This window comes from Frankiales bacterium, from assembly GCA_016125335.1.
Classification (GTDB): domain Bacteria; phylum Actinomycetota; class Actinomycetes; order S36-B12; family CAIYMF01; genus Longivirga.
This window is the reverse complement of record WGLY01000036.1, coordinates 1-57,671: the sequence shown is the minus strand read 5'-3', so window position 1 is coordinate 57,671 and position 57,671 is coordinate 1. Positions and strand designations below refer to the sequence as shown.

Below are 57,671 nucleotides of genomic sequence, written 5' to 3'. Positions count from 1 at the left end.
GTCAGTAGCTGAACGTCGTCGCTGCGTCGTCGCCGATCCACTGCCAGAGCGGGATCGTCCCCTGCAGCTCGGCGTTGGCGGCGAGCGTCGCGGCGTCGAGCCTGCGCGAGTTGAAGCAGATCGGGCACACGTAGTAGCGCCCACCCGCTGCCTCGTACCGGGCGACGAGGTCGGCCAGCGGCGGGCAGCCCTCGCAGGCGACGCCGGTCGCGGTCGTGCCGCTCACGAGCCGGACGGCGTCCTTCGTGAGGAACATCAGCGTCTCGCGGCCGGTCTCGGCGGCGCCGACGGCGACGAGGAAGGCCACCGTCACCTTCTCGGGGTCGTCCATCCCTGTCGTGAGGCTAACGACGGCCTTGTGAGTCATTCCCCGTCCTCCTGTGGTCGTGGCGTGCCGGTTCGCTGATGTCGTCCTGCGCCGCGTCGCGGGCCGCGCGCAGGCGCTGGAGCCGGCGCCAGGCGGCGCGGTACTCCGCCACCGCCCGGCGCTCGGCTGCGCGCTCGGCCCCCCACGGGGGCCGAGGCAGTGGGGTCACGCGGGCAGCTGGTCGTCGACGAAGTTGTAGATCGGGTCGCCCCACGGCGTGAGCTGGTTGCCGAGCTTCACGCCGCACACCAGGCCGTTGCCGTTGCCCGGCTGCCCGAACGAGCGGATGCCGCTGGTGGGACTGTCGACCGCCGCGGGCACTTGGTAGCCAGCCGCGCTCAGCTCGGCCACGGACAGCACCGAGTAGCCGGCGGGGCAGCCGTCCGACGGAGGTGCCGCGGCGGCGGGCGTCGCGGTGGCGAGGATCGCGAGAGCTCCGGCGGCGAGCGGGATCCCGAGCGCGAGTCGTGCGTGGCTGATCTGCATGGTGACCTCCTCGACAACGGTGCTGGTCGAGGAGCATCGTGGGCTCGAGCAGCGGGCAGCTCCCATACGACGTTCGTCGCATCCTGCGGTGACGCGGTACCCACGCCGGCGGCGTCGCCGTAGCGTCGAGCACCGGAACGAGGGAGAGCCCATGACCCGCACCACCACCGAGGCCGACCTCCAGGTGCTGCTCGACGTCGTCGCCTCGGCGCGCGGCCCGCGGCCCGCCGCCGGCGGCTTCCCGGACGACGCGGTCGCCTCGATGAGAAGGCTCGTCGACGCCGACCTGGTGTCGTACTTCGAGCTGGATGTCGCCTCCGGACTCGTCCACGTGGACCAGACGTGGGAGGGCGGCAGCCACGTCGAGACCGTCCGCGAGGTGCGGCTGCCCGACGACGACGCGTTCCGCCGCCACTACTGGCAGACGCCGTCCTGCTCGTACGCCTCGGTCAGCGGCGACGACACGACGATCACCGCGCGCACTGACTTCTACGGCGACCGCACCTGGCACCGCATGCCGATGTACCGCGAGTACTTCGCCCCGGCCGGCATCGACAACGAGATGATGTGCTGCCTTCCCGCCGGGGGCACGAGGATCCGCAGGCTGATCTTCTTCCGCTCGGCCGGCTGCGACTTCGACGACCGCGACCGGCTGCTGCTCGCGCTGCTGCGGCCCCACCTCGCCGAGATCGACGTGACGCCGGACGCCGGCGACCGGCCCGCGGACCTGACCCCGCGCCAGTGGGAGCTGATGAACCTCGTCGCCTCGGGGCTGAGCAACGCCGAGATCGCGCGGCGGCTGCACGTCACGACCAACACGGTGCGCAAGCACCTGGAGAACATCTTCGCCCGGCTCGAGGTCGGCACGAGGACGGCCGCCGTCGCGCGTGCGTTCGGCGGCCGTCCTCCCGTGCCTCAGTGACGTCGGGGTCGGGCCCGACGTCGAGGGATCACCGCACCGATGCGGGGATCTTGTTGAGCTCGGACTGGTAGTAGAGCGTGTTGAGCCCGAACACGAACATGAGCAGGACGCCGATCAGCGGGTTGCAGCTCGAGCCGATGCCGGCGGAGGCCTGTGCCGTGGCGATGCGCTTGCCCGTGTTGTACATGCTGATGAACGGCGGCAGCACGAGGAACGCACCGGGCACCACGGCGAGCCACGCGACGAACGGCGACACCTGCACCCGGGGGTCGGCGTCGCGGAGCTCGGCGTTGATCGTCGGGTACCAGTACCAGTAGTAGAAGCCGAGGGTGATCAGCGGCAGCAGGAACCACACGGCCAGCACGTTGCGGCTCTTCACCGCCGTGGGGCGCACACCGCCCGCCCTGCGCGAGCCGTGGGCCGGGGGAGCCGGCGTCGGGTACGCCGCCATCTCCGAGCCGGGCGCCGGCGCGCCACCCAGGGGCGGCTGTGCCGGAGCGGGCACGCCGGTGGGGACGGGACCGCCCGGAGCGGCGCTCGGCTCGGGCTGCTGGTGCGACATGGGTGGTCCTCTCACGACGGGCGCCCTCGGGCGCGGCGCACGGCAGGAGCCGTTCCCCCGTCGTGCGGCGTTCAGCGTGCCACGCCCGATCGACGGGAGCGGGCAGGCGCGGCGCGAGGCCGTCCGGGCAAGTCGCTGAGATCGCCGGTGCGCTGAAGCAGACTGGCCGGGTGACCCGGCCGCGTCGACCCTTGGTGCTGCACCCGGACCGTCTGCTGCCGCCGGACCCCGGCGTCCGCGAGATCGCGCGGCGCATCCTGGCCGAGATCCGGGGCCTGCCGATCATCTCGCCGCACGGGCACGTCGACGCGCGCCTGCTGCTCGACGACCTCCCGTTCCGCGATCCGGCGTCGCTGCTCGTCACCCCGGACCACTACGTCACCCGCCTGCTGCACGCCTCCGGTGTGCCGTTGTCGGCGCTCGAGGTGGGCCGCGGCCCGCTCGACGAGGAGTCGGCGAGGTCGGTGTGGCGGCTGCTGTGCGAGCGGTGGGACGTGTTCCTCGGCACCCCGGTGCGCACCTGGCTCGAGGCGGAGCTCGTCGAGATCTTCGGCGTCTCGGTGGTGCCTGACGCCGATACTGCCGACGAGGTCTACGACGCCGTGGCCGCCCGGCTCGCGCTGCCCGAGCTCACCGCGCGCCGCCTCTACGAGCGGTTCGGGATCGAGGTGCTCGCCACCACCGACGACCCGGTCGACAACCTCGCCGCGCACGCCGCCCTGCGCGCCGACCCGACGTGGTCGGGACGCGTCGTGCCCACCTTCCGGCCCGACCGCTACCTCGAGCCGGCATCTGCGACCTGGCCCGACGACGTCGAGCGGCTCGGTGCGGCCGCCGGGGTGGACGCCGGCACCTACCGCGGCTGGGTGGCCGCGATGGAGGCGCGCCGCGCGTACTTCCTGGCGCACGGCGCGCGCTCCGCCGACCACAGCCACGAGGACGTCGGCACGGCACCGCTGCCGCCGGCCGACGCCGAGCGCGTCTACGCCGACGCCCTGCGCCGCGCGGCGTCGGCGGCGGAGTGCACGGCGCTGCGCCGGCACATGCTGCTGGAGATGGCGCGGATGTCGACCGAGGACGGCCTCACGATGACGCTGCACCCGGGGGTGCGGCGCAACCACCACTCGCCCACGCTGCGCGAGTTCGGCCCCGACACCGGTCACGACATCCCCCTGCGCACCGAGTTCACGGACTCGCTGCGCCCCCTGCTCGAGCGCTTCGGCACGCACCCCAACCTGAGGCTCGTGCTGTTCACCGTCGACGAGTCCACGTTCTCGCGCGAGATCGCGCCGCTCGCCGGCTTCTATCCGTCGGTGTACGTCGGTGCCCCGTGGTGGTTCCTCGACGCGCCGGACGCCGTGCGCCGGTGGAGATCGGCCGTCACCGAGACCGTCGGGCTCTCGCGCACGTCCGGCTTCGTCGACGACACCCGCGCGTTCTGCTCGATCCCGGCCCGGCACGACATGGCGCGCCGGCTCGACAGCGGCTTCCTCGCCGGGCTGGTCGCCGAGCACCGCATCACCGAGGACGACGCGATGCTCGCCGCCGTCGACCTCGTCACGGGCCGCCCGCGCGAGGTGTTCGTGCTGTGAGCGCGCTGCGCCGCTCGCGCGCCCGTCCGCCGGCCCGTGCCCTGCACCTGGGGCTGGGCGGCTTCTTCCGCAGCCACCAGGCCTGGTTCACCCAGGCCGCCTCGGATCGCGACGCCTGGGGCATCGCGGCGTTCTCCGGGCGCAGCCGCCGCCTCGCCGAGTCGCTCGCGCGGCAGGACTGCCTCTACGTGCTCGACGTCCGGGCGCAGTCCGGCAGCAGCTACGAGGTGGTCGAGTCGCTCGTCGCGGCGCACCCGGGTGACGACCTCGCGGCCTGGTCCGCGTACTGGGCCGACCCCGCGGTGCGGTACGTCACGCTCACCGTCACCGAGGCCGGCTACCACCTCGGCGCCGAGGGCGCGCTGGACGAGAGCGACCCCGACGTCGCCGCAGACCTGGGCGACCTGAGGTCGGCCCGGGCGGGCGACCAGCCACCGCTGCGCACACCGGTCGGCCGGCTCGTGTCGGGGATGCGCGCCAGGCGGTCGGCCGACGCCGGGCCGATCGTCGTGATCCCGTGCGACAACCTGCCGGACAACGGCGTCGCCCTCGCGGCGTCGGTGCGCCGCCTGGCCGAGCGGGTCGATCCCGCGCTCGCGGACTGGGTCGCGCACTCCGCCACGTTCGTGTCGACGGTGGTCGACCGGATCACCCCCGCCACCACCGACGCCGACCGCGCGCGGATCGCGGCCGGGAGCGGCTACGACGACGCGGTGCCGGTGGTGACGGAGCCCTTCGCCGAGTGGGTGCTCGAGTCCGCACCCGGCGGCGAGCTGCCGAGGTGGGACACCGCCGGGGCGAGGTGGGTGCCCGACACGCGACCGTACGGCACGCGCAAGCTGGCGCTGCTCAACGGCGCCCACTCGCTGCTCGCCTACGCGGCGCCGTGGCGCGGCCACCGCACGGTCGCCGAGGCCATCGCCGACGACGTCTGCCGGGCGTGGGTCGAGCAGTGGTGGGACGAGGCCTGCGCCCACCTGACCCTGCCGGACGCCGAGCTGGCGGCCTACCGGGCCGCGCTGGCCGAGCGGTTCGCCAACGCCGCGATCGAGCACCGGCTCGCGCAGATCGCCCAGGACGGGTCGCTCAAGCTCCCCGTCCGCATCCTGCCGACGCTGCGGGCCGAACGGGCGGCGAGCCGCCTTCCACTCGGCGCCGCCCGGGTGCTGGCCGCGTGGGTGCTCGCCCTGCGCTCGCCGGACGGCCCGGCCCCCGACCCCCGCGCCGCCGAGCTCGTGGCGCTCGCCGCCGGACCCCTGCGGCAGGGCGTGGCCCGCGCGCTCGGCGTCCTCGACCCGTCGCTGGCAGCCGACGCCGAGCTCGTCGCCGCCGTCGTCGCGCTGGGCGAGGAGCTCGCGCGGTGACCCGGCACGCACCCCCGGCCGCGCACGCCGGCACCGTCCCGACCGAGAGGAACCAGTCGCAGCCATGAGCACACCGCAGCACCGGATCGTGGGCGCCGACGTCGTGGTCACGAGCCCGGACCGCAACTTCGTCACCCTGCGGATCACAACGTCCGAGGGCTTCACGGGCCTCGGCGACGCGACGCTCAACGGTCGCGAGCTCGCCGTCGCGGCCTACCTCGCCGAGCACGTCGTCCCGCTGCTGATCGATCGCGACCCGCAGCGCATCGAGGACACCTGGCAGTTCCTCTACCGCGGCGGCTACTGGCGCCGCGGACCCGTCACGATGGCCGCGATCGCCGCCGTGGACATGGCGCTCTGGGACATCAAGGGCAAGATCGCGGGGCTCCCCGTCTACCAGCTGCTCGGCGGCGCCAGCAGGGCCGGCGCCCGGGCGTACGGCCACGCCAGCGGCACGGACCTGCCGTCGCTGTTCGACTCGATCCGCGAGCACCAGGAGCTCGGCTACACCGCGATCCGCGTGCAGACCGCGGTGCCCGGCATCACCGCGCTGTACGGCGTCGCGGCACAGGCGATCTCGGGCACCCGCTACGACTACGAGCCCGCGCGGCGGCAGGCGCTTCCGGCGGAGGAGGACTGGGACACCGGCGCCTACCTGCGCCACCTGCCGTCCGTGTTCGAGGCCGTGCGGAACGAGTTCGGCCCGCAGCTCACCCTGCTGCACGACGGGCACCACCGGATGACTCCGATCCAGGCCGCACGCCTCGCGAAGGCGCTCGAGCCCTACGACCTGTTCTGGCTCGAGGACTGCACGCCCGCGGAGAACCAGGAGGCGCTGCGGCTCGTCCGCCGGCACAGCACGACACCGCTGGCGATCGGCGAGGTCTTCAACACGGGATGGGACTACCAGACGCTGATCTCCGAGCAGCTGATCGACTACGTGCGCTCGTCCGTCACGCACTTCGGCGGCATCACGCCGCTGCGCAAGCTGATGGATCACGCGGCCGCGTACCAGGTGCGGTCCGGCTTCCACGGCCCCACCGACATCTCGCCCGTCGGCATGGCCGCCGCGCTGCACCTCGACCTCGCGATCCACAACTTCGGGATCCAGGAGTACATGCGCCACGGCGACCGCACCCAGGAGGTCTTCCGGCAGAGCTTCACGTTCCAGGACGGCTACCTGCACCCGGGCGACCAGCCGGGGCTGGGCGTGGAGCTCGACGACGAGGCCGCCCGCCGGTACCCGTACGAGCGGGCGTACCTGCCGGTCAACCGCCTGCACGACGGCACCGTCCACGACTGGTGACCGGCCGGCGCGCGAACGCGCCCCCCTTGACGGTCCTCGCACCGCCTTCATGCGCCATCACGCGAGGCGACGTCCCGCACGGCCTTCCTCGTGCCGGTCACGCGGAGGGAGCCGCAGGGAACGTTTCGGGGCTCTCGCAACGATGAAGGGGTGACGGGGAGCCGAGGAGGTGCGGGGCGTGGACAGAGCTGCGACGGCGCTCACGCCGGACGAGGCCGGGTTCCGCGGCTGGATGGCCGTGCGCGCCCCGGCCCTGCGGCGCAAGGCGTACTTCCTCTGCGGCGACTGGCACACCGCCGACGACCTCACACAAGAGGTCCTGGTGTCGGTGTACTCGCGGTGGTCCCGGCTGGCGGGCAGGGGCAATGTCGACGCCTACGCCAACCGGGTGCTCGTGGGCAAGCACGTGGACGTGCTGCGCCGGCCGAGCCGGCGTGAGACCTCGGTGCGCGAGCCGGTCGACACCGTCGACGCCGGCGCCGCGGCGGCGTTCGACGCGGTGGACGCCCAGGACGCGCCGCTGCTGCGCGCGCTCGCCGCGCTGCCCGGTCCGCAGCGCGCCGTCGTGGTGCTCCGCTTCGTCGACGACCTCGCCGTCGACGAGATCGCGCGGGTGCTCGACGTGCCCGTGGGCACCGTCAAGAGCCGCCTGTCACGCGCACTGGATTCCCTGCGCACGTCCTTGGGGCCGGCCGTCTCCGTGCCGGCGCACGAGTGGGAGGAACCCTCATGAGCCCCGACCTCCAGCAGCTGTTCGACGACGCGGGGCGTACGCCTCCGCGCACGCACTGGGCCGCGGACGACGTCGTCCGACGGGGCGACACCCGGCGCCGCCGTCGACGGGCGCTCACCGCGACCGCGTCGGTGGCCGCGACGGCCCTCGTCGTCACCGGGGCGGCGCTGCTCCTCTCGCCCGGTACGGACGAGGGCGGACTGCCGGCCGCCAGCAGCCTGCCCCCGGCCGCGAGCAGCACGGCCACCGTGGGATCGCCGGAGCCGACGACCACCAGCGCGACGTCCACGCCCACCCCGACGCGAACCGCGTGCCGGGCCTCCGAGGTCTCCCTCGCGCTCGGCGCGGGAGGCGCGGCCGCCGGCACCAGCTACCGCTCGGTGGTGGCCACGGTGAAGGACGGCGGCTCGTGCACGCTGGCCGGGTACCCAGCCGTCACCGTCGCCGACGCCGCCGGCCAGGTGGTCGGCTCGCCCGCGCTCCACGATCCCGTGGCTCCGTCGAAGTCCGCCGTGGTCGGTCCCGGCCTGGCGTCGTTCCTGCTCGGCCTCGCCGACACCGCGAACTACGACCCGGCGGCCTGCGCGCCGGTGCCGGTGACGACGCTGCGCGTGGCGCTGGCCGGCGACCCCACCGTGATCACCCTCGCCCTGCCGGCCGGCACCCTCACCTGCTCGCACGACGTGTCCGCCCTCGGTGCGCCGATCACCGCCGGCCCCTGGGTCGCGGGCCCCCCCGCCCGGCAGTAGGTGGGCCCGGGCCTCCGCAACTGTCGTCCCGACCGGTCGGCGGTGGGCCGGCGGCCGATTGTCACCGCTCCACGTATGGGCCGGTCGCGCGGCGCATCAGGCGGAGCATCGGCCCGACGGGAGCGGGCTCGGCCCCGTGGCGGCGACCCGCCGCGCGTCGATGGCATGATCGGCCGCTGCCGCCCCGCCGTAGGCTGCATCGGCAGAGGCTGCCTGACGGGGGTGGGAGACGTGTTCGCGCGGTTCGGGGGCTTCACCGGCCTGTTCGCTCTGGGTTTCATCGTGATGGCCGCCGTCTTTCGCGACTGGTTGGTCGCCGGGACGCTCGTGGTCGTCCTCGGCCTCATCGCGGTAGGTCAGTTGCTGGCCCGGAACAGGGCGCGACGCCGGATGACGGAAGGCGTCCTCTCGGGCAGCACGCGGTGGCGCGGCCGGGTGATCGGACTGGGCGTCGCGATCTTCGACGGCAGGACGTGGGCAGTGTGGTTCAACGACGGCGTCCCTGTAGACGTCGTGGCCGGCCAGGCCGCGCTCGCGCTCGAGCCCCGAGGCCTCGGCCGGCGATGGGGTGGCCAGCACGATGTAAAGATCCCGTGGCGCGACGTCGTCGGCGCCCGCACCCGTGACCTCGGCCGGCAGACCCCCGAGGGCAAGGTCTCGTTCGTCCCGCTGACGGCGGTCACGGTGCTCGTGGTCGGCGACCTCGTGCCGCCGCGCCTGCGCCTGGACGAGCTGATGCCGGAGGAAGAGCTGACCGACGACGAGCGGGCACAGGCGGACGAGGACCTGGCGGGCTACCTGGCCAGGATCCGCGAGTCCTTCGGCGACGACTACGAGTTCGGGGTGCTCCCGCTGGAATTCATCACCTCGGACGCGACTGGTCTCGTGGAGGCCGTGTCCGCCCGCGCCCGGGGCACGATGCCGTCTGTCTAGTCGGGCCACCTCGGGCGCCCGTGAGCGGACAGCGCCTGTGCCGTCGCCTCCCGGGAGTCGTGGCCCTCGTCAGGAGAGGCCGGCGAGGCGGTAGGCGACGAGGCTGCCGGCCACCGCCACGTTGAGGCTCGAGCCCCAGCCCACCATCGGGATCTCGATGCACTCGTCGACCCCGGCGAGGACGTCGTCGGGGACGCCGTGGTGCTCGTGCCCCAGCAGCAGCACCGTGGGCACTCGTGCCGGGGCCAGGCGCGGAAGGGGAGTGGCGCCCTCGGCGAGCTCCACCGCCACGATGCGCCGGCCGGCCGCTGGTCGCTCAGCCAGCCCTCACGGGTGGGTGCCACCCAGTGGATGCAGGGGCGTCGCCCCTTCAGCGTGTCTCCCACCGTCAGCGCATGGCGGTAGTGCTGTGTGCGGGGGACCGCGATGCAGGCTCCGACGGCGTCGCAGGTGCGCAGCAGCGTGCCCAGGTTCGCGTCGTAGGCCACCCACAGGGGCGCGACGACCAGGTGGCCCCAGCAGCCGTGCCGCCGGGGACGGCGGCGGTCCCGCAGGTCCTGGGGGCTCGACTTCACCCCGCTCACGGGCGGGGACGTGCAGCTCCGGATGTGGTCACGGTGAGGCGCCTTTCAGCGGCGGCGCCGGTCCATCGACGGTGAGGGGGAGAGCGTACGCCGGACCCGCCTGCCGGAGGAACGACGTCTCGACCAGTGGGTCCGGCTGCTCGCGGGCGAGCCGGCCGCGCGGGCCGCTCTCTCGGCCTTGCTGGGCGAGGGCTAGCACCGGAGTCGGCCCGCCGCCGTAGGCTGTCGCCGCCCGTCGGATGCAGGAGGAAGCTCGTGTCGTACGTCGTCGACTTCACGGACGTGTCCACGGTGGGCCTGGAGTCCTCGCCGGTGGCCGAGGCGCTCGCGGGGCTGCGGGCCAACGAGGCCCGCTACTTCAAGAACAAGTACGGGCACGACTTCACCGTGCAGCCCGCGAGCAAGGCGAAGAAACTCATCGCCTACGTGAACCGCATCCTCGAGCAGGAGCGCGGCCTGGTGATCGCGTCGACCCCGCTGGAGGCCACCGAGTTCGAGGTCGAGGGCATCCGGTGGACCTACGTGTTCTACGAATCGGGCCTGTCGATCAACGTGCTCTACACGCTGGGCGACGCGGGCAAGCGGGCCGTGGGCTTCAAGCTCTCCGACGGCATGGACGTGCCCGAGGAGCTCGCCGACAAGTTCAAGTTCGCGCGGCAGCGGTCCAAGCTCGCCGGGACGATCCGCGGCTCGTTCTTCGTCATCAAGGGCGAGTACTGACGCAGGTGTTCTGACCCCTCGTCGGCGCTCCGCGTTCCGCAACGGCGGCCCGGCGTCGGCGATCCGGCCCCACCGCGCTCGTCGGGCAACGCCCGCCACGGCCCGCGTACGTTGGCTGTCGGCGGGATGAGATGGGCGCTCCCCAGGGATCCGTGGCCGCGACGGGCGGTCCGTCGGCGTCGGCACCGGCCACGCCGGCCGGTGGGGCGCTGCTCGGCTGGACGGCGCTGTTCGTCGTCGGCATTCTCCTGGCCGCGGCCGGCGCCGGGATCGGCCTGCGGCACCTCCAGCTGGAGGGGACGACCGCGACCGCCGTGCTCGGGCTGGGACTGCTGCTCGCCGGGCTGGCCGTCGTCGGCTGGTCGGCGTCGCGCCTGTGGCGCGGGCTCGCGGGACGACGCCGGTGGTGGCTCGTGCCGCTCTCGGTCGTCGCAGTGGTGGCGTCGTGGAGCGTGCTGATCGCGGTGATGGCCACGGTGGTGCCGGCGACTCCGCTCGACCGGAATGCGGCGGCGACCGTGCCCGTGGCGCTGCGCGAGGTGCACCCGGTCACCGACGACGGCGTCGCGCTCTCCGCCTGGTGGGCGCCGCCCACCACCGGCCCCACTGTGGTGCTGCTGCACGGCGCGGGCGAGAACCGTGCGGCGACGGCGTCCGCCGCGGCGGTGCTGGCCCTGCACGGCTACGGCGTGCTGCTCCTCGACGCGCGCGGGCACGGCGACAGCGCCGGCGCCGGCATGGACCTCGGCTGGTACGGCGACTCCGACGTGGCGGCGGCGATCGGCTTCCTGCGCGCCGACGGCACGGCGGACCTGCGCCGGGTCGGGCTGCTGGGCCTCTCGATGGGCGGCGAGGAGGCGATCGGGGCGGCCGCCTCGATCCCGGAGGTGCGTGCGGTGGTCGCCGAGGGGGCCAGCGCGCGGACGGCGGAGGACAAGGACGCGTGGCTGCCCGGGGGAGTCGCGGGCTCCGTCCAGCGGGTGGTCGACGGCCTCACCTACGGCCTGGTCGACGTGATGACGCCGGCAGGTCCGCCGGTGCCGCTGCGTGACGCCGTGCGCAGCGCCACGGGCACGCGCTTCCTGCTCATCGCCGCGGGCACGTCACCCGACGAGCAGGCGGCCGCCGAGGCCGTCCGCGCGGCGGCGCCGGACCGGGTGTCCGTGTGGGTGGTGCCGGGCGCGTCGCACACCGGCGCCCTACGCACCGAGCCGGCCGCGTGGGAGGACCGCGTCGTCGCGTTCTTCGACGCCGCGCTCGCCGCGCAGCCCACGCCGACCGGCTGACGGCGGCACGCTTCGAGCCGCAGTGACGGCGTCAGGCCTCGCGGACGACGTCGCACACCGGGGGGAGCGGCTCGAACCCGGCCGACGCGTACGTCGCGACGGCCACGACGTTCGAGCTCGCGGTGTTCACGAGCGCGCTGCTCGCACCCAGTGCGTGCAGCGCGGCGGCGGCGGCGCGCGCGATGGCCGTGCCGAAGCCGTGGCCGCGATGGTCGCGGTGCACGCCCAGCGGCTCGAGCAGCCCGGGGCGTCCCGGGCCGGCCGACCACACCGTGCAGGCCGCCACGGCCGTGCCGTGGTCGTCGTAGCCCACGAGGCAGCGCGCGTCGGCGTAGGCCGGGCCCTCGGCCATGGCGTGCCAGCGCGAGTCGGTGAAGGTGGAGCGGTCGAACGCCGCGCGCTGGACGGCGGTGCGCACACCCACGGTGGCCGGCTCCACCTGCTCGATGCGCAGGCCGACGTCGGGCAGGCTGGCCAGACGGTGGCGCAGCGGCGCGCGCGGGTCGCGCTCGACCCAGCCGCGCTCGAGCAGCAGTGCTCGCACGCGGGAGCCCACCGGTGCCTCGACCGCGACGCGGCCGGCGGGCAGCACGCGGCCGGGCGTGACGAGGTCGTCGACCACCTGCGCCGCGGCCTCGTCGTCGAGCCGCGCCTCGGGCGCGATCGCGAGGCGCAGCACGTCCGGCTCGTCGAGCAGGCCGACCACGAGCGGGTTGCCGCCGGAGTCCCAGGTGCGGGTGGCGGCGGCCGTCGTCGTCGCGCCGAACCGCCAGAACCAGCCGAGGTCGCCCGGGTGCAGCTGGAAGGGGTCGTCGTCGCGCTGCCATCGGCCCAGTGCTGCGAGCAGCTCGGTCAGGTGCTCCACGGGCGGGGTGCGCAGCTCGAGGTCCACCGCCCGATCACAGCGCAGCCGGCGTCGCACCACACCCGAGTTTGTCGTCGACCGGACCCGTCGTTACTGCCCGAACGACCGGATCCAGGCCCGGACTCCGCGCTTTCGGGCAGTAACGTCGCAGCCTGGCGAGGCTCAGCGGGCGGGGTCGTGCGCCACCCGGTGCGCGTGCACGCGCGCGTGCTCGATCGCCTCGGGCGTGGTGGCGAACACGTGCCGCTCGTGCGCGAGCTGCTCGTAGACGCGCAGCCGCTGGAGCACCTGCACGTGCTCGGGCCGCACGCCCGAGAGCAGCACGGTGACGTGGCGCCCCTCCAGGCGGCGGATCGTGTCGGCCAGGATCGAGGCGCCGGTGGCGTCCAGCGTGGCGAGGTGCGACATGCGCAGCACGACGACGCTCACCTGCGAGATCTCGGAGAGCTCGAGCAGGAAGGTGTGCGCGGCGCCGAAGAACAGCGACCCCTCCAGCCGGTAGGCGACGATGTGCTCGGCGAGCAGCGACGCCTCCTCGGCCTGGTGGTCGTCGGAGTCGAGCGACACCGGCTCGGTGTCCAGGCGCGACGCGCGGGCGACCTGCTGGAGCGCGAAGAAGCCGGCCACCACGAGGCCGAGCAGCACGGCGGTGACGAGGTCGAACGCCACCGTCGCGACCGTGGTGAGCACGAGCACGACGGCGTCGCCACGGGTCGAGCGCAGGATCGCGCGCAGGCCGGTCACCTCGATCATGAGCACGGCGGTCGCGATGAGGACGCCGGCCAGCGCGGCGAGCGGGATGCCGGCCACCAGCGGCGCCAGCGCCGCCATGACGACGAGCAGCACGAGGGCGTGGGTGAGCGCGGCCAGCCGCGAGCGCGCGCCCGAGCGCACGTTGACCGCCGTCCGCGCGATGGCCGCGGTGGCCGGGATGCCGCCGAAGAACGGCGTCACGACGTTGGCCAGGCCCTGGCCCACGAGCTCCTTGTCCGGGTCGTGGCGCTCGTCGACGCGCATGCCGTCGGCGACGGTGGCCGAGAGCAGGCTCTCCAGCGCGCCGAGGGCGGCGACCGCCACGGCCGGCAGCACCAGGCTGCCCAGCGAGCCCCACGGCACGACCGGCCACGACGGGTGCGGCAGGCCTGAGGGGATCGAGCCGATCGTGGGCACCGCCAGGTGCGTCAGCTGCACGACGACGGCGGCCACCACGACTGCGGGCAGCGACACCGGCCAGGCCGGGCGCCAGCGCACCGCGCCGAGCATCACGACGACGACGAACGCCGCCACGAGCGGCTCCGCCCAGTGCGGGTGGGCCAGCCACGAGCGGACCGCCGACACCGCGACCGCGAGCACCTTCTCGCCCTCGCCGGACGTCCCGAGCGCGGCAGGGATCTGCTGGAGCCCGATGATCAGCGCGATGCCGACGGTGAAGCCCTCCACCACCGGCACCGGCACGTAGCGCATGTAGCGCCCGGCGCCGGTGTAGGCCGCCACTAGCAGGATGAGCCCGGCGATCAGGCCGACCACCAGCACCGTGGACGCGCCGTACTGCGCCACGATCGGCACGAGCACGACGGTCATCGCGCCGGTGGGGCCGGACACCTGGAGGTTGCTGCCGCCGAAGACCGCGGCCACCGCGCCGGCGATCGCGGCCGTGATCAGCCCGGCACCGGCTCCCAGGCCGGACGTGATGCCGAAGGCGAGCGCGAGCGGCAGGGCGACCACGGCGACGGTGAGGCCGGCGACCAGGTCGCGCTTGGGGTCGCGGCGGACCGACTGCCACTCGGCGCGGCCGGGCAGCAGCGCGCGGATCCGGCGTCCCACCCGGGCGATGCCGGTGGCCGGCGGCGGGGCGGCGAGGGCCTGGCTCACGAGCGGGCCCGGCTGCGCAGCTGGCGCCCGAGGGCGCCCTGCTCCTCGGCGACGCGGCGCAGGATGGCGCGGCCGGCGAGCAGGAGGTCGGCCACCTCCGGGACGACGACGCGGTAGACCACCTCGCCGCCCTCGCGGCGCGGCGTCACCAGGCCGGCTCGGCGCAGCACGGCGAGCTGCTGCGAGAGCGCGCTGGGCTCGACGTCGATCTCGTCGAGCAGCTCGTGCACGGCGTGGTCGCGCTCGGTGAGCAGCTCGAGCACCCGGATGCGCACCGGGTGGCCGAGGGTGCGGAAGAACTCCGCCTTGGCCTGGTAGAGCGGGACGGGCACGCCGGCCTCCGTCGCGAGCGGGACGAGGAACGGGGTGAGTATCTACACAATTGCAAACAACTGCAACTCGCCGTCCGGACGGCCCGACCTCCGCGTTACTGCCCGAACGACCGGATCTGGGCGCGAAGTCCGCGCTTTCGGGCAGTTACGTCGAGGGGGTCGGGGGTGCGTCGGCCGGCACGGGGGTGAGGACGGCGACCGGGATCGTCCGCCCGGCCTTGGCGGCGTACCTCGCCACCTGCGGTGCCTGCACGAGGACGACGTCGCGCCACACGCGGTCGCGCTCGTCGCCGAGCAGCTCCCGCGGCACCGCGCGGAACCGGCGTCCGAGCACCTGCACCTCGGCCACCTCCGCCCGGCGGAGGTTCTCGAACCAGTCGGGGTCGTGCGGCGAGCCGGACCCGGTGCCCCACACGACGAGGTCGTCGCCCTCCTCGAGGAACCGCATGCAGGCGGGCCGCGGCACGCCGGTGCGGCGCCCCGGCGTCGTCACCATCGCGACGTGGATGTCCTTGCTCCAGCTCGACAGCCGCCCGTCGGTACGCCGGTACAGCCACACCCCGACCCGGTTGCCCGTGCGGGTCCACCGGCGGCGCAGCGAGGTCACGGCCAGACCCCGGCGACGTCGCTGCCGCCGCGCAGCCGCGTCATCCGGCGCTCGAACCGGCGGCGTCCCATGAGCGACCACATCGCCCGCACCACCCAGGGGAGGCGGGCGACGAACGCCGCGGACTCCTCGGGGGTGGCCGATACCAGCATCCAGCCGAGCGCGACGAACTTCTCGTCGTTGCTGAACTCGGCGAACGCCGCGTCGCCCATGGCCTGCCACTCGGCCTGGGTGACGCACCGTCGGCAGACCGGGAGGATGCCCGCCTCCTCCTCGTCGAGATGCGGCAGCAGTGCGGCCGTCACGGCGTCGAGCGCATCGGCCAGCTCGGGCCCGCCCGGGGCGGTGCGCCACGGGCCCAGCACCGAGCGGCTCCGTCCGACCGCCTGTGCGACCGCCTCGTGCTGCGCCTCCATGCGCTCGACGAGGCCGGCGTCGGGCTCGGACCGCGCCACCAGCAGCGGCCACAGGTGCTCGTCCTCGGCGGTGTGGTGGTGGTGCAGGGCGCTGAGCAGGAACTCCGTCTCGTCGGACACCGCCGAGGCCCAGGCCGTGTCGCCGGCCGGCACCCTGCGGGCCAGCTCCGCCAGCTCGGCGAAGCCCTGACGGAAGATGCGGTGCACCACCACCATCTCGTGCACGTCGGGACGCTGGTTCTCGGCGGTCGTGGCCATGGCCGGCACCTCCCCGGCGGCGGAGCCCGCGTGGCGAACTCTTCAGGCCGCCTGATGTTCAGGTAACCTTAGGACTATGGCGCGACGGGCACAAGACCCCGCTGAGGGGGCGAACACCGTCGCACTGCTCGGGCAGGCCTACAGCCTGCTGGGCTTCCAGATCGTCGACGGCGTCGTGGGCGCCGGCTACCCGCAGAAGCCCGCGCACTCGGCCGTGTTCGCGCAGATCAGCGAGGACGGGTCGCGGCTGACCGAGCTGGCCCGCGGGGCGAACATGACGCCGCAGGCCATGGGCGAGCTGGTCGACGAGCTGGAGGACCTCGGCTACGTGGTGCGCCGTCCCGATCCGCGCGACCGGCGCGCGAAGCTGATCACGCTCACCCCCCGGGGACGTGACTGCATCGCCGCGGGGATGCTGACGATCGAGGGCATCGAGGCGCGGCTCGCCGAGGTGCTCGGCGAGCGCGGCCACCGCCAGCTGCGCAGTCTGCTGCGCCGCCTGCTCGCCGACGCCTGATCATCACCACGCGCCGTGCCGCTCGCTCCCGCCGGCCGCCCCGGCCGGGGTCGCACGTTACTGCCGGAAGATCCGGATCCGGCGCCAGGATCCGGTCATCCGGGCAGTAACGACGAGGGGTCAGGCGGCGGGGGAGCGGCGCCGGCCGACGAGCAGGTAGGCGATCGGGCCGACGGGCTGCACCACGAACGACGCGCACCACAGCGGCTTGGGGCCGCGCACCTGCTCGCGCGGGCGCCGGACGAGGTCGACGAGGGCCACCGTGGTGAGCACCAGCTCGACGGCGCCGCCGACGATGACGGCGGTCTGCTGGCCGGACGACAGGTCGCTCCAGCTCTTCTTCTGACCCATGGCAACCTCCACCTCGTCGAGCCGACCGCATCAAGATCACCGTAACGCCGGCCCCACGCCGTTGCCGCTCGGCGCCCGCGGGCACGCGGCGCCCGGCGAGGACCGACGACGTCCCGGCCAGCCCCCGTGGCCGGGGTTCGGCGCGCGGCAGGTGAGCCGACGTCCGCTGCTCGCCCGAGGGCGGCAGGGCGGCGGCGACCGCGGCCAGCGGACCGGTCAGCCCGCGCCGCGGGGCGAGGCCCACCCTCGCCGGTGCAGGCGCTCGATGCCGTCGAGGATGACGTCGAGGGCGAACTCGAACTCGAACTGGTCGTCGCACGTGCTGCCCACCGCCGAGTCGGGCTCGTGCGCGCCCGCGCCGGCGATGACGAGGATGTGGGGGTAGCGCGCGGAGAACTCGCGCACCATCGCCTCGAGCATGGCTGGGTCGTCGGGCGGCTGCGGCGTCGGGAACACCTCCTGGGTGAACCCCCACATCCGGCTGCCCACAGCGTGCAGCGCGTGGTGCGCGAGATCCGGGCTCAGCCCGCCCGACAGGAAGTCGCCCGCGAGGGCGTCCATATAGGCGAGCACCACGGCGGACGCCGACGTGCGCGTCTCGATCACCCGCGGCACCCACGGGTGGCGCAGCAGCACCTGGCGCGAGGCGAGGATCCGGCCGCGCACGCGGGAGCGCCATCCCCGCGCGGAGGGAGGCGGCTCGATCTCGGCGAGCACGACGTCGACCATCCCGTCGAGCAGGTCCTCGCGGTCGGCGACGTGCTTGTAGAGCGCCATCGGGACGACGCCGAGCCGCTCGGCGAGCACGCGCATCGTGAGGGCGTCGGTGCCGAGCTCGTCCGCCGCGGCTACCGCCTCGCGGAGCACCCGGTCGCGGCTGAGCCGCTCCCGCGGGGCGGGGCGGCGGGGCCGGGACGCGCGCGTGCCCCCGCTGTCGGGGGAGCGGCGGGGGCTTGACACGTGTACACCGTACACCTACGGTTCCGGCACAAAGGTGTACGCCGTACACCGGAGTCTCGGAGGCCCTCATGACCCCCACCCGCCGCGCCGCAGTCGCCACGGGCGTGCTGTTCTTCGCCACCCACGTCACGTCGGTGACCGCGCTCGCGCTCTACGGCCCTGCGCTCGACGACGCCGGCTTCGTCACCGGCTCGGGCTCCGAGCAGTCGGTGCTCACGGGAGCCTTCCTCGAGGTGCTGCTGGCGCTGACGATCGTGGGCACCGGCGTCGCGATCTTCCCGGTGGTGCGGCGCTACAGCGAGGGCGCCGCGCTCGGCTACGGCGCCCTGCGCACCCTCGAGGCGGCCGTCATCGCCGCGGGCATCGTGCCGCTGCTCGCGCTGACGACCCTGCGCGACGACGGCGTCGCCTCGGCCTCGGACGCCGTCGCCCCCGCGCTGGTGTCGCTGCACGACTGGACGTTCCTGCTCGGCCCCAGCTTCGTGTGCGCGACCAACACGACGGTCCTCGCGTTCGCGCTGCTGCGCTCGGGGCTCGTCGCCCGCTTCGTCCCCGTGATCGGCCTCGTGGGCGGCCCGCTGCTGTTCGCCTCGGGCACGGCGCAGCTGTTCGGCGCCGTCGCGCCGCTGTCCGCCGTGGCGGCGGTGTGCGCGGTTCCGGTGTTCGCCTGGGAGATCAGCCTCGCCACCTACCTGCTGGTGAAGGGCTTCCGCCCCGATGCGCTGCGCCGGCTCGACGCACGCGAGGCGCAGGGGCAGCCGGAGCTGGTGGCCGCGTGACGCCGCCGGCTCAGCCCGACGCGACCTCGCGCCAGGTCTCGACGGCCGGCACCACGTAGTAGGCGCCCGACAGCGGGGTGGTGTAGCGGGTCAGGGCGTCGCGGACGCCGTCACCCACGCCGGCCATCCGTTCGAGCATGCGCGAGAGCCGGGTCTGGTCGTGGGAGAAGCCGACGAAGTGCGTGCCGTGCTCGCGGACCGTCCCGTAGGGCACGTTGCGCCGGAAGATGTCGAGCTCCTCGCCGCCGACCTCGAGCACGGTGCGAGCCACGTGGGAGTCGGCCGGCTTGACGTCGTCGGCCAGCTCGACGCTGTCGGGCTTCGTGCGCCCGATGACGTCCTCCTGCTCGCGCTCGCTCAACGACGTCCAGGCGTCGGCGAGGTGCACCCACTGCTGGAGCAGCACCACGGAGGACCCCTCGCCCGGCTCCCCGGGCGGGACGGCGACGACGCCGACCGCCTCGTCGAGCGACGGGTTCTCGGTGCCGTCCTCGAACCCGGTGAGGTCGCGGCTGTGCCGGTAGGACCAGCCGGTGACCTCCAGGGCGAGCTCGGCGACCGGGCGCGTCGCGGCGAGGATGCCGGTGGCGACGTCGAACACGAGGTCCGTGGCGGCCCCGGCGACCCACACCCACGCGTCGCGCTGCGTCGCAGGCATCGTGAAGCCGTCCGGGCCCACGACCGGGCTCGCGAAGTCCGCTGCCCCGAGCGGGAGGTGCTCGGGCGCGACCTGCGCCCAGGCCGACGGGCGCACGCCGACGACCAGGTTGACGCCGCCGACCGTGGTGCGCGGCTCCTCGATCGCGGCAAGGGCGTGCACCAGCTCGCGCGGAGAGGCGCCAGGCCGTGCGGAGAGCTCGAGGAAGCAGTGCGCCGCGGTGCCCACGGCGAAGATCCCCGGCTGCGGCGTCCTCATGGTCGTCTCCCTCGGCTCGCGGAGCAGGGGTCGGGGTCCGGCTGAGCTGTCCTCCGCCGCCCGATGCGGAGGCAGTCCCGCGCGGACCCCGACGTGCAGGACCCTAGCGACAGCCGTGCACGCCGGCGCCCGGTCCGCCTCGAGGGCGGCCGGGCACCGGCGTGCCGCGGGTGCGGGGGAGAGCGGGTCGGGCGGCGCCGTCAGTCGCGCTGCCAGGTCACCTCGAGCTCGTGGCGCCGGCCGAACCGCTCGAGGTGCGCGCCGACCACCTGCGTGACGCGGTCGAGCGTCTCGGCGTCCGCGGCCGTGGCGCGCAGCTCGAGGGCCGCAGACGCCGGGCTCAGCAGGCACTCGCCACCGGCGAGGAGGAGGCGGACGCCGTCGGCCTCCTCGTGCACCTCGGCCTTGCGGCCGAGGTGGGAGGCGAGCTGGCGGGCGTAGCGCTCGGGCGAGCCGGTGGCCACGAGCGCGACCGCGGTGAGCGACGTGCTCACGAGTCGGTCTCCGGGCCGTCGGCCAGGAGCAGGTACATCGAGCGGCGCGCCTCGGTGAGGATCGCTGCCGCCTTCTCGACCTGGGCCTCCGTGCCGTTGCGGCCCACCTGGCGGGTCGCGCCGTGCAGCTGCTCGAGCAGGTCGCGGAGGTCCGGTCCGCGGCGTCGGCCCTCGTAGCCGCCGAACGGGTCCGCGGGTGCGGCCTCGGCGTCGGCGACGAGCGCCCGGCCGGCGTCGGTGAGCGCGGCCACCTTGCGGCCGGACTCGGCCGTCACGGTGACCAGGCCCTCGTCCTCGAGCTGGGCGAGCGCGGGGTAGATGGCCCCCGGGCTCGGGGTCCACCGGCCGTTGCTGCGGTCGGCGATCGCCTGCATGAGCTGGTAGCCGTGCATGGGCTCCTCGGCGAGGAGCATCAGCACGGCCGCGCGGACGTCGCCGCGCGGGGCGCGCCCGCGTCCGCCGTGTCGGCGTCCGGGCCCGCGGCCGCGGTGGCCGGCGTCGTCAGGGTGGTCGAACGCGTCGACCGGGTGGTGGTAGCGGCGTCGGCCGGCAAGTCGATCCGGCCCGCCGTGCCGCTGGGGGTGGGAGTGCGAGGTCATCGCGTCCCTCCTTCCGTTGTTCGTGACAGTAACGATACATCGTTACTGTCACGAACGTCAACCCGGGTCGAGCGGTCACCGGCCGCCCGTAGGGTCGCCGCCGTGGAGGAGGTGCACCGGCTCACCCGGCAGGAGGCGCGGCGGATCGCCGTGCGGGCCCAGCTGCTCGACGCCGCCCGGCCCGACGACGTCGTCGACACGGTGCGCCACCTCACCCAGGTGCAGGTCGACCTCACCGCGGCCGTCGCGCCCAGCGCCGACCTCGTGCTCTGGAGCCGCATCGGCCCCTCGTACGACCCGGCCGAGCTGCGCGACGCCCTCGACGAGCAGCGGCTCGTGGAGCTGCGCGGGTTCGTGCGCCCCATGGTGGACCTGCCGCTGTTCCGGGCCGAGATGGCCGAGTGGCCGGGCACCGGCGAGCTGCGCGACTGGCAGCGCTACCAGGGCGAGTGGGCGCGCAGCAACGAGTCGTTTTGCCAGGACGTGCTCGCGCTGCTGCGCACCGACGGCCCGCTGGTGGCCGCCGACCTCCCGGACACCTCGGTGGTGCCGTGGCAGTCGTCGGGCTGGAACGCGAACAAGAACGTCGCGATGCTGCTCGACCTGCTCACCATGAGCGGCGAGGTGGCAGTGGCCGGACGCCGCGGGCGCGAGCGCCTGTGGGACCTCGCCTCGCGCGTCTACCCCGACGAGCCCGCCGTGCCGACGCCCGAGGCGCGGCGCATCCGGGCCGAGCGGCTGCTGCGTGCGATGGGGATCGCCCGCGCCCGCGGACCGGAGGAGTACTCGACCGTCGCGCTCGACCTCAGCGAGGTCGGCGAGCCCGCGGTCGTGGAGGGCGTGCGCGGCACGTGGCGCGTCGACCCGGCGCAGCTCGGCCGTCCCTTCCGCGGGCGCACCGCGCTGCTCTCGCCCCTGGACCGGCTGGTCGCGAACCGCAAGCGCATGACCGAGCTGTTCGAGTTCGACTACCAGCTCGAGATGTACAAGCCGGCCTCCGCCCGCCGCTGGGGCTACTGGGCCCTGCCCGTGCTGCACGGCGACCGCCTCGTGGGCAAGGTCGACGCCACCACCGACCGCGACGAGGGCGTGCTGCGCGTGGCGGCGGTGCACCGCGACGTCGCCTTCACCGCGGCCCTGGAGTCCGGCGTCCGCCGCGAGCTCGACTCGCTCGCGCGGTGGCTCGGCGTCGAGCTCGTGCTGCCCGACTGACGCGACAGGGCGGACCGCCCGGTGCTGCCCTCCAGCGGGCGGCGGCACCGGACGGAGCCCTGCTCCCGGCGGGTCAGCGCCCGCCGAGCGCCTCCTGCAGCTCGGCCTTCGACATCGACGACCGGCCGGGGATCCCGCGCCGCTTCGCTTCGTTGTACAGCTGCGCCTTGGTCCGGCCGCCGGGGCCGGAGTGGCTGCGCAGCCCGCCGCGCCGGCTCGAGGAGATGTCCTGCGTGGACGACCTGCTCGCCGTGGCCGACTCGCCGTGGCGGGCCCGTTCCTTGTTGACGGTGCGGGCCGCGATCTCCTCGGCCTCGTCGTCGTCGTGACCGCGGTCCTCGAGGCCGTCCTTGATGTGCTCGTACTGCCTCTCGCGCTTCGCGCTCCAACTCCGCTGAGGCATCGCCGTCCCCTTCCCTGCGTGGAGGGCGGCGGTGGTGCCCGGGACGAGGGGGTCGAAACCGTGCAGGCTCAGGCGCGTGGCGCTGCGAGGTCGCTGGCCACCTGGGGCAGCAGCGCCGCGGCGATGGCGAGCTCGCCGGCCGCGTCCGGGTGGAAGGGGTAGCGCTGGGACAGCCCCTGCACCCAGGGCTGGGCGGTGCACAGCTCGTGCCCGGCGAAGCTGGGTGCCACGGTGGCGAAGCCGAACGCGCCGGCGCCCTCCGCGAGCACCTCGTTGAGCTGCGTGAGCTCCGAGCGCATCGGGTCGATCTTGGTGCGCAGCTTGGTCGCCTGGTCCGCCGACGTGGCCCCGGCGAACCCGTAGCCGGCGGGCGGGCTCGGCGGCCGGTTCGGGTCCACGAGGGCCGGGCAGTCGAAGCTCTGCCCGAACGGGTCGTAGTACTGCACCACGACCACGCTCGGGTGGGTGGGCAGGTCGGCCAGCTGCTGGAGCAGCTGCGCGTACTGGATGCGGAAGGTGTCGAGCCGGTTCTCGAACAGCCGCTCGCTCACCTGGTCGTCGCAGCGGTCGAGGCCGTAGCAGAGCCGCAGGAAGTCGGCCCAGCCGATGTCGTTGGCGCCCACGCTCACCACCACCACGCGCAGCGAGGGCAGCGCCTTGAGGACGCCGACCTGCGGGGGCACCGTCACCTGTCCCTCCTGCTGCGGTCCGAGCAGCCCGGAGTCCAGGGTCGCCGAGCTGCACGCGAGGTTCGCCGTCTTCACCTTGAGCGCGGCGCCCATCACGACCGCGTACGCGTCGCGCGAGCGGCCGCACGTCTCGTCGAAGCCGCTGGGCTTCGCGAGCGGGGTGTTGCCGACGCCGGCGGCGGTGGAGTCGCCGATCACCGCGAGCTCGACGTCGCCGTCGAGCGCTCCGGCCGGCGTCAGCGGCGGCACGAGCGGCGCCGTGCCGGTGAGGTCGGACAGCGACCGGATCGACGAGAGCGCCGCGCGGGCCGAGGTGATGCTGACCAGCACCGACACCAGCACGAGCAGCACGGCGACGCCCACCGTGACGGCCACCTGTCCCAGCTGCCGCCCGCGCCCGTGCACGTGCGGCAGCCGCCCCCGGGCGATGGCCCCCACCCCGAGCAGCGCGAGCCGCAGCCCGGCGGCGATCACCGCGGTCACCAGCACCAGCCGCACGAAGTACGACGTCCATCCGGAGGCCAGTGCATCGCCCAGCTGGGTCGTGCGCAGCGTGGGCCCGGTGGTGGGGGAGGTCTCGATGAAGTCCGACGCCGCGGCGTTGCGGTCGAAGCGCTGCCACTCGATGCGCGGCCGGATCGGGCCGTCGAACTGCAGGGCCGTCTCGACCGGGCCCTCACCGAACAGGTCCGCCTGTCCCGGGCCGGCCAGCCCCCGCAGCGCGACCGGCGAGACCGCGCCCAGGCGCAGGTCCTGGCCGAAGACCGTCACCCGCACCGGGGGCGTCAGCAGCAGGGCCAGCGCGAACGCGACCGTCGCGGTGAGCACCGTCAGGCCGACCGCGACCGTCCGGCGCAGCCACGGTCGGGACACACATCCCTTGTACGTCGCCATGAGCCGTGAGGCCACCGGGTGTCCGTCCACCGGGGCGCCCGGCCGCTTTCGAGACGCGCTCGGGACGGACGTGCGACGTCGACGGGCCCGGAGCCAGCGCGACGACGGCCGGCTCGGAATGCCGCCCGGCGCGGCCGGTTCACCACTGTCGAACGCCCGGCGCCCCGAATGGGCACCCAGGCGTCACGCCAGTCGCCACTGCGGGGCGGTCGTCGGGTGGTCGGGTCACACCCTGACTGCCTCGAGGAGGAGCCAGCCCGCGAAGAGGAAGAAGAGCGTTGCCGCGCCGATACGGATGACCTTCTCCGGGAGGTTCTTGCCGAGCACGGCGCCGACGCCGATGGCCAGGGCGTCGGCGGCGACCATGCCGAGAGTCGAGCCGACCCACGTGCCGAACCAGCCGTTGTCCGTGGCCAGCGTGATCGTGGCAAGCATCGTCTTGTCGCCCAGTTCGGCGAGGAAGAACGCGATGGCGACGGCGAAGAATGCCGAACGCTGAGTCCGCTCGGCCCTGCCCTCCTCGTCCTCGGACAGCTCGTCACCCCGCAGCGTCCAGATGCCGAAGCCGATGAACGCGAGGGCCGCGACGACGTTGATCAGCGTGGTGGGCAGCGCGACGCCGACGAGTGCGCCCACCGCGACGGAGAACAGGTGGACCAGGGCGGTCGCGACCGTGATCCCGGCCAGCACGGTCCAGAACCGGAACCGGGTGGCGAAGGTCATCGCCATGAGCTGGGACTTGTCCCCGAGCTCGGCGACGAAGATGACGACGAACGACAGGATCAGGGCGTCCACGCGGATGCGCCTTCCGGCTCGTGGGCCGGGCGAGGACGTCGGGGCGACGCTTCGACCGACCCGGGTACGGGTCTCGGTCGAAGGTCTCGCCCACCTGCTTGTGCAGGTCCGTGAGCCGGGCCGGTGGGCCAGTGTGTCGACTCGACGGTTGGGGGCTACTCCCCTTCGTTCGCCGTGACGCTACCAGAGCACGCACCGCTCCCCGGCACTCCGCATCCGCCCCTGCCTCCGGCTCCGGTGCGGCGCGAACGACCTGACCCGGTCCGCCTCGGCGACAGTCGTGACGTGACCGGGTCCGATCCTCGCCGCCAGGCGTGGCGCAGCGCGTCCGGGTTCAGCCCTTGATCGAGCGCTCCTGGCCCTGCCAGAAGTCCGCGCGGAGCTTGAACTTCTGGAGCTTGCCGGTGGCGGTGCGCGGGAGCGACTCGCGGAACTCCACCCGTTTGGGGCACTTGTAGCCGGCGAGGCGGCTGCGGCAGTGCGCGATGACGTCCTCGGCGGTGAGGTCCGAGCCGTCGGTGACGATGAGCGCGGTCACGGCCTCGCCCCAGCGGTCGTCGGGGGTGCCGACGACGGCCACCTCGCGGACGGCGGGGTGCGAGGCGATGGCGTCCTCCACCTCGATGGAGGAGACGTTCTCGCCGCCGCTGATGATGACGTCCTTCTTGCGGTCGCTGATCGTGAGGTAGCCGTCGTCGAGGTGGCCGCCGTCGCCGGTGTGGAACCAGCCACCCTCGAGGGCCTGCGCCGACTCCTCCGGCTGCTGCCAGTAGGACTCGAGCACGACGTTGCTGCGCGCGAGCACCTCGTCGGACTCGTCGGTGCGCAGGCGGACGCCGAGCGCGGGGGCGCCGGCGCGCCCGAGCAGGCGGGCGCGCTCACCGGGCTCGAGGTCGTCCCACTCGGACCGGCGGCGGTTGATGGTGAGCAGGGGAGCGGTCTCGGTGAGGCCGTAGATCTGGATGAACTCCCAGCCCAGCTCGGTCTCGATCCGCTCGATGGTGCGGGTGGGCGGCGGCGCCCCGGCCACCACCACGCGGACGCGGTCGCGACCGGGGATCGGGCCGTCCCAGGTGGCCGCGGCGTCGAGCACCATCGCGAGCACCGCGGGCGCGCCGCACAGCAGGGTGACGCCGTGCTCCTCGACACGGCGGAGCACCTCGGCGCCGTCGACCTTGCGCAGCACGATGTGGCGGCCGCCGACGCCGGACACGGCGTAGGGCATCCCCCAGCCGTTGGCGTGGAACATCGGCAGCGTGTGCAGCAGCACGTCGCGGTCCGAGACGGTGGTGTGCATCGCGAAGGTGACGGCGTTGACCCAGAGGTTGCGATGGGTGAGCTGCACGCCCTTGGGCCGTGCCGTGGTGCCGGAGGTGTAGTTGATCGTCGCTGTGGCCGTCTCGTCGCCCTCCCACGGGCGGCCGCTGTCGCGGCCGGAGAAGAACTCGTCGTCGCACTCGCCGAGCACGTAGTCGTGACCGGTGCGCACAGTGTCGAACAGGTGGGTCAGCTCCGGGTCCACGAGCAGCACCTGCGCGCCGCTGTGCCCCACGATGTACTCGACCTCGGCCGGGGCGAGCCGGAAGTTCACCGGCACCAGCACGCGGCCGGAGCCGGAGACGCCGAAGAAGCTCGTCAGCAGGCGCGCAGAGTTGTGCGACACGATCGCCACGCGACCGCCGACGGGCACGCCGAGCCGGTCGAGCGCCGCGGACTGCGAGGCCGCGGCGGCGGCGAGCTGCGTGTAGGTCCACGGCCCCACGGGCGGTGCCGGCTGGTCCGGCTCGTCGACGACGGCGACGCGGTCCGGGTAGACGAGGGCTCCCCGCTCGAGGAAGTCGTTGACGGTGAGCGGCACGTGCATGCGGCACCTCCTGTGGGGGTCCCGAGTCTCGCACCGAGCACCCGGCTGCGCAGCCGATCGGCGCGCCGCCGGGGGTCAGAGGCCAGCGGCGGCGTCGATCGCAGCCTCGGAGCGCAGGGCGCGGTGCACGGCGTCGAGGGTGAGCACCCCGGCCGGGGCGCCGTCGCGCACCACCAGCACCCGGCCGTCCGGGGAGTCGAGCACGGCGGAGAGCGCGACGCGCAGCGTGCAGTCAGAGTCGAGCCGCGCGCGGTCGTCGTCGCCGGGCGCCACCGGCTCGAGGTCGGCGACGTCGAGGGCGGTGACGGCGAGGCGCTTGATGGTGCGGTCGCTGCCGACGAAGCTCGCGACGAAGTCCGACGCCGGCTCGGCGAGCAGCTGGGCGGGCGTGGCGTACTGCTCGAGGTGGCCGCCCTCGCGCATGACGGCGATGCGGTCGCCGAGGCGCACCGCCTCGTCGACGTCGTGGGTCACGAACACGACGGTCTTGCGCACGCGCTCCTGGAGCCGCTGGAACTCCGCCTGGAGCCGGTCGCGCGCGATCGGGTCGACCGCGCCGAACGGCTCGTCCATGAGCAGCACGGGCGGGTCCGCGGCGAGCGCGCGTGCGACGCCCACCCGCTGGCGCTGGCCACCGGAGAGCTGGTGGGGGTAGCGGTCGCCCTGGCGGTCGGAGTCCAGGCCCACCAGCTCGAGCAGCTCGTCCACCCGCGCGTCGATACGCCGGCGGTCCCAGCCGAGCAGCTCGGGCACGGTGGCCACGTTGCGGCGCACGGTGAGGTGCGGGAACAGGCCCACCTGCTGGATCACGTAGCCCATCGAGCGACGCAGGCGCACCGGGTCGGCGTGGGTGACGTCCTGACCACCGACGAACAGGCGACCGCTCGTGGGCTCGACGAGGCGGTTGATCATCCGCATCGTGGTGGTCTTGCCGCACCCGGACGGGCCGACGAGCACGCACACCTCGCCCGCGCCGACCTCGAGGTCGAGCGCGTGCACGGCCACCGTGCCGTCGGGGTACGTCTTGCCGACCTGCTCCAGCCGGATCATCGGATCCGCAGTAGCGTCCACGTGTGCCCTTTCTCGCGTTGGACGAGACCGACCTGCCGCCCAACCCGTGGTTCAGCTGGACCTACGTGACGGACCATGTCGACGAGCTGCTCGCGGCGGGCAAGGAGCACCTGCTGATCACGCTCGCCTCGGTGGCGCTCGCGATGGTGGTGGCCATCCCGCTCGCCCTGCTGGTACGACGCTACCCGCGACTGCGCGGTGCGGTGCTCGGTCTGGGCGGGGTGCTCTACACGATCCCCGCCCTCGCGCTGATCTCCCTGCTCTGGCCGGTGTTCGGTCTCTCGCCGCTGACCGTCACCATCGCACTCGCGGCGTACGCCCTGCTCGTCGTGCTCCGCAACACGCTCGTGGGCCTCGACGGCGTGCCGGTGGACGTCGTCGACGCCGCGCGCGGAATGGGGTTCGGCCCGGGACGCATGCTCCTGCGGGTGCAGCTGCCGCTGGCGACGCCGGCGATCCTCGCGGGGCTGCGCCTGGCCACGGTGTCGACGGTGGGGCTCGTCACCATCGGCGCCCTGGTGGGCCACGGCGGCTACGGCACGCTCATCCTCGGCGGCTTCATCGACAACTTCTACCACGCGCAGATCATGACGGCGACGGTGCTGACCGTGGCCCTCGCGATCGCGCTGGAAGGCCTGCTGCTGCTGCTCGAACGCGCGCTCACCCCGTGGTCGCGCGCACGGGGGAGGACGTCCTCGTGACCACGGTGACCGGCGTCTGGCAGTGGCTGACCGACCCCGCGCACTGGAGCGGGCCGGACGGCATCCCGGCACGCACCCTGGAGCACGTGCAGATCAGCCTGCTCGCGCTGCCCGTCGCCGTGGTGATCGCTGTGCCGGCCGGCATCCTCCTGGGGCGCAGCGGCCGGGCGGCGTTCCTCACCTTCAGCGTGGGCAGCGTCGGTCGCGCGATCCCGACCTTCGCGCTGCTGTTCATCTTCGCCTCGTGGGACCCGGTGGGGGTGGGCGACGAGGCCGCCGTGCTCGCGCTCGTGCTGTTCGCCATCCCGCCGCTGCTCACCAACACCTACATCGGCCTGCGCGAGGTCGACCACGACGCGCTCGACTCGGCCGTCGGCCTCGGCATGACCTCGTGGCAGCGGCTGTGGCGGGTCGAGCTGCCGCTGTCGGTGCCGCTCGTGTCGGCGGGGCTGCGCACCACGACCGTCCAGGTGGTGGCCACCGCCTCGCTGGCCGCGTTCGTGGGCGGCGGCGGTCTCGGCCGCTACGTGGTCGACGGGTTCGGCCAGCAGGACACCGTGCTGGTGATGAGCGGCGTCGTGCTCATCTCCGCGCTGTGCCTGGCCACCGAGGGCCTGCTCGCGCTGCTCCAGCGGGCCGCCACACCGCCGGGGCTGCGCGCGGGCGCGGAGGGGGTGGCGACCTCCGTCTGAGCGCCGGGCGGGTGGCGTAACGGGACATTCCCGGCCTTCCACCCCCTCAGAGGCGGGCGGCCGGGAGGGTCGGCCGAGGTCACGCGGGTGTCACGAAGATCGGTCGGGGTCCTGAACAGGGTGGCCGATGTGGGTGGGGCGTGTTGAGGTCTTCTCATGAACCGTTCCTGGATCGCCCGGTCGTCCGCCGCCGTAGCGCTCGTCGCAGGGTCGCTCCTGCTCGCCGCCTGCGGCGCCTCGGCCAGCCCCGGCTCGTCGTCCACGGCCGCGACGTCCAGTCCCGCCGCCTCCGGCTCCTCGCCCGTCGCGAAGGGCCCGATCGTCGTCGGCGCCTTCGGCTTCGGCGAGAGCAAGATCCTCGCCAACATGTACGCCGACGTGCTCACCAAGGCCGGCTACGAGGCGTCGGTGAAGGAGCTCACCAACCGCGAGGTGGTCGAGCCGGCGCTGGAGAAGGGCGACGTCCAGGTCGTCCCGGAGTACCTCGCCACGCTCACCGAGTTCCTCAACGCCAAGGTCAACGGCGCCAACCCGGCGCCGAAGGCCTCCGGCGACGTCGACAAGACCCTCGCCGCCCTCAAGGCGCTCGCCGAGCCCCGGGGCCTCACCCCGCTCACCCCGTCGCCGGCGGCCGACCAGAACGCCTTCGCCGTCACCTCCGACTTCGCCTCCGCCAACAACCTCACCTCGCTGTCGGACCTCGCGGCGTACTCCCAGTCGCACGACGTGCGCCTCGGCGGGCCGCCGGAGTGCCCCACCCGCACCTACTGCCAGATCGGGCTGGAGAAGACCTACGGCATGAAGATCTCGTCGTTCACCTCGCTCGACGCCGGCGGCCCGCTGACCAAGCAGGCCCTCAAGCAGGGCAAGATCGACGTCGGCCTGGTGTTCTCCTCCGACGGCGGGGTCGCGGCGTTCAACCTCGTGGTGCTCACCGACGACAAGAAGCTCCAGAACGCCGACAACGTGATCCCGGTGGTCAACAGCAGCGTCATGAGCGACGACCTCGCCGCGGCCCTCAACGCGGTGTCGGCCGCGCTCACCACCGACGACCTGGTGGCGCTGAACAAGTCCGTCGACATCGACCGCAAGGACCCGGCCACGGTCGCCAAGGACTGGCTCACCTCGAAGGGCCTCGTCTAGCGGTCCGATCCCAGCGGGCCAGAAGGGGCGCACCCGAGCGGGTGCGCCCCTTCTGCACGTCGCGGACCCGGTCGGCGGCTCCTCCCACGACAGCCCACCGTTCCTAGGAACCAGGGGTGTGGCTCGAGAGCCGGATCAACAATCGGGACGATGACCGGTCGCCGTGCCCCGAGCACGCTGGTCGGGGCCGCTCGCCGTCCGGCGCCGCGGCCCCGAACGGCGAGAGGGGATTCCATGTCCAAGGGAACGGCGTGGCGCATCGGGGGGTTCGCCGCGGCGCTCACGGCCTCGGTGGCGCTCGTCGCCGCGGCCACCGGCACCACGGGGGCGTACTTCACCGACACCCACGACGGCACGCTCAACGGCTCGTCCGGCCACCTGACGCTTCAGATCGGTCACCCGGGTCAGCTCTCGATGAACTTCACGGACCTGATCCCCGGCCAGACGCAGACCAAGCACGTGTCGTTCACCACCAACAGCAGCTCGGACGTTACCGAGGACGTCTGGGTGCTGTTCCCGGTCAGCGACGCGGCTGACCAGACGGCCTACGCGCACTTCACCGGCGGCAAGGGCGAGTACGGCTACGCCGACGGCGGTCTCGGCCGCTACGCGCAGATCGAGATCGGCGCCACCACCGGCAGCTACAACCGGGCGTTCGTCTCGCACAACCTCGCCAACGACCCGTCGATGACCGACAGCTTCGGCGGCTTCGCATCGTCCTGCTACAACCCGGCGACCGGTCGCGGCGGCGAGACCGCGGCGCCCACCAGCCCGGGCGACACGAGCATGGGCTACTGCGGCGTGCCGAAGATGATCCTGGTCGCGTCCAACCTGTCCAGCGGCGCCGCGGGCACCGTCGACATCACCTTCGGGCTGACCGGCAAGGCCACCACGCAGAGCGTGCCGTGGCTGAGCGACGTCCACTGGCAGATCGTCGCCACGCAGCACGGTGTGGCGCCGAACGCGCTGAACTACTGATCCGGGGGATGACGCGGCGGCCGACGGGCCGTCGCCTCGTCCGGGCCGGCGGCGTGGTGGGGTCCACCGCCGCCGGCCCGGGCGGTCCGGTCCGCGGACGTCGCAGGAGGAGGTCGTCGTGAAGGTCGTCGCACGGGTGCTCGCGGGCGCCCTCGTGGCGGCGCTCCTCGGCGCCCTCCTTCTCGGCGTCGTGGGCTGGGTCCGCGGCTACCGCGTCTACGTCGTGCACACCGGCTCGATGGTGCCGGCGCTCGTGCCCGGCGACGCCGTGCTCGACGGCCCGGCGCAGCCGCCCGAGCCCGGCCAGGTGGTCACCTTCCGGCTCGGCGGCCCCGACGGCCGCGTGACCCACCGAGTGGTCTCCACCGTCGACGGCATCGTGCACACCAAGGGCGACGGCAACGCCACCGTCGACCCGTGGGTCATCAAGCCCGACGACGTCGTCGGCACCATGCAGGCGCGCCTGCCCCGGGTGGGCTTCCTGCTGGTCTACCTGCGGTCGCCGGCCGGCCTGGCCTCGCTGCTCACCTCGCTGCTCGCGCTGGCGCTGCTGTGGCGGGTCTTCTTCCCGAAGCCCGCGCAGTCACTGGCCGAGGGGGAGCCCGCCGAGTCGCTCCCCGAGGTGTCCGCCGGCGACGAGCCGGCCGCCGAGACCGACGACGAGCCGGTGGACGAGCCGGTCGGCCACGACGTCCCCGACGACGAACTCGTCGGCGCGGCCGCCCGCACCGGGTCGGAGCCTTCCCGCGCGCTCGTCCCGGTGGGTGCCGCGGCCATGACGGCGACGGAGGGCGACTCGACAGTCACTCATGGTGCTGAAGCACAGCCGTCCGACGAGAGCCCGGGCGAGCTCGACGTGCTGCTGGCCGGCTTCGCCGCCCCGCACGAGGCGCCCCGTGGGCTGCGTGCGATGTGGCGCCGGCTGCGCCGGCGTCCCAAGCACCTGCTGCGCGGGCCGCTGCTCGACTGGACCCCCGAGCCGGCCGTGCCCGGCACCGCTCGGTGGGACTGGCTGTCCCATCGGTGGATTGCCTAGCCCCCGACCGACGGGCCAGGATCGCGGAGCACGCGAATCCGGGGGTGGAAGTTTCCGTGAGCTCGATGTCCTACCGAGGGCCGGACCGACGACGCACTGTGCCGCAGCCGCGGACCGGGCCGCCCGGCAGCCGCCTGGCGCTCGCGGTGGGGGGATCGCTCGCCGTCGCGGTCGTCGCGGCCGCGGCCTGCCAGGCGCTGGGCCTCGGCGACGAGCTGCGGCCGGTCGCCGACACCCTCAGCATCGTGGCCACGGCGTTCTTCTTCGGCGCGGGCCTGCTGCGCTACGCGCGCTGGAAGGTCACCGGCGAGGCGGCGCAGGCCTGGCGCTCCGTCGCGCTGCTGGTCTTCTCGTTGGCCACGTTCCCCATGGCGATGGCCGTGCGCATGCTCGCACCGGACACCACTCCCTCGGCGCTCGGCGCGGTGGCGCGCCTGGTGTCGGTGCTCGTGGTCACCGCGATCCTCGTGCCCGGGCTGCGCGCCGCCGAGGTCGACGCCGGCGTCCAGCCGATGCGCACCGCCGGCACGTGGCTCGCTGCGGCCGTCATCGGCGTGGTCGCCGTCGTGCTGGTGCTCGACGCCGCGCTGCCCGAGCTCTCCAGTTCGCCGACGTTCGCCGGCGGGCTGGACGCCACGGCGGCCGCGATCTGGCTCGTGCTCGGGGGGCTCGCCCTCGGCGGCGGGCCGCGACGATCGACGTCCGGACGCTGGGCGGCCGCCGGCATGCTCCTGCTCGGCGCCTCCGCCATCGTGCGTGCCGTGCTCGGCGACTCCGGGGGCTGGGGCTGGGTGGTCGGCGTCGCGCTGCTCTCGCTGTCGGCCGCGACGATCGTGTTCCTCGACGCCGGCGCCGACGCGCAGACCGCGCTCTCGCACGAGGGGCGCCGGCTCCAAGCGGCACGCACGGCGCTCGACGACGCCGAGGAGCTGCTCACCTCGTGGGAGAACCGCCGCGACGACCTCGTGCACGACGCGCGGTCGATGATCGCGGCGCTGCGTGCGGCATCGGTCACCCTCGACCGGCACGGCGACACGATCGACCCGGAGGCCGCGCACCGGCTGCGCGGGGCGATGGACGTCGAGCTCGAGCGGCTCGGGCGGCTGATCGGCGGTTCCGCCCGCGACGACGTCGAGGTCGTCGACGTGCACTCCGCCCTCCAGCCCGTGGTGACCACCATGCGCGAGCACGGCCTGGCCGTCGACCTCGACGTCGAGGGCGCGCGCGTGCTGGGCCGCGCCGACGGGCTGGCCGAGGTGGTGCGCAACCTGCTGGTCAACGCGTGCACGCACGCGCCCGGCAGCCCCGTGCGTATCTCCGCGCAGGAGTACGACGGCGTCGCGGTGATCCTGGTGGAGGACCGTGGCCCGGGCGTGCCCGACGACCTGACCGGCCTGGTGTTCGAGCGCGGCGTGGGGTTCGGCCCCGGCGCCGGCTCGGGCCTGGGCCTGGACGTCTCGCGCCGGCTCATGCGCGACCAGGGTGGCGACCTCGAGCTGCGCCACCGCCCCGGCGGCGGCGCCCGGTTCGTGCTGTCCCTGCCCGCGGCGAGCCCGGCGATGGCCGAGGCGATCACCGACGCCGGCCGGCCCGACGAGGACGGTGCGCCGGAGGGCTCTGACGCGTCCGGTGCGGTCTCGCCCGATGCGGTCGGCACCGGCGTGGCGGCTGCTGCCGCCTCGGTCGTCGACCTCACGTCCCCCGCGGCCGACGCGCGGGCCGGCGGGTGAGCGGGGACGCCGCAGGCCCGTCGCGGGTGGACGTGCTCGTGGTCGAGGACCACGTGCTGCTCGCCGAGTCGCTGCGGCTCGCACTCGCGGGCGAGGGGGTCGGCACGGCGCTCGTGCGGCCGGAGTCGTGGGAGGCCGTCCTCGGGGCGGTGCAGCGCGAGCGCCCCCGCCTGGTGCTGCTCGACCTCGACCTCGGCGAGGCCGTGGGCGACGGGGTGGACCTCGTCGTGCCCGTGCGCGACCAGGGCAGCGAGGTGCTCGTCGTCACCGGGGTGACCGACCGCGCCCGGGTGGCGGCCGCCGTCGAGGGAGGCGCGCTGGGCTGGGTGCCCAAGGGGGAGTCCTTCGACCGGCTGCTCGCCGCGGTGCGGGCGGCGCTCGCCGGCGAGCAGGTGCTCGGCGAGGCCGAGCGCTTCGAGCTGCTGGACCTGCTGCGCCGCCGGCGCTCGAGCACCTCGGCCCGGCGCGCCCCCTTCGAACGGCTGAGCCCGCGCGAGCGCCTGGTGCTGCGCGCCCTCGCCGAGGGCCACAGCGTCGACTCGATCGCCGCGCGGTACGTCGTCTCCCGGGCGACGGTGCGCACGCAGGTGCGCGGCATCCTGACCAAGCTCGACGTCGGCACGCAGCTCGCGGCGGTCGCGCTCGCCCGCCAGTCGGGCTGGCTCGACGAGCCCTGAGCGGCACTGCTCCGGCGCCCTGCGGCGTCGTCGGGCGTGCAAATGGGTCGCGGCCCGTTTCCCGTGTCATGCAACAGGTGAACTCTGGATGACGACCGGCGTGCGCCGCATGGCGGCCGCGGTCCACGGGTAGCGTCGGGTTGTCCCGTACGCCGACGCCACGGAGCACCCATGACGATCACCGCAACCGCACCGGACCCCGTCCTCGTCGAGCGGCTCGCGAAGCCCACGGACGACGAGGTCGCGGCGCTCGACGCCTGGTGGCGGGCCAACAACTACCTGACCGTCGGCCAGATCTACCTCATGTCCAACCCGCTGCTGCGCTCCACGCTGACGCCCGACGACATCAAGCCGCGGCTGCTCGGGCACTGGGGCACCAGCCCCGGCCTGTCGTTCGTCTACGCGCACGCCTCGCGCCTGATCCAGGCGACCGACCAGGAGATGATCTACCTCGCCGGCCCCGGCCACGGCGGACCGGCCCTCGTCGCGGCCAGCTACCTCGAGGGCAGCTACACCGAGCGGTTCCCGCAGGTGACCCTCGACGAGGAGGGCATGCGCCGTCTGTTCCGCCAGTTCTCGGCGCCGGGCGGCATCCCCAGCCACGTCTCGGTGACGACGCCGGGCTCGATCCACGAGGGCGGCGAGCTCGGCTACGTGCTCGTGCACGCGTTCGGCGCGGTCATGGACAACCCGGACCTCATCGCGCTGGCCGTCGTCGGCGACGGCGAGGCCGAGACCGGTCCGCTCGAGGGGTCGTGGAAGGGCATCTCGTTCCTCAACCCCACGCGCGACGGCGCGGTGCTGCCGGTGCTGCACCTCAACGGCGCGAAGATCGCGGGGCCGACGGTGCTCGGGCGCAAGGACCCCGACGAGGTGCGCGAGCTGCTCACGGGCCACGGCTACCACGTCATCGAGGTGGACGGGTCGGACCTGCCCGGCATGCACCACCGCTTCGCGGCGGCGCTCGCCGACGCCTGGAACCGCATCCGCTCGATCCAGGCCGCGGCGCGCGCGGGGCAGTGGGACGGCGCCCGTCCGCACTGGCCGATGATCGTGCTGCGCAGCCCCAAGGGCTGGACCGGCCCCGACGTCGTCGACGGTGTGCAGGTGCAGGGCACGTGGCGGGCGCACCAGGTTCCGCTGTCCGGGGTGAAGGACAACGCCGAGCACCTCGCGATGCTCGCGGAGTGGATGCGGTCCTACCGGCCCGAGGAGCTCTTCGACGACGCCGGCGCCCCCACCGAGCTCGTGCTGCGCGCCAACCCGCAGGGCGACCTGCGCATGACGGCGAGCCCGCACGCCAACGGCGGCCTGCTCACCCGCGACCTCGAGCTGCCCGACTTCCGCTCGTACGCGCTCGACGTCCCGTCGCCGGCCACGGTGCGCGCGGAGTCCACGCGCACGCTCGGGGCGATGATGCGCGACGTCTACCGCGCCAACGGCGACCGCTTCCGGCTCTTCTGCCCGGACGAGACCAACAGCAACAGGCTCGGCGCGGTGTTCGAGGCGTCGGACCGCGCGTTCGCCGAGCGGGTCACGGACCAGGACGTCTCGCTCTCGCGCGACGGCCGGGTGATGGAGGTGCTCTCGGAGCACAACTGCCACGGTTGGCTCGAGGGCTACACGCTCACCGGCCGGCACGGGTGGTTCGCGACGTACGAGGCCTTCGCGATGGTGAGCGCCTCGCAGACGATCCAGCACAGCAAGTGGCTCCAGGAGGCCGGCAACCTCTCGTGGCGCGCCGAGGTGCCGAGCCTGAACATCCTGCTCACGAGCACGGCGTGGCGGAACGACCACAACGGCTTCAGCCACCAGGGGCCGGGCCTCATCCAGAACGTCATCACCACGCGCGGGAGCATCGGCCGGGTCTACCTGCCGCCGGACGCGAACTGCCTGCTGTCGGTGGCCGACCACTGCTTCCGGTCGAGGTCGTACGTCAACCTCGTGGTGATCGACAAGCAGCCGCAGCTCCAGTGGCTCACGATCGACGAGGCGGTCCAGCACTGCGCTCGCGGCGCGGGCACGTGGTCGTGGGCGGGCACGGATGACGGCAGCGCCGACCCGGACATCGTGCTGGCCTGCGCCGGCGACGTGGTGACCATGGAGACGGTCGCGGCCGCGCAGATCCTGCGCGAGCACCTGCCGCACTTCCGCACCCGCGTGGTCAACGTCGTCGACCTCATGACCCTCCCGCGCCGGAAGGACCACCCCCACGGCATGGACGAGACCCTCTTCAACGAGCTGTTCACCGACCACGTCGACGTCGTGTTCGCCTTCCACGGCTACCCCGGCGCGATCCACCAGCTCGTCCACGGCCGTCCCGACGCCGACCGTTTCCGGGTGCGCGGGTTCATCGAGGAGGGCACCACCACGACGCCCTTCGACATGGTGGTGCGCAACAAGGTGTCGCGCTTCCACCTGGTGATGGACGCCCTCAACAACGCGCGGCGCACCCCGCCCGGCGCCAGCGAGCTCAAGGAGTACTGCGAGCGACGGCTGGCCGAGCACGAGCAGTACGTCGTCGAGCACCTCCAGGACATGCCGGACGTGCGTGACTGGAGCCTGGCCCCGAACGAGGGGTGAGAGGTGGCCCCGGCCGAGCACGTGCTGGCGCTCAACAGCGGCAGCTCGTCGGTGAAGATGGCGCTGCTCGACCCCGTCACGGGCACGCGCGCGCTGACGGCGCTCGCCGAGCGCGTCGGCACCGACGACGTCGCAGTGACTGTGCGCCGGGGCGACGAGCGGACAACGAGCGCGCCGGGCGACGGCTCGCACCGCGGCGTGGTGGAGCACCTGGTCGAGGGGCTGCGCGACGACGAGCGCGAGCACCTGATCGGTGTGGGGCACCGCGTGGTGCACGGCGGTGCCGACCTGCGCGAGTCCGTCGTCGTCGACGACCTGGTCGCGCGGCGCATCGCGGCGGTGGCCGAGCTCGCGCCGCTCCAGGTGCCGGGCAACCTCGCCGGGATCGAGGCGGCGCGCGCGGCGCTCCCGGACCTGCCGCAGGTGGCCGTGTTCGACACGGCGTTCCACGCGACGCTGCCGCCGGTGGCCTACCGCTACGCGGTGCCCAGCTCCTGGTACACGGAACACGGCGTGCGCCGGTACGGCTTCCACGGCATCTCGCACCGCTACGTCGCGGCCCGCGCCGCGCAGGTCGTCGGCCGCCCGCTCGAGGACCTGCTGCTCGTCACGATGCACCTGGGCAACGGGTGCAGCGCCGCCGCGGTGCGGCACGGGGCGAGCGTCGACACGACGATGGGCCTCACCCCGCTCGAGGGCCTGGTCATGGGCACGCGCAGCGGCGACGTCGACCCCGGTGCGCTCGGCTACCTCGCGCCGCGCCTCGGGCTCGACGTCGAGGGGCTGGTGTCCGAGCTCAACCGCTCGAGCGGCCTGCTCGGGCTGTCCGGCCGCAGCAACGACATGCGCACGCTGGTCGACGCCGCGCGCGACGGCGACGCGGACGCGGCGCTCGCGATCGACGTGTTCTGCTACCGCGCCGCGAAGGCCGTGGGCTCCCTCGTGGTGGCGCTGGGCGGACTCGACGCCCTCGTGCTGACCGGCGGCATCGGCGAGCACTCGCCGGAGGTCCGGGCCGGGATCCTCGGGCACCTCGGGGTGCTCGGGCTCGCCGTGGACACCGCGGCCAACGTGGCGCACGGGGGCGAGGGCGGCCGGATCTCGCGGGGGGACCGTCCCCTCGCCCTGGTGGTCCCCACCGACGAGGAGCTGCTCATCGCCCGTGACGTGCAGGCGATCGTCGCTCGCTGACACGCGGCGAACCGCCGTCCACCTGCGGCGACGCTCGCCGGGCCGATCGGCAGCGGTGCGGATCGGCGCCCGGCGAACCGGGCCGCCCGACGTCCTGCTGCCGGTGACGGCCTCAAGCCGCGGGCGATCCCGGCCGACATCGCACGAAGGGCTGGAGCCGGTCGAACCTGGAGGAGGCGGCGGTGGCAGCTGCGCGCGTCTCCCGTGCCACCGTGGCCGTCGGGCTCGACCTCGCGATCTTCGCCGCGGGGCTCCTGCTCGCCGTGCCCGCCGTCGTGCTGTGGATCGCCGGCGGGGGCACCCTCGACCCGACCGCGCTGCTGTGCGTGGGCGTCGTGGTCGTGATGTCGCGGTTCCCCCTCGTGATCGCGCACGGCTCCGGCAACGTCGTGATCGGCTTCGACCCCGCGGTGCTGGTCTTCCTCTCCCTCGCGCTGCCCCCGGTGGAGGCCTTCGCGCTCTGGGCGGTGAGCGCGACGATCGCGAACGCGACCCAGCGCAAGTCGTGGCGCTCGCGGATCTTCAACGTCGGCATCACCATCCTCGGCGGCGCCGTGTTCATGGCGATCGTCACGGCGGCGGGCGTGCGGGGCGGCGACCTCGGAGCGCAGCTGGTCGCCGTCATGGTGGCGTGCGCCGTGTACTTCACCGTCGACCTGCTCGTCACCGCCGGCTCGCTCGCCCTGGAGGGCGACGTCTCCCTCGGGAGCCTCCTGCGGTGGAGCTCGGTGTCGCTCGGCCTCGCCACGTTCGTCAGCGTCGACACGCTGGGCTTCCTCGCGTGGCTGCTCGTGGCGCAGTACCCGAGCTGGACGCTGCTCCTGCTGGTCGTCCCCGTCGGCACGATCCTGGTGGCGGTGCGGTCGGTGAGCGAGACCCGGATCGCGCAGCGCCGCCTCGTGGGCCTGCTCGAGGCGGCCACCCAGGCGCCGGACTGGACCGACGACGCGCAGATCGAGGCCTCGCTCGTGGTGCAGGCGGAGCGCACGCTGCGCCGCGGCACTGCGGTCGTGCGCGACGAGCCCGCGGAGGGCACCGAGATCGGTGCGGCCATCGAGGTCGAGGGCCGTCCGACGCGCCACCTCGTGGTCACCCCGCACACCGACGCGCCGCTCGACGAGCGCGACCGAGCGGCGCTCGAGGCGCTCACCGCGGTCGGCGTCTCGGCGTTCAACCGGCGGCGGCTCTCCGACGAGATGACCTACCTCGCCCGCCACGACGCGCTCACCGGGCTCACGAACCGAGCCGTGTTCCTCGACCGGCTGGCGCTGTCGCTCGCGCAACGTGCCCCGCGCGGCCTGGTCGCGGTGCTCTACGTCGACCTCGACGGGTTCAAGGAGGTCAACGACCTCCTCGGCCACGACACAGGTGACGGACTCCTCGTGCAGGTGGCCCAGCGCATCCTCGGCTGCCTGCGCAGCGAGGACGTCGCGGCCCGCCTCGGCGGCGACGAGTTCGGGATCCTGCTCGACGACCTCACCGGCGAGGCGCAGGCCGAGCACGTCGCCCGGCGCATCCTCGACGCGCTGGACCTGGAGTTCTCGGTCGGCGACCGCACCGTCCGGGTGCGCGCCAGCATCGGCATCGCGTTCGCGGGTGCCGAGCCGGTCACCGCCGAGATGCTGGTCAACAACGCCGACACGGCGATGTACGTCGCGAAGTCGCGCGGCAAGTCGCGGGCCGAGCTGTTCCACGCCACCATGCGCGAGGCCGAGCTCGGCCGGCTCCAGCTCGAGGCCGCGGTGCGCACGGCGGTGCTCGAGGACCGCATCACCGTGCAGTACCAGCCCGTGGTGGACCTCGTGACCGGGCACATCGACGGGTTCGAGGCGCTGGCCCGGTGGCACGACCCGGACCTCGGCCAGGTGCCGCCCAACGTGTTCGTCGCGGCGGCCGAGCGCATCGGCCTCATCGGCACGCTGGGATCGCAGATCCTCGAGCAGGCGCACGCGGGCGGCCGCGAGCTGGCCAGAGCAGCAGGGCGCTCGGTGAACCTCGGCGTCAACCTATCCCCGCTCCAGGTCACCGACCCCGACGTCGCCCGGCGCGTGGGGGAGCTGCACCGGCTCGCCCCGGACGTGCGCCTGGTGCTCGAGCTGACGGAGGGCGTCTACCTCGGCGACGACGCCGACACCGTGACGGCGCTGCACCGCCTGCGCGCGGCCGGAGCGCGGCTGGCCATCGACGACTTCGGCGTCGGCTACTCCTCCGTGGGCTACCTGCACCGCCTGCCCGTCGACATCCTCAAGCTCGACAAGCTGTTCGTCTCCGAGCTGCACGACCCGCGCTCGCTGGCTCTGGTGCAGGGCGTCGTGGCGATGGCCCAGGCCATGAACCTCACGGTGGTCACCGAGGGGGTCGAGGAGTGGGCGGGGGCTGCCGCACTGCGCGCCCTGCACTGCGACCTCGCCCAGGGCTACGTCTTCAGCCGCCCGCTCGATCTGCCCGAGGCGCTCGAGCTCGCCCGTGCCGGCAGCGTGGACCTGTCGCCGCTGGGCCGCGAGCGGGTCGCCTCCGTGACGCGCCTCCGGCCCTGAGCCACCCGTCCCACGCCCGGGCGGCCGCCTTCCCGCGCAGCGGGACGCCGCGCCTCGCGGGTCCCGCACGACCCGCCCGCTCGAGTGGACACCTATACCCCTAGGGGTATAAGGCTAGGCTGTGCGACCACGGTGGTCGCCGCCGATCGTCCGGGAGAGACCATGGCTCGTGTCGTCGTCCTCGGGGCCGGGATCTCCGGTCACACCGCCGCGCTGCACCTGCGGCGGATGCTCAAGGCCCCCCACGAGGTCGTGGTGGTGTCGCCCAACTCCCAGTGGAACTGGATCCCCTCCAACATCTGGGTCGGGGTGGGGCGGATGGCGGCCGACCAGGTGACCTTCCCGCTCGCGCCAGTCTACGCGAAGAAGGGGATCGACTTCCGCCAGGCCAAGGCGGTGGCGCTGCACCCCGAGGGCGACGCGTCCACCTCGAAGGGGTTCGTCGACGTCGTCTACACCGACCCGGCCCGGGCGGGGGAGACGCAGAGCATCGAGTACGACTACCTCATCAACGCCACCGGCCCCAAGCTGAACTTCGGCGCCACCCCGGGCCTCGGCCCGGACGGCGGCAACACCGTCTCGGTGTGCACGTACGGCCACGCCACGGAGGCGGCGCGCAAGCTCGAGGAGGTCATCGCGCGGCTCCAGCGCGGCGAGCGCCAGACCCTGGTGATCGGCGTCGGCCACGGCACGTGCACCTGCGAGGGCGCGGCGTTCGAGTACACGTTCAACGTCGAGCACGAGCTGCGCAGCCGCGGCGTGCGCGACCTCGCCGAGGTCATCTACCTCACCAACGAGTACGAGCTCGGCGACTTCGGCGTCGGCGGGCTGTCGTTCAAGCAGAACGGCTTCGTCACCAGCAGCCAGCTGTGGACCGAGTCGCTGTTCAAGGAGCGCGGCGTCAAGTCCATCCTGCGCGCGCACGTGCAGCGCATCGAGGAGGGCCGGCTCTTCTACGAGACGCTCGACGGCACCGAGAGCTCGCTCGACTTCGACTTCGCGATGCTGCTCCCGCCCTTCCGCGGCCAGGACCTCCAGGCCTTCGACAAGGCCGGCGAGGACATCACCGCGACGGTGTTCGCGCCCAACGGCTTCCTGCGCGTGGACGCCGACTACACGCCCAAGAAGTACGACGAGTGGAAGGCCTCGGACTGGCCGAGCACCTACGTCAGCCCCACGTACCCGAACGTGTTCGGCATCGGCATCGCGTTCGCGCCGCCGCACCCGATCTCGCAGCCGCGCACCAGCCCCAACGGCACCGTCATCGCGCCGGCTCCGCCGCGCACCGGCATGCCGTCCGGCCTCATGGGCCGCGCCGTCGCGCAGAGCATCGCGGACATGATCACGAAGGGTGCGTCGACACCGACCCACCACGCCTCGATGGCCCAGATGGGCGCCGCGTGCGTGGCCTCCGCGGGCGCCGGGTTCACCAAGGGCACCGCGGCGTCGATGACGATGTACCCGGTCGTCCCGGACTACGACAAGTTCCCGGAGTACGGCCGCAGCCTCGACGAGACCACCGGCGAGATCGGCCTCGCCGGGCACTGGATGAAGCACCTGCTCCACCACATGTTCATCTACAAGGCCAAGGCCAAGCCCGGCTGGAAGTTCATCCCCGAGTGACCCCCGCCCACCCGCCGAACGAGGACACCATGACCAGCACCCCGGCCGAGAGCCAGCCCGCCCCCGCGCCCGCCGGCCTGACCGACCCGGCCGCCTACACCGCGCCGATGCCGACCGAGCGCACCGTCCACCAGCGCACCAACGTCCCCCTCCAGGCGTGGCGCTTCGGCGCGGTGAGCATCCGGATGCTGCGGATGATCCTGCGCTCGCACGGCTGAGCCCGCCGGCCGGCGACGGGGTCGGCGGTCTCCCCGTCCCGGCTGGCGTCCGGCTGCCGCCTCCCTAGGCTGACCGCTGACACCGGGGAGGCGGGATGGACCTGACCGTCGAGGAGCAGCGGCTGCGCGAGGCGCGCGAAGGGGTGCCCTGGCGGCAGTGGGGCCCCTACCTGAGCGAGCGTCAGTGGGGCACGGTCCGCGAGGACTACAGCGACGACGGCGACGCGTGGTCGTACTTCTCCCACGACGCCGCGCGCTCGCGCGCCTACCGCTGGGGCGAGGACGGCCTCGCCGGCGTGAGCGACGACAAGGGACTGCTGTGCCTGGCGCTGGCACTCTGGAACGGCGCCGACCCCATCCTCAAGGAGCGCCTGTTCGGGCTGACCAACCAGGAGGGCAACCACGGCGAGGACGTGAAGGAGTACTACTTCTACGTCGACAACACGCCGACGCACTCCTGGATGCGCTGGCGCTACCGCTACCCGCAGGCCGCCTACCCCTACGACGACCTCGTGCGCACGAACGCGCAGCGCGGGTTCGACGACAGCGAGTACGAGCTGATCGACACCGGCGTGTTCGACGACGACCGCTACTTCGACGTCGAGGTGGACTACGCCAAGGCCGCCCCGGACGACCTCGTCGCGCGGATCACGGTGCGCAACCGCGGCGCGGACCCGGCACCCATCGACGTCGTGCCGACGCTGTGGTTCCGCAACACCTGGTCGTGGGGCCGCGACGACGCGAAGCCGTCGCTGCGGGCGGTCCCGGGCGGGGTCCACGCCCGCCACGGCACCCTCGGCGACTGGTACCTGCACGTCCCCGAGCAGGCGCAGCTGATGTTCACGGAGAACGAGACCAACAACGAGCGTCTCTTCGGCACGCCCAGCGCCTCGCCCTTCGTCAAGGACGGGATCGGGCGCGCGATCGTGCAGGGCGAGGCAGGCGCCGTCCGTGCGGACTCGGGCACCAAGGCCGGGGCGCGGCTGCACGCCGTCGTCCCCGCGCACGGCGAGGTGTCGTTCACCCTCCGGCTCTCCCGCCGGGCACCGGGCGCGGCCGATCCCGGCCCCGCGCCGGACGACGTCCTCGCGGCGCGGGCGGCCGACGCCGACCAGTTCTACGCCGCGATCACCCCGCCGTCGCTCGACGCCGACACCGCCTCGGTCATGCGTCAGGCGCTCGCCGGGATGCTCTGGACCAAGCAGCACTACTACTTCGACCTCGACGTGTGGCTTCGCGAGCACGGGGGCCACCCGCTGCGCCCACCGACGCGCCCCGGCGTCCGCAACGCGTCGTGGTTCCACATGGTCAACGACGACATCATCTCGATGCCGGACAAGTGGGAGTACCCGTGGTACGCCGCCTGGGACCTCGCGTTCCACACGGTGGCGCTCGCGATGGTCGACCCCGACTTCGCCAAGGACCAGCTCGACCTGATGCTCTCCTCGCCCTACCTGCACCCCACGGGCCAGATCCCTGCGTACGAGTGGAACTTCAGCGACGTCAACCCGCCGGTGCACGCGTGGGCGCTGGCGCTGGTCTACGGCCTCGAGCGGCACATGGCCGACGACGGCACCTCGATGGTCGACGCCGACGACGTCGACTTCCTCGCGGAGGCCTTCGGCAAGCTGCTGCTCAACTTCACCTGGTGGGTCAACCGCAAGGACCCCAGCGGCCGCAACGTGTTCCAGGGCGGCTTCCTCGGCCTCGACAACATCGGCGTGTTCGACCGCAGCCAGGGGGTCCCGTCCGGCGGCACGCTCGAGCAGTCCGACGGCACCGCCTGGATGGCGTTCTTCAGCCAGAACATGCTCGAGCTGGCCATCGCGCTGTCCGAGCACGACGACCGCTACCAGACCTTCATCGTCAAGTTCGTCCACCACTTCTTCCAGATCGCGCTGGCGATGGACCCGCTCGGCGACAACCCGGACGAGATGTGGGACGAGCAGGACGGCTTCTTCTACGACGTCCTCCGGATGCCCGACGGCACCGGGAGGCGCATCGAGGTGCGCTCGCTGGTCGGCCTGCTGCCGCTGTGCGCGACGTCCGTGGTGCCGGCCGAGGTGCTCGACCGGTTCCCCGATGTGCTCGCGCAGATCCGCGACTACCTCGCCCGCAACGGCGACCTGCTCACCGGCGTGGCCGACCCGACCGTGCCCGGGGTCGCCGGACGCCGGCTGCTGGCGCTGGTGAACGAGGACAAGCTGCGCCGGATCCTGGCCTCGATGCTCGACGAGGAGAGGTTCCTCGGCCCCCACGGGATCCGCTCGGTGTCCAAGTGGCACGAGGAGCACCCGTACGTCTTCGAGGTGGACGGCGCCAGCTACACCGTCGCCTACGAGTCGGCGGAGTCGCGCAGCGGGATGTTCGGCGGCAACTCCAACTGGCGCGGCCCGGTGTGGTTCCCCGTCAACGTGCTGCTCGTCCGCGCCCTGCTCCAGTTCTACCTGTACTACGGCGACGACTTCCGGGTCGAGTGCCCCACGGGCTCGGGACGGGAGCTGACGCTGTTCGAGGTGGCCGAGGAGATCAGCGCCCGCCTGGTGTCGACGTTCCGTCGCGACGAGGCGGGGCGGCGTCCGGTCTTCGGGGGAGCCGAGAAGTTCCAGAACGACCCCGTGTGGAACCAGGACATCCTCTTCTACGAGTACTTCGACGGGGACGACGGCGCGGGGATCGGGGCGTCGCACCAGACGGGGTGGACCGGTGTGGTGGCCCGGCTCGCGCAGCTGTTCGCGAGCACGGACCCGCACGCCCTCCTCGAGGGCGCGGCCCGGCCGCTGACCGTGCCGTACCGGCGGCTCATGGACGCGCCGATGCCGCGGTCGCGGACGATCCGGCGCTGACGGACGCCGGGTGCGTACGCCTGGCCGCAGTGACAGGGTGAGGGCTGGTTCCCCAGGAGGTGCACGGTGGCGCGGTACGTGGTGACCGGTGGGTCGGGAAAGCTCGGCCGGGCGGTGGTGGCCGACCTGCTCGAGCACGGGCACGAGGTGCACGTGCTCGACGTCGTGGTGCCTCCTGATGCGCCGGCGCCGACGGCGCGGGTCGACCTGACCGACTACGGGCAGGTCGTCGGCGCGCTCACAGGCCTCGACGACCGCTACGGCTCGGTGGACGGCGTCGTGCACCTCGCCGCCATCCCCGCCCCGGGGCTCGCGCCCAACGCGGCGACGTTCGCCAACAACGTGCTGGGCACGTACCACGTGTTCGAGGCGGCGCGGGTCGCCGGGATCCGGCGCGTGGTGTGGGCGTCGTCGGAGACCGTGCTCGGCCTGCCGTTCGACGAGCCGCCGCCCTACCTGCCGGTCGACGAGGAGTACCGGGTGCGGCCGGAGTCGAGCTACTCGCTCGGCAAGGCCGTGGACGAGGAGCTGGCCCACCACTTCTGCCGCTGGGACCCCACGGCGACGATCATCGGGCTGCGGTTCTCCAACGTCATGGAGCCGCACGACTACCTCGCCTTCCCGTCCTTCGAGCACGACCACCGGGCCCGGCGCTGGAACCTGTGGGGCTACATCGACGCGCGCGACGGGGCGCAGGCCGTGCGGCGCGCGCTCGAGGCGGACCTCGTGGGCTACGAGGTGTTCGTCATCGCCAACGCCGACACGTGCATGAGCACCCCGAGCGAGCGGCTGGCGGCCGAGGTGTTCCCCGGCGTCCCCTTCACCCGTCCGGTCGAGGGCCACGGGACGCTGCTGTCGATCGACAAGGCGCGCCGCATGCTCGGGTACGAGCCGCAGCACTCCTGGCGCGAGACCTACAGCGCCTCGACCTGAGCCGCCCCGGGCGGCCGCCGCCCGGAGATCCGGACCGTCAACGCGTCGGCGGCCGCCACGGCGGCGATGCCGAGGCGCTCGCGCCGGCGGGGCTCGACGTCGTCGGAGAACGTGACGGCCACCGCGGCGATCGGCCGGCCGCCGTGGTCGAACGCGGCCGCAGCCACCGAGGCGTGCCCCGCCGTCACGAAGCCGTCCTCCTCGGCCCAGCCGCGCCGGCGCTCGACCCGGATCAGCTCGCGCAGCTCGCGCAGCGACCGGGGGCCGCGGCCGGTGCGCGAGGTGAACGCCTCGGCGCCGGGGAACAGGGCCCGCACCTGGGCCGCGGGCAGGTGCGCGAGCATGGCCCGGCCGCTCGCGGTGAGGTGCGCGGGCAGGCGCACCCCGACGTCGGTGATGAGCGTGAGCGGCGCCCGGGGCTGCTCCTTGAGCAGGTAGACGGTCTCGTTGCCCTGGAGGATGCCGAGCTGCACGGTCTGCTGCGCCTGCTCCACCAGTCGTGCCAGCAGCGGCCGCGCCAGCCGCTCGAGCGGGTCGTGGCGCAGGTAGGCCGACCCCACCTCGAACGCCGCCACGCCCAGGCCGTAGGCGTGCTCCTCCGGCAGGTGCACCACGAAGTCCGCGGCGACGAGCTCGGCCAGCAGGTGGTACGCCGTGCTGCGCGGGAGGCCGACCTCGCGCGCGATCACCGCGGCGCCCACCGGGCCCGGGCGCGTCGCGAGGAAGGACAGGATGCCCAGGGCCTGCCGGGCGGCGGGGACGTGACCGGCACCCATGCGCGTGCTCCCGTCCCGTCGACTGTCTGGGATCCCAGACACTAGCGACCGGCAGGGCGCGACGGCCACCACCGGCGACCGGTGGAATGTGCTGGTCCCGCCCGCCCGCCCGCACCAGGGGAGCAGCCATGACCGCCACCGTCTCCGGTCCCCGTCCCGTCCGCGCCGCCCGCGGCACCGAGCTCTCCGCCCTCGGGTGGCAGCAGGAGGCGGCGTTGCGGATGCTCCAGAACAACCTCGACCCCGAGGTGGCCGAGCACCCGGACAAGCTCGTGGTGTACGGCGGCACCGGCAAGGCGGCGCGCGACTGGGCCTCGTTCGACGCGCTCCAGCGCACGCTGCGCACGCTCAAGGGCGACGAGACGATGCTCGTGCAGAGCGGCCGTCCGGTCGGCGTCTTCACCACGCACGAGTGGGCGCCGCGCGTGCTCATCGCCAACTCGAACCTGGTGGGCGACTGGGCGACGTGGGAGGAGTTCCGCCGCCTGGAGCACCTCGGGCTCACGATGTACGGCCAGATGACGGCCGGATCGTGGATCTACATCGGGACGCAGGGGATCCTCCAGGGCACCTACGAGACCTTCGCGGCCGTCGCCCAGCAGCACTTCGGCGGCACCCTCGCGGGCACCATCACGCTGACGGCGGGGCTCGGGGGCATGGGCGGGGCCCAGCCCCTCGCGGTCACGATGAACGACGGCGTCGCCATCTGCATCGACTGCGACCCGTCCCGCATCGCCCGTCGCATCGAGCACCGCTACCTCGACGTGGAGGCGACGAGCATCGAGCACGCGCTCGCGCTGGCGGTCGAGGCGCGGGATGCTCGGCGCCGCCTGTCGATCGGGCTCCTGGGCAACGCGGCCGAGGTCGTCCCGGCCCTGCTCGCGATGGACGCGCCGATCGACATCGTCACCGACCAGACCTCGGCGCACGACCCGCTGAGCTACCTGCCGCTCGGCGTGGCGTTCGAGGACATGGCGACGTACGCCGCCAAGGACCCGCAGGAATTCACCGAGCGCGCGCGCGAGTCCATGGCGCGTCACGTCGAGGCGATGGTGGGCTTCCTGGACAAGGGCGCCCAGGTCTTCGACTACGGCAACTCCATCCGCGGCGAGGCGCAGCTCGCCGGCTACGCGCGGGCGTTCGACTTCCCGGGCTTCGTGCCCGCCTACATCCGCCCGCTCTTCTGCGAGGGCAAGGGCCCGTTCCGCTGGGCCGCGCTCTCCGGCGACCCGGCCGACATCGCGAAGACCGACGCCGCGATCCTCGAGATGTTCCCGGACAACGAGAACCTGCAGCGCTGGATCCCCATGGCGCAGGAGCGCGTCCACTACCAGGGCCTGCCGGCCCGCATCTGCTGGCTGGGCTACGGCGAGCGCCACCTCGCCGGGGTGCGGTTCAACGAGATGGTGGCCAGTGGCGAGCTCTCCGCGCCCATCGTGATCGGGCGCGACCACCTCGACTGCGGCTCGGTCGCCTCGCCCTACCGCGAGACCGAGGGCATGGCCGACGGGTCCGACGCGATCGCGGACTGGCCGCTGCTCAACGCGATGGTCAACGTCGCCTCCGGCGCCTCGTGGGTGTCGATCCACCACGGCGGCGGCGTCGGGATCGGCCGCTCGATCCACGCGGGGCAGGTCGCCGTGGCCGACGGCACCGCGCTCGCGGGCGAGAAGCTCCAGCGCGTGCTCACCAACGACCCGGGCATGGGCGTCATCCGTCACGTCGACGCCGGCTACGACCGCGCGTGCGAGGTCGCGGACGACCGAGGAGTACGGATCCCGATGCGAGAGAACGGCTGAGGGCTTGAGGATCGCCCCGGGAGGACGCGCGGGCAGCGTCCTCGTCGACAACATCGGCGAGCTGGTCACCAACGACCCGGAGGCGGGCGAGGGACCCCTTGGGATCCTGCGCGACGCCGCCCTCGTCGTCCACGCCGGCGAGGTGGTCTACGCCGGCCCCCGCGCCGGCGCCTCGGCGTCGGACAACGGCGGTCGCATCGACGCCGCGGGCGCCGCGGTGGTGCCGGGCTTCGTCGACAGCCACGGCCACCTCGCGTTCGCCGGCGACCGCGCCGACGAGTTCGCCGCGCGCATGGCCGGACGGCCCTACACCGCCGGCGGCATCGCCTCGACCGTGGCGGCCACGCGCGCCGCGAGCGACGAGGAGCTGGCCGCCAACGTCGGGCGGCTCGTGCGCGAGGCGGCGCTGAGCGGGACGACGACGTCGGAGTGCAAGTCCGGCTACGGGCTGTCGTCGGTGGACGAGCTGCGGTCGCTCCAGGCGGCCGCGCAGCACGTCGAGGAGCTCACCTTCCTCGGCGCGCACGTCGTGCCGCCGGAGTACGCCGACCGTCCCGACGACTACGTCGCGCTCGTCACGGGCGAGATGCTCGACCTCTGCGCGCCCTATGCCACGTGGATCGACGTGTTCTGCGACCGCGGCGCCTTCGACGGCGACCAGGCCCGGGAGATCCTGCGCGCCGGCATGGCGCGCGGCCTCCAGCCACGGGTGCACGCCAACCAGCTCGGCCCCGGGCCGGGCGTGCAGGTGGCGGTCGAGGTGGGCGCCGCCTCGGCCGACCACGTCACGCACGTGGACGACGCCGACATCGAGGCACTGGCCGGCAGCGGCACGGTGGCCACCCTCCTGCCCGGCGCGGAGTTCTCCACCCGCGCGGCCTACCCCGACGCGCGCCGTCTGCTCGACGCCGGCGTCACGGTGGCGCTCGCCGCGGACTGCAACCCGGGCTCGTCGTACACGACCAACATCCCCTTCTGCATCGCCGTGGCCGTCCGCGACATGCGCATGACGCCGGCGGAGGCGCTCTGGGCGGCCACCGCAGGCGGCGCCCGGGCGCTGCGCCGCACGGACGTCGGCGCGCTGCGACCGGGGATGCGGGGGGACTTCGTGATGCTCGACGCCCCGTCGCACGTCCACCTGGCCTACCGTCCGGGTGTCCCGCTGGTGCGCTCGGTGTTCCGCGCGGGCGCCCGCGTGCGCTGACCCGAGCCGACCGCCCCGATCCCGCCCGAACCGCCGCCGAACCGCCCGCCCGACCCGACCGGCTCCACCGACCGAGGAGTGCCCCGATGTCCGAGTCCGTCGTCCGCCTCGACACCCACGGCGTCACGCTCGACGACGTCGTCGCCGTGGCCCGGGCCGACGCCCGGGTCGAGCTGACCCAGGCCGCGCTCGACGCCATGGTCGTGTCGCGCTCGCGCGTGGAGGAGTACGCCGCGGCCGCGGAGCCCAAGTACGGGATCTCCACCGGGTTCGGCGCGCTGGCCACCCGGCACATCTCCCCGGACCTGCGCGCGCAGCTCCAGCGCTCGCTCATCCGCTCGCACGCGGCCGGCATGGGCGAGCCGGTCGAGCGGGAGGTCGTGCGGGCGCTGATGTTCCTGCGCCTGAAGACGCTCGCCTCGGGCCGCACCGGCATCCGCCCCGTCGTCGCGCAGACCATGGCGGCGCTGCTCAACGCCGGCATCACGCCGGTGGTGCGAGAGTTCGGCTCGCTGGGCTGCAGCGGCGACCTCGCCCCGCTCTCGCACTGCGCGCTCGTCCTGATGGGGGAGGGCCACGCGACCGGACCGGACGGAGTGGAGGCGGAGTCGGCTCCGCTGCTCGCCGCGGCGGGGATCGAGCCCGTCGTGCTCGAGGCCAAGGAGGGCCTCGCGCTCATCAACGGCACCGACGGCATGCTGGGCATGCTGGCCATGGCCATCGCCGACCTCGAGCAGCTGTGCGACGTCGCCGACGTCACCGCGGCGATGAGCGTGGAGGCTCTGCTCGGCACCGACCGCGTGTTCGTCCCGGAGCTGCACGAGCCGTTGCGCCCGCACCCCGGCCAGGCGCGCAGCGCGGCCCGGATGCTCGCCGTGCTCGACGGCTCGGCGATCGTCGCCTCGCACCTCGAGGACGACACCCGCGTGCAGGACGCGTACTCGCTGCGCTGCGCGCCCCAGGTGACGGGCGGCGTGCGCGACACGCTCGCGCACGCGCGGCTCGTGGCCGGCCGCGAGCTGGCCGCCGCGGTGGACAACCCGGTGGTGCTCCCGGACGGCCGGGTGGAGTCCAACGGCAACTTCCACGGTGCCCCGGTGGCCTACGTGCTGGACTTCCTGGCCATCGTGAGCGCGGACCTCGGCTCGATCGCCGAGCGGCGCACGGACCGGCTGCTCGACCGGGCCCGCAGCCACGGCCTGCCGCCGTTCCTCGCGGACGATCCCGGCGTCGACAGCGGGCTGATGATCGCGCAGTACACGCAGGCCGCCCTGGTGTCGGAGAACAAGCGCCTCGCGACGCCGGCCTCGGTGGACTCGATCCCGAGTTCGGCGATGCAGGAGGACCACGTGTCCATGGGCTGGTCGGCCGCCCGCAAGCTGCGCACCTCGCTGGACAACCTGCGTCGCGTGCTGGCCGTCGAGCTGGTCGCGGCGGCGCGCGGCATCGACCTGCGCGCGCCCCTGGAGCCCTCGCCGGTGACCGGGGCGGTGGTGCGAGCGCTGCGCGAGACGGTGCCCGGCCCCGGGCCGGACCGCTACCTCGCCCCCGAGCTCGCCGCCGCCGAGCGGTTCGTGCGCGACGGCGGGGTCGAGCGGGCCGCGGCCGCCGCCGGCATGACCGTGCGCTGACTGACGCGGGCCCGGCCGCGCGAGGGCCGACGCCGTCAGTGGGACTCGCGCCAGACCCGCTCGAACGGCAGCCGCCAGGCGTGCGGCGCCACGAGCTGGTGGATCGCGTTGGGCCCCCACGTGCCGGGGGCGTAGGGCTTGACCGGCGGCGGGTCGGCCAGCAGGTCGGCCGAGCGGGCCCACAGGCTCTCGATGCCCTCCGCCGTGGTGAACAGCGTGTGGTCGCCGCGCATCGCGTCGAGGATCAGCCGCTCGTAGGCCTCGAGGACGTCCTTGGCGCGGTTGGTCTCCTGCGTCGAGAACTGCATCGACAGCTTCTCCAGCCGGAACCCGGGGCCGGGGCGCTTGCCGTAGAACGACAGGGACACCTTGGACGCGTCCGCGAGGTCGAAGGTGAGGTGGTCCGGCCCGGCCGAGCCGACGCCCGAGTTGGCCGGGAACATCGTGCGGGGCGCCTCGCGGAAGGCGATGGAGATGATCCGCTGGCCCTCGGCCATGCGCTTGCCGGTGCGCAGGAAGAACGGCACCCCGGCCCACCGCCAGTTGTCGAGCTCGCAGCGCAGCGCGATGAAGGTCTCGGTGTCCGAGTCGGGCGCGACGCCCGGCTCGTCGAGGTAGCCGGTGTACTGCCCGCGCACCACCGCCAGCGGGTCCACGGGCAGCAGCGATCGGAAGACCTTGTTCTTCTCCTCGCTGATGGCCCGGGGCTCGAGCGCGGTCGGCGGCTCCATGGCGACGAAGGCGAGCACCTGGAACAGGTGGGTCACCACCATGTCCTTGTAGGCGCCGGTCGCCTCGTAGAAGTGCGAGCGTCGGCCGAGGCCGAGGGTCTCCGGGATGTCGATCTGAACGTGGTCGATGAAGTTGCGGTTCCAGATCGGCTCGAACAGGCCGTTGGCGAAGCGGAAGGCCAGGATGTTCTGCGCCGCCTCCTTGCCGAGGAAGTGGTCGATGCGGAAGATCTGGCTCTCGTCGAACGTCTCGTGCAGGTGGTCGTTGAGCACGACGGCGCTGTCGAGGTCGGTGCCGAAGGGCTTCTCCATGATCACGCGCGAGCTCTCGACCAGCTCGGCCTCGCGCAGCGTGCGGATGACGTCGAACGCCGACTTCGGGGGCACGCTCAGGTAGTGCAGGAGGCGCGTGTCCGGCCCCAGCTCGTCCTGCGCCGCGCGCACCGCCGCGCCGAGAGTGACCGGGCCGGCCCCGAGCGGGACGTAGGACAGGTGCGCGGCGAAGGCCTGCCACTGCTCGTCGTCGACGTCGTGGTTGCCGAACTCGGTCACGGCCTGGTGGGCGAACGCACGGAACTCGTCGTCGTCGAACTCCTCGAGCGAGGTGGCCACGATGCGCATCGGCGGGGCCAGGGACGAGACAGCGATGTGGACCAGGCCCGGGAGCAGCTTGCGCCGGGCCAGGTCGCCGGTGGCCCCGAACAGCACGATGACGTGCGGCGGGGTCGTGTCGGACGAGGCACGGGCGGGACGGCTGCCCGGGGCGGGGTAGGAGATGATCTGCGCCTGCTGGTCGTTCATCCGTCGATCATCGACCATGGCGCGGCGCCCGCGGGCGGGTTCGGAGCAGTCGCGTGCGCTCGCCGCGCATGTGCGGCTCAGACGTCGTCGGGCACCTGGTCGTCGCCGGTGACGCCGTCGGTGAGCTCGCGCAGGATGTCCATGTGCCCGGCGTGGCGGGCGGTCTCCTTGACCATGTGCTGCACGACGAAGCGCAGCGTGGTGGTGCCGAAGAACCAGTGCGGCTCGCGCGTGTGCTCGTCGAAGGAGGCGCCGGCGACGGCCTCCTCGGAGCGGCGGCACGAGGCCCGGTAGTCCTCGACGACGTCCTCGAGGGAGAGCGAGGGGTCGACGTGGAAGGTCGCGTCGTCCTCCCACACCTCCAGCGTCTCGCCGCGGAAGCAGTGCCCGAACCACTCGCGCTCCACGATCGCGAGGTGCTGCACGATGCCGAGCAGGGTGACGCCGCTGGGCAGCACGATCGAGGTCGCCTGGGCGCGGGTGAGGCCGGCGACCTTGCCGAGGACGACCCGCCGGTACCACCGCAGCGAGCCGAGCAGCGCCGCGTCGTCGACGTCGTGGACCTGGGGGCTCTCGGTGGTCGAAGTCACGCGCCCGAGTCTGCACCACCCGCGGACCCCCCGGTGCCGGGGGAGGGAACGGCGGCCGACGGGCGGACGTCGTCCTCGTGACGGGCGGGCGGGACGACGGTCGCCCGGGTTACCGTCGAGCCAGCAGCGTCGACGTCGAGGAGCGCGGATGAAGGCGATCACCGTCGTGCCGAGGACCGCGGGCAGCCTCGCGGTGTCCGACGTCCCGGAGCCGCCCGAGAGCGAGGGCGCGATCCTGGTGGAGGCGGTCGCCGTCGGGATCTGCGGCACCGACGTCGAGATCGCGAGCGGCGCCTACGGCTGGTCGCCGCCGGGCCGCGAGCGCCTGGTGCTCGGGCACGAGTCGCTGGGCCGCGTCCTCGAGGCGCCCGAGGGCGCCGGCGTGTCGCCGGGGGACCTCGTCGTCGGCATCGTGCGACGGCCCGACCCCGTGCCCTGCCCCAGCTGCGCGGTGGGGGAGTGGGACATGTGCCTCAACGGCCAGTACACCGAGCGCGGCATCAAGTCGCTCGACGGCTTCATGTCCGAGCGGTGGCGCATCGAGCCCGGCTACGTGACCAGGCTCGACCCGGGGCTCGGGCTGCTCGGCGTCCTGCTCGAGCCGACCACGGTCGTGACCAAGGCGTGGGAGCAGGTGGCCCACATGGAGGGGCGCGCCTTCTGGACGCCGCGCACCGTGCTGGTGACCGGCGCCGGGCCGATCGGCCTGCTCGCCGCGATGCTCGGGGTGCAGCGGGGGCTCGACGTGCACGTGCTGGACCGCATGGACAGCGGCGCCAAGCCGGACCTCGTGCGGGCGCTGGGCGCGACGTACCACACGGGCGGCGCCCTCGACCTCGGCTTCGCGCCCGACGTCGTCGTGGAGTGCACCGGGGTGGGCCAGGTGATCGTGGACGTCATCAAGGCCGTCGGCGCGGGCGGGGTCGTGTGCCTCACCGGCGTCGGGTCGGGCGGGCGCACCACGGGTCTGGAGGCGGCCGACGTCGCGACCGAGCTCGTGCTGCAGAACAACGTCGTCGTCGGGTCGGTCAACGCCAACCGGCGGCACTTCTACCGGGCGGCCGAGGCACTGGCACGGGCCGACCGCGACTGGCTCGGTCGGCTGGTGTCGCGCAGCGTCGCGCCCGAGCACGTGCAGGACGCCTTCCAGCGAGGGCCCGACGACATCAAGGTCGTCGTGCAGTTCTCGGACGCATGAGCGCACCGGAGCCGACGCGGGTGCTGCTGATCGGCATGATGGCGTCGGGCAAGTCCACCGTCGGCCGCGCGCTCGCCGCGCGCACCGGCTGGCCGTACGTCGACAACGACGACATCGTCGCGCACCTCGCCGGGCAGGCGACGCCCGACGTCGCCGCGACCCGGGGCGCCGACGGGCTGCACATGCTCGAGGGCCTCGTCGTCGAGGAGATCCTGGCGATGCCCGCGCCCCTCGTGGCCGGCATCCCGGGCAGCACGATCACCACGCAGCCGATGCGCGACCACCTGCGCCAGGGCGGGTGGGTGGTCTGGCTGCGCGCGCGCCTCGAGACGCTCGCGGCCCGGGTGGGCGACGGGCACGACCGGCCGTTCTTCGCCGGGCACGACGTGCTCGAGACCCTGCGCCGTCTCAACGAGGGCCGTGAGCCGCTCTACGAGGCCACCGCGCACCAGGTGGTGGACGTCGACGACCGCGACCCGCAGGACATCGCCGCCGAGATCGCGGCTGCGCTGCCGGTCCACGACGGCTGACCGGCGATCGCGCGCCTGCCGCCGCGTGACCGAGCGGCGGAGGCCCGGGCGCCCGGGTGGTCACGCTGCGTGCGGTGAGCGGGAGCGTCGTCACGCTGTGCGCATCATCGCCCGATCGGTGTGGCCCGGATGGAGTATCTCTGCCCCGTGAGGGTGTTCCGCGCGTGACGACCGTCCTACGGTGCGTCCGTGGATGTCTCGGGGGGACTCGCGCAGCCGACGGGGCACGTGCTGCCCGACGGCACGCGGATCTGGCTGCACGACGGCCGGCTCTTCCACCGTGTGGACGGGCCGGCCGTCGTGCATCCGGACGGCACCACGGAGTGGTGGTACCTCGGCTGGCTGCACCGCGCCGACGGCCCGGCGATCGAAGGACCGGACGGGCGCGCCGAGTGGTGGCGGCACGGACGGCCCCTGCACCCCGACGGGCGCCCCCTCGACCGGGACCAGATCCACGTGCACGACTACAGCTGCCTGGGTCCATGGGGTGCGGACGACGCCGGCAGCAGCATCGACCTGCGCGAGAGGCGCCTCGTCCGTAGCCCCGCCCGCCACTGACGCCGTCGCCACTCCCGCGCGGCCACGTCGCCCAGGCCTGACGACGCCACACCGCCAGCAGGCCGTCGCACGGCACAACGCGTGGATCGGTCGCAGCCGTGCTCCGGCAGCTGCGTGCGGAGAGCCGACGGCCCGCCGCTCGGCCCGGCGCCGGGCGTGTCGGCACGACGGACCGGCGCTCGCGCCCGGAGCGGGGCGACGTAGAGCTCTTCCTCGGACGCTCGGAACGTGGAGGCGCCGTGGGGGGAAGGCGCGCACGCGTGACGCCCCGGGAATGAGGACGGCGTGCGTCGCTGCCGCGCGGCTGGGGGTCAGAACGGCGGGCGTTCCGCGGGATCCGCTGCCTCGTGACCGTCGTCAGGGTCGGCGGCGGTGTGCCCGTCCGACGCAGCGCAGGGTGGTGCCGCACCCGCTGGGGCAGCGGGTGGTCCACTCGGTGGCACTGGTCGCTCCGGTGGTTCGAGCACCGGCTGGGCCGGGATGCGGATGCGTTGCCGCCATCGGGTGACCCAGGTGCCCGACCCGTCGGCCGCGCTGTCCTCGATGGTGGCGTGCCCGGCGGTCTTCACCTGGTGGCAGCGCGAGCACAGCCCGCCGCAGTTCGCGGTGTCGCTCGCGCCCTCGGGGAACGGGAGCGCGTGGTCCATCTCCTGGGCGCGGCGGGTGCACCCGGGTCGGCGGCAGATGGGGTCGCGGTGCAGGACGTGCTCCCGCAGGGCGGCGGGCAGGTACTGGCGGGTGCCGTAGTCGAGCAGGTGCCCGTCGACCGGGTCCACGACCAGCCGTCGCCAGGACTCCGCGACACCGGCGACCTCCCGCGCGATCGGCGCAGGGATCGGAGTCCCGTTCAGCAGTGCCAGGCCGTCGCGCTCGCCGCGCAGGGTGCCGAGGTCCATCACGACGTGCAGCTCGGTCTGGGTGCGCGACGCGTCGTAGACGAGGGCGCCCTCCTCGTTGCGGGTCCCGAGCACGAGAGCGGCCAGCGCGTCCGCGCGGCAGGCACCCGCGGCGGCGTCCTCGTTCCCCGCGCGCAGCGCGTCGGCGCCGCCGCGCTGCGCGCGCAGCGCCTTGCCCGCGGCATCGATGGCGTCGAACACCGCGTCGATCACCGGCGCCTGATGCGTGACGCCGAGGAACGCCATCCCGTCGCCGATCGGCTGGCGGTACACGTCCCGGGTCGCGACGGCCTTGTGCGCGCGGACGGTCGCGTCGGGGTCGTGGCGGGAGATGAGCTTGTCGAGGTGCTTCCGCAGTTCGGAGGCGGTGAGGGTCCGGGCCTTCTCCAACGCCGCCGCCTCGATCGTCGCGAGGACCTCGGGGTCGGTGAGGAACCGGGTCTGGTCGACGAGGACGGCGCAGTGGCGCTCGGTGATCTCACCCGCAGCCAGCGCGGCACCGAACGCGGGGAAGAGCTCCTTCAGGGCCCGGGCACGGTCGATCTCCTTCGACGCGCCGTAGACGCTGTTG

General features: G+C 73.7%; 53 protein-coding genes and 2 pseudogenes. 32 read left to right on the top strand and 23 right to left on the bottom strand.

The annotated features are described in order from the left end of the window. Window position 1 precedes the first annotated feature (1 nt). Together GC157_17400 and GC157_17395 are read right to left on the bottom strand one after the other, a co-directional pair. Complete coding sequence (locus GC157_17400; protein ID MBI1379232.1) at window positions 2-367, bottom strand: peroxiredoxin; 366 nt, start codon at window positions 365-367, stop codon at window positions 2-4. Window positions 368-532: 165 nt separating this feature from the next. Next, window positions 533-853 (bottom strand): hypothetical protein, encoded by a 321-nt coding sequence (locus tag GC157_17395; GenBank protein ID MBI1379231.1) that lies wholly within the window; start codon window positions 851-853, stop codon window positions 533-535. Between GC157_17395 and GC157_17390 the strand changes: the two genes are divergently transcribed. Then, the gene (locus GC157_17390) at window positions 852-1,775 is read left to right on the top strand and encodes a hypothetical protein (protein MBI1379230.1); all 924 of its coding nucleotides are present in this window, start codon (window positions 852-854) and stop codon (window positions 1,773-1,775) included. The genes GC157_17395 and GC157_17390 overlap by 2 nt on opposite strands. Before the next feature lie 28 nt (window positions 1,776-1,803). Here GC157_17390 and GC157_17385 read toward each other — a convergent pair whose 3' ends face one another. Continuing rightward, window positions 1,804-2,337 carry a DUF4234 domain-containing protein gene (locus GC157_17385; GenBank protein MBI1379229.1) on the bottom strand — a complete coding sequence of 178 codons (534 nt, stop codon included), beginning with the start codon at window positions 2,335-2,337 and terminating at the stop codon, window positions 1,804-1,806. A gap of 194 nt (window positions 2,338-2,531) precedes the next feature. Between GC157_17385 and uxaC the strand changes: the two genes are divergently transcribed. From uxaC to GC157_17355, 6 genes are all read left to right on the top strand, one after another. Beyond that, window positions 2,532-3,929 carry a glucuronate isomerase gene (gene uxaC / locus GC157_17380; protein MBI1379228.1) on the top strand — a complete coding sequence of 466 codons (1,398 nt, stop codon included), beginning with the start codon at window positions 2,532-2,534 and terminating at the stop codon, window positions 3,927-3,929. 41 nt (window positions 3,930-3,970) lie between these two features. Continuing rightward, window positions 3,971-5,293, top strand: a complete 1,323-nt coding sequence (locus GC157_17375; GenBank protein ID MBI1379227.1) for a mannitol dehydrogenase family protein — start codon at window positions 3,971-3,973, stop codon at window positions 5,291-5,293. A 64-nt stretch (window positions 5,294-5,357) separates the two neighbouring features. Beyond that, window positions 5,358-6,599: a D-galactonate dehydratase family protein gene (locus GC157_17370; protein ID MBI1379226.1), complete on the top strand. Its 1,242-nt coding sequence runs from the start codon at window positions 5,358-5,360 to the stop codon at window positions 6,597-6,599. A gap of 178 nt (window positions 6,600-6,777) precedes the next feature. Beyond that, complete coding sequence (locus GC157_17365; GenBank protein ID MBI1379225.1) at window positions 6,778-7,332, top strand: SigE family RNA polymerase sigma factor; 555 nt, start codon at window positions 6,778-6,780, stop codon at window positions 7,330-7,332. Next, a complete protein-coding gene (locus GC157_17360; protein ID MBI1379224.1) occupies window positions 7,329-8,081 on the top strand; it encodes a DUF4232 domain-containing protein in 753 nt (250 codons plus the stop codon). The genes GC157_17365 and GC157_17360 overlap by 4 nt, the downstream gene beginning before the upstream one ends. Window positions 8,082-8,303: 222 nt before the next feature. Then, window positions 8,304-9,014, top strand: coding sequence for a hypothetical protein (locus GC157_17355; GenBank protein MBI1379223.1), 711 nt, complete (start codon window positions 8,304-8,306; stop codon window positions 9,012-9,014). A gap of 69 nt (window positions 9,015-9,083) precedes the next feature. Here GC157_17355 and GC157_17350 read toward each other — a convergent pair. Beyond that, window positions 9,084-9,598: pseudogene (locus GC157_17350) on the bottom strand (TrmH family RNA methyltransferase). Window positions 9,599-9,853: 255 nt separating this feature from the next. Between GC157_17350 and GC157_17345 the strand changes: the two are divergent. Then, window positions 9,854-10,318, top strand: a complete 465-nt coding sequence (locus GC157_17345) for a phage tail protein (protein ID MBI1379222.1) — start codon at window positions 9,854-9,856, stop codon at window positions 10,316-10,318. 131 nt (window positions 10,319-10,449) lie between these two features. Beyond that, window positions 10,450-11,604, top strand: coding sequence for an alpha/beta fold hydrolase (locus GC157_17340; GenBank protein ID MBI1379221.1), 1,155 nt, complete (start codon window positions 10,450-10,452; stop codon window positions 11,602-11,604). A gap of 31 nt (window positions 11,605-11,635) precedes the next feature. On the opposite strand, the gene GC157_17335 is transcribed toward GC157_17340, so the two are convergent. The 5 genes from GC157_17335 to GC157_17315 all read right to left on the bottom strand — a co-directional run bounded on the left by GC157_17335 (window position 11,636) and on the right by GC157_17315 (window position 15,954). Continuing rightward, complete coding sequence (locus GC157_17335; GenBank protein MBI1379220.1) at window positions 11,636-12,496, bottom strand: GNAT family N-acetyltransferase; 861 nt, start codon at window positions 12,494-12,496, stop codon at window positions 11,636-11,638. A gap of 135 nt (window positions 12,497-12,631) precedes the next feature. Then, window positions 12,632-14,302 (bottom strand): STAS domain-containing protein, encoded by a 1,671-nt coding sequence (locus GC157_17330; protein MBI1379219.1) that lies wholly within the window; start codon window positions 14,300-14,302, stop codon window positions 12,632-12,634. A gap of 35 nt (window positions 14,303-14,337) precedes the next feature. Further along, window positions 14,338-14,673, bottom strand: a complete 336-nt coding sequence (locus GC157_17325) for a metalloregulator ArsR/SmtB family transcription factor (GenBank protein MBI1379218.1) — start codon at window positions 14,671-14,673, stop codon at window positions 14,338-14,340. 145 nt (window positions 14,674-14,818) lie between these two features. Continuing rightward, the gene (locus tag GC157_17320) at window positions 14,819-15,634 is read right to left on the bottom strand and encodes a nitroreductase family deazaflavin-dependent oxidoreductase (protein ID MBI1379217.1); all 816 of its coding nucleotides are present in this window, start codon (window positions 15,632-15,634) and stop codon (window positions 14,819-14,821) included. Beyond that, window positions 15,277-15,954: a hemerythrin domain-containing protein gene (locus GC157_17315; protein MBI1379216.1), complete on the bottom strand. Its 678-nt coding sequence runs from the start codon at window positions 15,952-15,954 to the stop codon at window positions 15,277-15,279. The genes GC157_17320 and GC157_17315 overlap by 358 nt, the downstream gene beginning before the upstream one ends. A gap of 76 nt (window positions 15,955-16,030) precedes the next feature. Between GC157_17315 and GC157_17310 the strand changes: the two genes are divergently transcribed. After that, window positions 16,031-16,471, top strand: coding sequence for a MarR family transcriptional regulator (locus tag GC157_17310; protein ID MBI1379215.1), 441 nt, complete (start codon window positions 16,031-16,033; stop codon window positions 16,469-16,471). A 120-nt stretch (window positions 16,472-16,591) separates the two neighbouring features. Here the strand turns inward: GC157_17310 and GC157_17305 are convergent, their stop codons facing one another. Together GC157_17305 and GC157_17300 are read right to left on the bottom strand one after the other, a co-directional pair. Further along, a complete protein-coding gene (locus GC157_17305) occupies window positions 16,592-16,822 on the bottom strand; it encodes a hypothetical protein (protein ID MBI1379214.1) in 231 nt (76 codons plus the stop codon). 216 nt (window positions 16,823-17,038) lie between these two features. Continuing rightward, window positions 17,039-17,782 carry a TetR family transcriptional regulator gene (locus GC157_17300; protein MBI1379213.1) on the bottom strand — a complete coding sequence of 248 codons (744 nt, stop codon included), beginning with the start codon at window positions 17,780-17,782 and terminating at the stop codon, window positions 17,039-17,041. A 68-nt stretch (window positions 17,783-17,850) separates the two neighbouring features. On the opposite strand from GC157_17300, the gene GC157_17295 reads away from it, so the two are divergent. After that, a complete protein-coding gene (locus GC157_17295; protein MBI1379212.1) occupies window positions 17,851-18,561 on the top strand; it encodes a DUF4386 family protein in 711 nt (236 codons plus the stop codon). Window positions 18,562-18,571: 10 nt separating this feature from the next. On the opposite strand, the gene GC157_17290 is transcribed toward GC157_17295, so the two are convergent. The 3 genes from GC157_17290 to GC157_17280 all read right to left on the bottom strand — a co-directional run bounded on the left by GC157_17290 (window position 18,572) and on the right by GC157_17280 (window position 20,570). Continuing rightward, a complete protein-coding gene (locus GC157_17290) occupies window positions 18,572-19,477 on the bottom strand; it encodes a Dyp-type peroxidase (protein ID MBI1379211.1) in 906 nt (301 codons plus the stop codon). 200 nt (window positions 19,478-19,677) lie between these two features. Continuing rightward, window positions 19,678-19,971: a DUF2218 domain-containing protein gene (locus tag GC157_17285; GenBank protein MBI1379210.1), complete on the bottom strand. Its 294-nt coding sequence runs from the start codon at window positions 19,969-19,971 to the stop codon at window positions 19,678-19,680. Continuing rightward, window positions 19,968-20,570, bottom strand: coding sequence for a PadR family transcriptional regulator (locus GC157_17280; GenBank protein MBI1379209.1), 603 nt, complete (start codon window positions 20,568-20,570; stop codon window positions 19,968-19,970). The genes GC157_17285 and GC157_17280 overlap by 4 nt, the downstream gene beginning before the upstream one ends. Window positions 20,571-20,681: 111 nt before the next feature. Between GC157_17280 and GC157_17275 the strand changes: the two genes are divergently transcribed. Continuing rightward, window positions 20,682-21,782: a winged helix-turn-helix domain-containing protein gene (locus tag GC157_17275; GenBank protein ID MBI1379208.1), complete on the top strand. Its 1,101-nt coding sequence runs from the start codon at window positions 20,682-20,684 to the stop codon at window positions 21,780-21,782. A gap of 73 nt (window positions 21,783-21,855) precedes the next feature. Here the strand turns inward: GC157_17275 and GC157_17270 are convergent, their stop codons facing one another. The 5 genes from GC157_17270 to GC157_17250 all read right to left on the bottom strand — a co-directional run bounded on the left by GC157_17270 (window position 21,856) and on the right by GC157_17250 (window position 27,477). Next, window positions 21,856-22,185 (bottom strand): plasmid stabilization protein, encoded by a 330-nt coding sequence (locus GC157_17270; protein MBI1379207.1) that lies wholly within the window; start codon window positions 22,183-22,185, stop codon window positions 21,856-21,858. A gap of 68 nt (window positions 22,186-22,253) precedes the next feature. After that, a complete protein-coding gene (locus tag GC157_17265) occupies window positions 22,254-23,747 on the bottom strand; it encodes a hypothetical protein (protein MBI1379206.1) in 1,494 nt (497 codons plus the stop codon). Between the two features lie 246 nt (window positions 23,748-23,993). Further along, a complete protein-coding gene (locus GC157_17260) occupies window positions 23,994-24,563 on the bottom strand; it encodes a UPF0016 domain-containing protein (protein MBI1379205.1) in 570 nt (189 codons plus the stop codon). A gap of 334 nt (window positions 24,564-24,897) precedes the next feature. Next, on the bottom strand, window positions 24,898-26,427 hold the full coding sequence (locus GC157_17255; GenBank protein ID MBI1379204.1) for an AMP-binding protein: 1,530 nt from the start codon (window positions 26,425-26,427) through the stop codon (window positions 24,898-24,900). A gap of 75 nt (window positions 26,428-26,502) precedes the next feature. Continuing rightward, the gene (locus GC157_17250; GenBank protein ID MBI1379203.1) at window positions 26,503-27,477 is read right to left on the bottom strand and encodes an ATP-binding cassette domain-containing protein; all 975 of its coding nucleotides are present in this window, start codon (window positions 27,475-27,477) and stop codon (window positions 26,503-26,505) included. 53 nt (window positions 27,478-27,530) lie between these two features. Here GC157_17250 and GC157_17245 point away from each other — a divergent pair, with 53 nt between their 5' ends. The 14 genes from GC157_17245 (at window position 27,531) to GC157_17180 (ending at window position 46,386) form a co-directional block, all read left to right on the top strand. Then, entirely contained in the window at window positions 27,531-28,199 is a 669-nt protein-coding gene (locus GC157_17245; GenBank protein MBI1379202.1) for an ABC transporter permease subunit, read from the top strand. Beyond that, the gene (locus GC157_17240; GenBank protein MBI1379201.1) at window positions 28,196-28,891 is read left to right on the top strand and encodes an ABC transporter permease subunit; all 696 of its coding nucleotides are present in this window, start codon (window positions 28,196-28,198) and stop codon (window positions 28,889-28,891) included. Before GC157_17245 ends, GC157_17240 begins: the two co-directional genes overlap by 4 nt. A gap of 156 nt (window positions 28,892-29,047) precedes the next feature. Beyond that, window positions 29,048-30,034, top strand: coding sequence for an amino acid ABC transporter substrate-binding protein (locus GC157_17235; GenBank protein MBI1379200.1), 987 nt, complete (start codon window positions 29,048-29,050; stop codon window positions 30,032-30,034). 234 nt (window positions 30,035-30,268) lie between these two features. After that, complete coding sequence (locus GC157_17230) at window positions 30,269-31,012, top strand: hypothetical protein (protein MBI1379199.1); 744 nt, start codon at window positions 30,269-30,271, stop codon at window positions 31,010-31,012. Between the two features lie 118 nt (window positions 31,013-31,130). Next, on the top strand, window positions 31,131-32,048 hold the full coding sequence (locus tag GC157_17225) for a signal peptidase I (protein MBI1379198.1): 918 nt from the start codon (window positions 31,131-31,133) through the stop codon (window positions 32,046-32,048). Window positions 32,049-32,146: 98 nt separating this feature from the next. Continuing rightward, the gene (locus GC157_17220; protein ID MBI1379197.1) at window positions 32,147-33,778 is read left to right on the top strand and encodes a hypothetical protein; all 1,632 of its coding nucleotides are present in this window, start codon (window positions 32,147-32,149) and stop codon (window positions 33,776-33,778) included. Then, on the top strand, window positions 33,775-34,455 hold the full coding sequence (locus tag GC157_17215; GenBank protein ID MBI1379196.1) for a response regulator: 681 nt from the start codon (window positions 33,775-33,777) through the stop codon (window positions 34,453-34,455). The genes GC157_17220 and GC157_17215 overlap by 4 nt, the downstream gene beginning before the upstream one ends. A gap of 171 nt (window positions 34,456-34,626) precedes the next feature. Further along, window positions 34,627-37,038, top strand: coding sequence for a phosphoketolase (locus tag GC157_17210; protein ID MBI1379195.1), 2,412 nt, complete (start codon window positions 34,627-34,629; stop codon window positions 37,036-37,038). Between the two features lie 57 nt (window positions 37,039-37,095). Then, window positions 37,096-38,229, top strand: a complete 1,134-nt coding sequence (locus tag GC157_17205) for an acetate/propionate family kinase (protein MBI1379194.1) — start codon at window positions 37,096-37,098, stop codon at window positions 38,227-38,229. Window positions 38,230-38,411: 182 nt separating this feature from the next. After that, a complete protein-coding gene (locus GC157_17200; protein MBI1379193.1) occupies window positions 38,412-40,766 on the top strand; it encodes an EAL domain-containing protein in 2,355 nt (784 codons plus the stop codon). Window positions 40,767-40,928: 162 nt separating this feature from the next. Then, window positions 40,929-42,389, top strand: a complete 1,461-nt coding sequence (locus tag GC157_17195) for an NAD(P)/FAD-dependent oxidoreductase (protein ID MBI1379192.1) — start codon at window positions 40,929-40,931, stop codon at window positions 42,387-42,389. Window positions 42,390-42,418: 29 nt separating this feature from the next. Continuing rightward, a complete protein-coding gene (locus tag GC157_17190; GenBank protein ID MBI1379191.1) occupies window positions 42,419-42,607 on the top strand; it encodes a hypothetical protein in 189 nt (62 codons plus the stop codon). 95 nt (window positions 42,608-42,702) lie between these two features. After that, window positions 42,703-45,453 (top strand): glucosidase, encoded by a 2,751-nt coding sequence (locus GC157_17185; GenBank protein ID MBI1379190.1) that lies wholly within the window; start codon window positions 42,703-42,705, stop codon window positions 45,451-45,453. Window positions 45,454-45,519: 66 nt separating this feature from the next. Then, complete coding sequence (locus GC157_17180; GenBank protein ID MBI1379189.1) at window positions 45,520-46,386, top strand: NAD-dependent epimerase/dehydratase family protein; 867 nt, start codon at window positions 45,520-45,522, stop codon at window positions 46,384-46,386. Here the strand turns inward: GC157_17180 and GC157_17175 are convergent. Then, window positions 46,368-47,162 carry a helix-turn-helix domain-containing protein gene (locus GC157_17175; GenBank protein ID MBI1379188.1) on the bottom strand — a complete coding sequence of 265 codons (795 nt, stop codon included), beginning with the start codon at window positions 47,160-47,162 and terminating at the stop codon, window positions 46,368-46,370. The two genes, GC157_17180 and GC157_17175, sit on opposite strands and share 19 nt — an antisense overlap. Window positions 47,163-47,290: 128 nt before the next feature. Here GC157_17175 and GC157_17170 point away from each other — a divergent pair, with 128 nt between their 5' ends. The 3 genes from GC157_17170 (at window position 47,291) to hutH (ending at window position 51,796) form a co-directional block, all read left to right on the top strand. Then, window positions 47,291-48,961 (top strand): urocanate hydratase, encoded by a 1,671-nt coding sequence (locus tag GC157_17170; protein ID MBI1379187.1) that lies wholly within the window; start codon window positions 47,291-47,293, stop codon window positions 48,959-48,961. 4 nt (window positions 48,962-48,965) lie between these two features. After that, window positions 48,966-50,165, top strand: coding sequence for an imidazolonepropionase (locus GC157_17165; GenBank protein ID MBI1379186.1), 1,200 nt, complete (start codon window positions 48,966-48,968; stop codon window positions 50,163-50,165). 86 nt (window positions 50,166-50,251) lie between these two features. Continuing rightward, entirely contained in the window at window positions 50,252-51,796 is a 1,545-nt protein-coding gene (gene hutH / locus GC157_17160; protein MBI1379185.1) for a histidine ammonia-lyase, read from the top strand. 35 nt (window positions 51,797-51,831) lie between these two features. Here hutH and GC157_17155 read toward each other — a convergent pair. Both GC157_17155 and GC157_17150 read right to left on the bottom strand, forming a co-directional pair. Then, window positions 51,832-53,270: pseudogene (locus GC157_17155) on the bottom strand (glucose-6-phosphate dehydrogenase). Between the two features lie 135 nt (window positions 53,271-53,405). Continuing rightward, on the bottom strand, window positions 53,406-54,188 hold the full coding sequence (locus GC157_17150; GenBank protein ID MBI1379184.1) for a DUF664 domain-containing protein: 783 nt from the start codon (window positions 54,186-54,188) through the stop codon (window positions 53,406-53,408). On the opposite strand from GC157_17150, the gene GC157_17145 reads away from it, so the two are divergent. The 3 genes from GC157_17145 to GC157_17135 all read left to right on the top strand — a co-directional run bounded on the left by GC157_17145 (window position 54,067) and on the right by GC157_17135 (window position 56,204). Further along, entirely contained in the window at window positions 54,067-55,116 is a 1,050-nt protein-coding gene (locus tag GC157_17145) for an alcohol dehydrogenase catalytic domain-containing protein (GenBank protein MBI1379183.1), read from the top strand. The two genes, GC157_17150 and GC157_17145, sit on opposite strands and share 122 nt — an antisense overlap. After that, window positions 55,113-55,646, top strand: coding sequence for a serine transporter (locus tag GC157_17140; GenBank protein MBI1379182.1), 534 nt, complete (start codon window positions 55,113-55,115; stop codon window positions 55,644-55,646). Before GC157_17145 ends, GC157_17140 begins: the two co-directional genes overlap by 4 nt. A gap of 189 nt (window positions 55,647-55,835) precedes the next feature. Next, window positions 55,836-56,204 carry a hypothetical protein gene (locus GC157_17135; protein ID MBI1379181.1) on the top strand — a complete coding sequence of 123 codons (369 nt, stop codon included), beginning with the start codon at window positions 55,836-55,838 and terminating at the stop codon, window positions 56,202-56,204. A gap of 311 nt (window positions 56,205-56,515) precedes the next feature. Here GC157_17135 and GC157_17130 read toward each other — a convergent pair. Continuing rightward, on the bottom strand, window positions 56,516-57,671 hold a 1,156-nt coding region (locus tag GC157_17130; GenBank protein MBI1379180.1), incomplete at its 5' end, for a DUF222 domain-containing protein.

Bases quoted from the DNA above. Each gene is read 5' to 3' on its own strand.
- GC157_17175 (MBI1379188.1), bottom strand. From the start codon at position 47,162: ATGGGTGCCGGTCACGTCCCCGCCGCCCGGCAGGCCCTGGGCATCCTG.
- GC157_17270 (MBI1379207.1), bottom strand. From the start codon at position 22,185: ATGCCTCAGCGGAGTTGGAGCGCGAAGCGCGAGAGGCAGTACGAGCAC.
- GC157_17280 (MBI1379209.1), bottom strand. From the start codon at position 20,570: ATGACCTCGCACTCCCACCCCCAGCGGCACGGCGGGCCGGATCGACTT.
- GC157_17255 (MBI1379204.1), bottom strand. From the start codon at position 26,427: ATGCACGTGCCGCTCACCGTCAACGACTTCCTCGAGCGGGGAGCCCTC.
- GC157_17290 (MBI1379211.1), bottom strand. From the start codon at position 19,477: ATGAGGACGCCGCAGCCGGGGATCTTCGCCGTGGGCACCGCGGCGCAC.
- hutH (MBI1379185.1), top strand. From the start codon at position 50,252: ATGTCCGAGTCCGTCGTCCGCCTCGACACCCACGGCGTCACGCTCGAC.
- GC157_17390 (MBI1379230.1), top strand. From the start codon at position 852: ATGGTGACCTCCTCGACAACGGTGCTGGTCGAGGAGCATCGTGGGCTC.
- GC157_17170 (MBI1379187.1), top strand. From the start codon at position 47,291: ATGACCGCCACCGTCTCCGGTCCCCGTCCCGTCCGCGCCGCCCGCGGC.
- GC157_17235 (MBI1379200.1), top strand. From the start codon at position 29,048: ATGAACCGTTCCTGGATCGCCCGGTCGTCCGCCGCCGTAGCGCTCGTC.
- GC157_17140 (MBI1379182.1), top strand. From the start codon at position 55,113: ATGAGCGCACCGGAGCCGACGCGGGTGCTGCTGATCGGCATGATGGCG.
- GC157_17190 (MBI1379191.1), top strand. From the start codon at position 42,419: ATGACCAGCACCCCGGCCGAGAGCCAGCCCGCCCCCGCGCCCGCCGGC.
- GC157_17400 (MBI1379232.1), bottom strand. From the start codon at position 367: ATGACTCACAAGGCCGTCGTTAGCCTCACGACAGGGATGGACGACCCC.
- GC157_17205 (MBI1379194.1), top strand. From the start codon at position 37,096: ATGGCGCTGCTCGACCCCGTCACGGGCACGCGCGCGCTGACGGCGCTC.
- GC157_17195 (MBI1379192.1), top strand. From the start codon at position 40,929: ATGGCTCGTGTCGTCGTCCTCGGGGCCGGGATCTCCGGTCACACCGCC.
- GC157_17145 (MBI1379183.1), top strand. From the start codon at position 54,067: ATGAAGGCGATCACCGTCGTGCCGAGGACCGCGGGCAGCCTCGCGGTG.
- GC157_17210 (MBI1379195.1), top strand. From the start codon at position 34,627: ATGACGATCACCGCAACCGCACCGGACCCCGTCCTCGTCGAGCGGCTC.
- GC157_17295 (MBI1379212.1), top strand. From the start codon at position 17,851: ATGACCCCCACCCGCCGCGCCGCAGTCGCCACGGGCGTGCTGTTCTTC.
- GC157_17370 (MBI1379226.1), top strand. From the start codon at position 5,358: ATGAGCACACCGCAGCACCGGATCGTGGGCGCCGACGTCGTGGTCACG.
- GC157_17185 (MBI1379190.1), top strand. From the start codon at position 42,703: ATGGACCTGACCGTCGAGGAGCAGCGGCTGCGCGAGGCGCGCGAAGGG.
- GC157_17360 (MBI1379224.1), top strand. From the start codon at position 7,329: ATGAGCCCCGACCTCCAGCAGCTGTTCGACGACGCGGGGCGTACGCCT.
- GC157_17310 (MBI1379215.1), top strand. From the start codon at position 16,031: ATGGCGCGACGGGCACAAGACCCCGCTGAGGGGGCGAACACCGTCGCA.
- GC157_17315 (MBI1379216.1), bottom strand. From the start codon at position 15,954: ATGGCCACGACCGCCGAGAACCAGCGTCCCGACGTGCACGAGATGGTG.
- GC157_17230 (MBI1379199.1), top strand. From the start codon at position 30,269: ATGTCCAAGGGAACGGCGTGGCGCATCGGGGGGTTCGCCGCGGCGCTC.
- GC157_17385 (MBI1379229.1), bottom strand. From the start codon at position 2,337: ATGTCGCACCAGCAGCCCGAGCCGAGCGCCGCTCCGGGCGGTCCCGTC.
- GC157_17340 (MBI1379221.1), top strand. From the start codon at position 10,450: ATGGGCGCTCCCCAGGGATCCGTGGCCGCGACGGGCGGTCCGTCGGCG.
- GC157_17305 (MBI1379214.1), bottom strand. From the start codon at position 16,822: ATGGGTCAGAAGAAGAGCTGGAGCGACCTGTCGTCCGGCCAGCAGACC.
- GC157_17250 (MBI1379203.1), bottom strand. From the start codon at position 27,477: ATGATCCGGCTGGAGCAGGTCGGCAAGACGTACCCCGACGGCACGGTG.
- GC157_17395 (MBI1379231.1), bottom strand. From the start codon at position 853: ATGCAGATCAGCCACGCACGACTCGCGCTCGGGATCCCGCTCGCCGCC.